This window comes from Lentisphaera araneosa HTCC2155 (assembly GCF_000170755.1).
GTDB classification, from domain to species: Bacteria; Verrucomicrobiota; Lentisphaeria; order Lentisphaerales; family Lentisphaeraceae; genus Lentisphaera; species Lentisphaera araneosa.
Genome location: NZ_ABCK01000005.1, coordinates 172,884 through 230,554, shown reverse-complemented (window position 1 = coordinate 230,554; position 57,671 = coordinate 172,884). Strand labels below are relative to the sequence as shown.

Genomic DNA, 57,671 nt, shown 5'->3' with positions numbered 1-57,671 from the left:
AATCTGGAAAAATGGTTTCCGACCTCGTTCCTCATTTAGGTGAAATGGCTGACGATTTTTGCTTTATTCACTCCATGACCACTAAAACAAGTGCGCACCCACAGGGTGAAAATTTCTTTAATACCGGTTCAAACCTAGAGGGCTATCCCTCTCGCGGTGCTTGGATTAGCTACGCTCTTGGTACGGAGAATCAAAATCTCCCTGCTTACGTAGCTATTAATGATCCTCGTGGCAGACCTCGCTCTGGCAAAAATAACTGGGGTTCAGGCTTTTTACCGGCTGCTTTTCAGGGCACTGATTTCAGTGCCAATGCCCTCCCTTCCAACTTGAAGCTACCGAAGTCTATCAGTAAAAACTCTGAAAAAATGACTAATGACATGCTGAAATTTCTCAATGAAAAACACCTTGAGAAATTCCCGGGAGATACCGACCTTGCTGCTAGAATTGCTAGTTATGAGCTTGCCGGTAAAATGCAGATGTCTATTCCTGAAGTCTCAAATATAGGTAGCGAACCAAAACACATCATCGAAGAGTATGGAGCAAATAGCAGTAATAAGACGAAAAGTGCTTATGCTAGAAACTGTATCCTGGCCAGACGTCTATTAGAACAGGGCGTTCGCGTTGTTGAGCTCTATAATGGCGCTAATACTCCAAATGGGGTCAATAACTGGGACTCTCATAGCGATATCAAGACAACACACCAAAAGCAGGCTGACATTATGGATCAACCAACAGCAACGCTTATCCGCGACATGAAACGCCGCGGCATGCTCGACGATGTTCTCGTTGTCTGGTGCACTGAGTTTGGGCGCGCACCATTCTTACAAGCCAATGGGACAGGCCGTGACCATAACCCGGATGCTTTCACTTGTTTTCTAGCCGGTGCCGGTGTCAAGAAAGGTTACTCGTATGGTAGCAGTGATGAATGGGGGTTTAAATGCGCCGACAAACCAACAGAGATTTACGACTTCAACGCCACTATCCTACATTTAATGGGGCTAGATCACGAAAGGCTCTCCTATTATCACAATGGTATTGAGTCGAGACTCACCGCAGTTCATGGCCATGTCATCAAAGATATACTTAGTTAAAATCACTTCTTGCTCAAAAAGTCTAGCTCTTTTGAGGTAGGGTTTCTATTAAATTGAATGTAACAGCACCTACAAATAGCTGGCGCCAAACCCTATCTGGAATAGACTATGAATATACAAACAACCATGCTGTTTATCGGGCTGGGGATCGCATCCCTAGCTAATATCGCTTTAGCTCAAAGCAATAAACCCAATGTACTGTTTGTCTTTATCGATGACTTGGGTTGGAAGGATTTGGGTTGCTATGGGGGTAAGTTTATTGAAACTCCTGCAGCCGATTCTTTGGCTGCCGAGGGGATGAAGTTTACCCAGGCTTATGCATCTCCTGTATGCTCGCCAACACGTGCCAGTTTGATTTCCGGTCAGAATGCAGCCAGACATGGCGTATGGGAAGTTATTGGAGTGAATGATCGGCCGTATGCAAAAATGTCATCGCCTCTCAGAAAGCTTGAAATAGATGAGAATATCCAGACCTACGCTGATATTCTGAACAAAGAGGGCTATACCTGTGGACTTATTGGAAAGTGGCACGCGGGGCGTACTCCGCAGGCTCATGGATTTTGTAAGATTGATAAGAAGATTCATGATCCGGTGCTGAAAAAATATGCCTATGAAAATGATGAGCACAAGGTGGGTGAAATAACGGCTAATTCGATCGAGTTTTTACGTAAAAATAAGGATAATCCCTTCTTCTTATGCGTTAGCCATCACGCAGCACACGCTCCACTCATTGCCCGGGATGATCTTATCAATAAATACCGTAAGAAGCTTCGCAAGACAGGCATAACTGATGTACATCCAAACTATGCGGCTCTGGTTGAGATGGCAGATGAATCGCTGGGTATGCTACTCGATGAGCTTAAGGCACTTAAGCTTGAAGATAATACCATGGTCGTTTTCTATTCCGACAACGGTGGCATGATTAAAGATATGTACCTTAAACAGCCTGAAGCTCTGGCAACAACTATGGCTCCACTGCGTTGGCAGAAGGGGAGTTTGTATGAAGGCGGAATCCGCGTTCCGTTTATCGTCAAGTGGCCGGGGAAAGTGAAGCCGGGAACAAGTAGTGAACAGATGCTCAACAGCTTTGATCTGTTCTCAACATTTGTAGACGTATGTGGTGGAACTATTCCTCAAGAGCAAGTCACAGATGGCTTGAGTCTGGTCCCGGTGCTTAGGGGTGAAACAGAGTTGTTGGAACGTGACACCTTATATTGGCACTTTCCCACATCAATGTGGACCCGATCTCCGGCTGGAGCAATTCGCAAAGGCGACTATAAATTGATCGAACACTTTGAAGACGGTCGAATCGAATTGTTTAACCTTAAAGACGATATTGGTGAAACCGTCAACTTGCTCTATAGCGAATCGGAAAAAGCTAGCGAACTACTCAGTGCGCTTACAGCTTGGCGTAGGTCACTGGACGCACAGATGCCGACACCGAACCCTAACTACGATCCAGTTCGCGCGCATGAACACGCCTATCACAAATGGCTGGAGCCAAAACAGAAAAAATAATTTAAAATCCAAGCACGAAAGGCACAGAAAAGTTATTATAAAAATCATTACGATTACCAAAGGGCATGATGCTACGCATACGAGTGGGACGCTGTACCCTCGAGCTCCCTTGCAAGGAAATGCCTTTCCTTGACCAGGCAACTAGGGGGCTTTGCCCCGTTTTATGGGTAATTATGAAAATCATTAAAACTTGTGCCTTACATAGTGCTTTCAAATCTAAGATGTGTATCGCTGGTGGTAGTAATTTTTGAAATTAAAGCACTCACCGGGGCTCATGAATATCATAGGATTTTTTTATAAAAGATATGTTTGATCCGTGAGATCCGTGGTTAAAAAACTTAAAGAGGGCGCACTTCGATCAGGTGAAACAATGGTTTACCGCTCAGTTTGCGCAGAACGATGTGCCCCTCAGTTCCTTTAGCGAAGTTCAACTTAGATAGATCCACAGAGTCAACACGGTATTCGCGTTTGCTGCCTGCAGATATTTCACCCAGACTCTTCGGTTTCCCGCCGTTGACGGCGAGAACTTCCCATTTATCTCCCGGATTGGCCAGCCATTCAATCGATACTTTGGCTTTTTTATTTTTGTGTTCTTTTAGAAACTCATCTGCAATAGAGAAGCTCGTTTCTTTATTGGCTATTTCCGCCATCATAAATCCACGATGATCATTTTCATCACAGTTAAAAGCTATAGTTGTTTTCGACATGTTATCTTCTGTCAGATAGTACCCCACATTACGATGTTTAATGTTGAGTTTCCAGTCGACGAATCCAGCCAGAACAGTCCAAGCTGCCGTGGAACGGCTGGGGTCAAAATGTTCTCCCGAATATTTGCAGAAGAGATCAATCGCAGCCTGATACGCAGGGTTAGGAAGTTGCCGAAATTCAACCGTTCCAAAAGCTCCAAAAGTTACTCCTTCATATAGTTTCACGATCTGGCGCCAGTAGATATCCTGTTCAGGGGTTCGTGGTTCAAACTTATAATTTGGCATTCGCCCATGTCGTTGGTTCCAGGCTACTGCCTCTTGACTTCCCCACGTATCTTCGTGATATGCCGGCTTTTTCATATCGTATGTGTATTTTTTAAAAACAGGAACGCGTTTAGATGTTAATTTGTTTCTTGCACCTGTGCAATCGGTTCCCATACATACGGTAAATTTGTTCTGATAGACTTTTGACAAATCAAGGTTCAACTTGTGATCAACTTCGAGGTATGGGCGTAAAAAAGTGTACTTTCCCAATGGGGTAAAGGCATCTTGATACCAGCTTATGACGTCTCTGAAGTATTGTTTGCCTTCTTTCATGTTGTTTGCCTCAAGCAAGCTTGGATAGATTTTTCCATATTTAGGTGCAATCCAGGTTGAACGATCCGGAGTGATGCCGGCCAAAGGCATCTCTTTGCCATTAAATTTGTAGTGCCATGCTTCCTCGTTAAAAGCATTTGGTTGTACGCGTAGGCCGAGAAACCATTTGCCATTCGGAGACTTGGAAACATAATCAGCCAGAGCAAAAATAAATTGTTTATAGTACTTTTTATAGGCAGGCGACCAGAACTGCGGGGCTTTAGCACGTTCTCTACGACTGACGCCACCTCCGTATCCGTTTTTATCGACAGGCGTTTTACCTCCCACATGGGCTACGTAGTTGAAAATCCAGTCCGGAGCAGGAGCGTTAAATTTGTACATAATTGGTTTCTGGGTGTATGCCGCGAACTCCAGCAGACGCTCCAAAGACTCAAAGTCATAACGGTTTTCTTCAGGTTGAAGTTCTGCCCAGCTACCCATACCGCATGCCGCGACAACCGAGTAGTGTTTGTTGTATTCGCGGGACATGTCAATGTCGTTCCAGATGTTTACAGCTCCTATCAGATCCTGGTTTTTCAAATCAAAAACGTGATCCTCTGGGTAGGCGACCACAAATTCATGTGAGGCTTCAATGACACCATTCTGAACAATCGAAAGGTTATAGACTCCCGGATGAAAACTGGAAGTATCAACTACGGTTTGTTCACCGGCTTTAAGAGTAAGTTTTTTTCCGTGTTTCGTACGAGCAAGTCGCTGAGTATCCTTGAGATGCAGAGTCGGAGCTGACCATCCGGTGAAAAATAGTTCGCCAGATATTTGCGGGCTTACAAGTATCTTATCCCCTCTGACTATGCGATTTTGCTCTGTCTCGATGGTTACAGCTTGAGGTCTGTTGCCTATTTTTATATCTCTGAAATAGGTGCCTCCTCTATAGAACCCTCTATTCTTTGCTCCTACACCGGGTTTCAGAAGAAGCGACGTCAACTCCATTTTTCCATTGTGACCGGTCTGCTTTTTCCAGTGCTGATATATTTCATTCAGATCAATCTGTGCGATTATCCAGCCTTCACTATCAGCCGCTAAATATTTATGGATGACTCCGGTTCTCGTTTTCTTGTTCCAATTAGATTGAATCCCATTGATCTTGAGACTGATATTGAAAGTTATTTTATCCCCTAATTGTTTAGGAGTCGCAAGCTTGTAGTGAAACATCAGATAGCGTGAATTCTTTACATTTTGTGATGTTTCTATATTGATGCCCGAATTCCATGTATTCTGATCAATGGACTTATAGAGTAAGGCTTGTTCCTGTTGTGTTTGAACCAAGTTTAGCGATGACTTTCCTAGAGGCTTTAAAGTCGCAGGAAGTACTTCTGTTTTTCTGAAATCAACTTCAAACTCCTCGTCCGAAGGTGTTGATTTTATACAGTTAACAACTGTGCTGTGTTCTGTTGGTTTCTTAAGCTCTGTTTTTATAGGGTTTTCTGAAGTGTTGTCGTTCTTTTCTAAGCAAGCTACAATTAAGAATACTACAGCCAATCTCGTCGTAAATACTGCCAAATAAAATATTGATTTCATAATTATTTCTGTGTTCATTTTTATTAAAAAAACTATCTTTATACAATCTGTTCTAAATTTTTACTGAATTATTTTGATCTCACCAAGCATTCATACTTTAAGCAAGGTGCATTTTCCCTGCAGTATTCAAGGACCTCATATTATTTAGGCAAACAAGTGCTTTTGATCGGGCCTTACCAAGGGAAGGTAGAACTAAGGAAGCGTAGATGCCAATAATGGCAACTACCACGGGTAATTCTATAAGTGTAATTGTGTTCATAATAGCTTCTCATTTATTCATCTTGATAAATGAAACGCAATACAAAAGCAAGTCTATACAGGTGAAATATATATTTTACAATTTAATCCTGGCAGTCGAAGTAGGTGCCGCTGGCGTCTGAAGTTTCGAACATATCGACCGCAATACCACCTGCGAGGCTTTGTAGGTACATTAATGAGACATGACCATCAACAAAGAGGTAGTTTTGTGAAAACGGTTTTACGTGTTTAGTCGGGTTATATGTAACATCCTCAGCAACCTGTGTGGAACTTAATACAGCATCGGGATGTGAGCCTAAAGGAGCCAATAAACCTTCTTCGTCTTGTCTATCTGTATTGACTTCAGTCATCATGATGGAAGTAGCCGAATCGTTTATGGCTGACAAGCTCATTGACCATTGTGCCGCTTCAGAATTACCAAAAGCATTTTCGGTCCACCAACCACCCCTGCTTAAACCAAGATTATTTCTTCCTCCTCCACCAGGAAGTTGAGACTTATCAATTCCAGAAGTTAATCCGTAGGAACGTTTGATTAGTTCTCTTCCCGCAGCGTTAGCACTATTCGCGTATTTGTTTTCTGGACAATGATAGAGCTTAAGTGAATTGCCGTAATCATCAACATCGAAACTGTATTCATTCGTTATTTCACGATTTTGCCCATCATAGCCAATAAGAAGGTCATCCCAGCTAGTTGAAGTATTTGGGGCAGCGGGCACATAGCCATCGTTATCATCTGTGTAGAGGAAGATTGCGGTATTCAAGGACTTCATATTATTGAGGCAAACCACTACTTTTGATTTTTTGCGCGCTTTTCCAAGTACAGGCAATAGTAAGGAGGCCAAAATACCAATAATGGCAATGACGACAAGTAATTCTATCAGTGTAAATTTTTTCATACCGGATCCTGGCCTCGCTATTTTAATTTAGAAATATTAAATCAAACGATAGTCAAAAACAAGCCTATACAGTTTTTAGGTATTTTATTGGGATATTTGAAAGTAAAGCCTAAGTTTTTTCGAAGTGTTAATTGTCCTATTGAAGAAAAACTTCTGTGTAAGAGTTCAAAATTAATATTGATTTAGGAAGTGAAATGAAAAATATTTTATATGTCTTGTTGGCTTTGGCATCAGTAAATGCCTACTCAAAAACTAAAGTAGAAGACTGGGTGATTCAGGCTCACGAAGCTCATAAAATTGGTAATGAGCAGTATCGCCTGTTAAAGCCTATTGAATTTGACGGTAGTAAAAAGTATCCAGTCATCGTTTCTTTACACGGTGCCGGCGGTAGAGGGAATGATAATATTAAACAGTTGCGTAGATGGAATCAGTACCTTGCAGAGGAACAGGTGCGCAAAGATTATCCTTGCTATGTAGTCGTACCACAAACATCGAAGCACTGGGGTCAATCCAGTCTCAATACGATTAAAGAAATCATCAAGAATTTACAATCTGTGGATATGGATCGCATTTATATCACCGGGTTTTCCATGGGTGGTCACGGAACTTATATTCTGACACAATTGGATCCGGAATATTTTGCGGCGGCCGCACCTGCCGCTGGGACAGGCTTGAAAAAAACTGAGGATTTTATTGATGTAAACAAAATTAAAGATATTCCTTTTTGGGCTTTTCACGGAGATCAGGACCCGGTGTGTCCAATAGACAAGCAGCACAAAGTTTTTAAGGAAATGAAAGCTGTCGGAGGAAATATGAAATTTACTATTTGGGCAGGTGACAAGCACAGCGGTAAAACGGGATTAAAAACAGTTGCTGGGGGTGATAACGGATCAACTCAGATGAGTAGTGATCGCTGTGACTCGGAGCCCGTTTTTATGAAGTGGCTCTTTGCGCAGAAAAAATCTACAAAATAATCATTATAAAGTGTTAATTAGTGTCCCAAACTTGGCCATGATTGGTGTAGAATTATAAGAGATTGATTTAACTAAATTGGAAAGATTTATGAACTTACTAAATAAATTGGCTTGCTTTGCTGTGGCTCTTTTTTGTTTGAATTCTTTCGGGAATTCAGAGAAACCAAATATAATTGTTATCATGGCCGACGATATCGGCCATGAATGTTTTGGTGCTTATGGCAGTACCCAATACAAGACCCCCAATATTGATGCTCTGGCAAAAGAGGGTATTCAGTTTAATAAAGGTTATTCTCAGCCCATTTGCACACCTAGTCGCGTGAAGATTATGACGGGGAAATCTAATGTTCACAATTATGTCAATTTTGGCTGTCTTGCGTCCACTCAAAAAACTTTTGGTCATATTCTCAAAGATGCGGGTTACGCAACTTGCGTAGGTGGCAAATGGCAGCTCGTTTTACGTGAAAAAGATCAGGAGCCGGGCATGGATCCGGGAACTATGCCGGCCGATGCAGGTTTTGATGAGCATTATATGTGGCAGGTGAAAGATCGTGGTAGCCGCTATTGGAAGCCAACTCTTGTGTTCAATGGCGAGACAAAAACTTTTGGTGGAGATGATTACGGTCCTAAGCTCGTTACGGATAAAATCATTGATTTCATGGAACGCAAAAAAGATCAGCCCTTTTTTGTTTATTACCCGATGATTTTAGTTCATAGTCCTTTTCCAACTACACCTTTAAGTGAAGATAGAAATAGTGAAGATCATCAGAAGAATTTTGAAGATATGGTTTTTTACATGGATCATTTAATTGGCAAGATGGTGACAAAACTGGAAGATCTAGGTATTCGCGACAATACTTTAATCATTTTTTTAGGTGACAATGGGACCCATGGTTCACTTAAATCAAAACTCAACGGGAGTGAAATTAAAGGCTCAAAAGGAAATACAATTGATTATGGTATTCACGTTCCTTTTATAGCCAATTGGAAAGGAAAAACAAAGACACAGCAAAATGATGACTTGGTTCACGTTGGTGACATTCTGCCAACTATCGCGTCTTTAGGGAAAGCTGAGGTTCCTTCAGATGTGACTGGGAAATCTTTTGCACCACTTTTGACGGGCGATTCATATGAACCTAGGGAGTTCATGTATATGTATTATAATTCCCGTCCTACAGAGGCTAAAAAGAGCCCAAAAGTTTTTGTTCAGTCAAAAGAATGGAAGCTTTATTCAACGGGTGATTTGTTTCATTACGCTGAAGATGTGTATGAAAAATCGCCCTTTAAGAAAGGTCAGGAAACTGAACTGGCAAGCACCATGCGCCACAAGCTTCAGGAAGTTCTAGACCAGTACCCAACTGAGGGTCAAATGATTTACAAAAGGCCTGAGGGCAGCCCGCCCAAAGCTGCTAAAGTTAAGAAAAAAGACAAGAAGTCAAAGAAGTAAAATATCTTTAGGTCACTTCTAGATCTCATGAACCCCTAGAGAACTGCAGGCCCTAGGCCGATCTGCAGTGAGCTTGCGAACGATCTGCCAGCGAAGCGAACTGTCGAATTTGTTCTCCCACACGGTAAACCGTGGACTACATACAATTGATGATAGCTTTTTAAAAGCAGGCAGGATGCCTGCGCTCCCAGGTGAGAAATTCCGCATAGAATGCGGAGCTCCCAACAAAACATGACACCAAGCCTCTTACAGCGAAGCAGTCTTGCAGTGAGCTTGCGAACGATCTCCCAGCGAAGCGGTCTGACGACTTCTTTATAAACTGCAGGCCGCAGGCCGATCTGCAGTGAGCTTGCGAACGATCTGCCAGCGAAGTGAACTGACGACTTTACTATAAGCTTTTTAAAAGCAGGCAGGATGCCTGCGCTCCCAGGTGAGAAATTCCGCATAGAATGCGGAGCTACCAGCAAAACATGACACCAAGCCTCTTACAGCGAAGCGGTTTTACAGTGAGCTTGCGAACGATCTTACAATGAGCTTGCGAACGATCTGCTTTTATCTAAATAGGGCTCACTGATTAAGATATAAATAACTTATATACAATGAGATAAGTGTAATTCATGCTATGTTATATGTAAACAAAACCCCTCAAAACAGTCATTAGGTTTGCATAAGATGTATAAAAATACGGGCTCAGAGCCCAAAATGGCCAATTTACCTTATTTTCTAGATGGTACACTCAATATCAATAATCGCTGGGTCAAGTTAGCGGCAATAATACCTTGGACAGATGTCGAAGAAATTTATGCACTAAATTTCACCAGTCATACTGGGCCCAAAGCTCTTCCTGCAAGAACTGCATTTGGTTCCCTTATCATTCAAGTAAAGCTAAGTTTAACTGATGAAGAAACGGTAGAAATGATTTCTGAAAATCCCTATCTTCAATATTTCTTGGGCTTTGAAAGATATAAACAGGAAGCACCTTTTGATTCGAGCATGATGACTCATTTTCGAAAGCGTTTTGGCGCTCAGGACATTAAAGACATTGACGAACTCCTGCATACAGCGACACGTAAAAAAGAAGAGGATTCTAATGATGATTCAGACAATGATCCTCCATCAAATAAGGGTTCTTTAATTGTTGATGCCAGTTGTGTTCCTGGTGATATTCACTACCCAACTGACCTTGGGTTGCTAAATAAAGCCCGTGAAAAAACTGAGGAAGTAATCGATATCCTTTGGTGTCATCGCTCAAATACAGAAGATAAAGTTAAGCCTCGAACTTATCGTGAAGATGGCAGGAAAAGCTTTTTAAGTATTGTTCTAAAAAAACGTGTTTCGAAAAAGAAAAGACGTGAGGTGATTAACAGACAATTCCATTGCGTAAGGAGGAACCTCGCCAGTATAGATGAACTCAAAAAGTATGCCGATCTTACTCTATTGAAGCCTAGTTTATATCGTGAACTTCTGGTGATCGGGACACTTTATCAACAACAGCAATACATGTACGATAACAAAGTAACAAGCGTAGATGATCGCATCGTAAGTATTCATCAACCACATATCCGTCCCATAGTTCGGGGGAAGGCGGGAGCTCATACGGAATTCGGAGCAAAAATATCTATCAGTGTGGTCGATGGCTGGACCTTTACCGATACGATTAGCTTTGACTCTTATAATGAAGGGACCGAACTGATTTCACAAATTGAAAAATACAAAGAACGATTCGGTTATTATCCCGAATCAACACATGCTGACAAAATCTACCGAAACAAAGAAAATCGAGCACATTGTAAAAAGCATGGGATAAGGATAAGTGGTCCCAGTCTTGGAAGGCCTCCCAAAGATGAAAAATTACGTAAAGAACAAAAGGATATACAACGCCAAGATGAAGCTATAAGAAACCAAGTAGAAGGCTGTTTTGGTGTAGCCAAAAGACGCTATAAACTCGATCGCATTTTCACGAAAATTAAAGCGTCGTCTGAAACACTTATTGCTTTAATATTCATGGTGATGAACTTGGACAAGGCATTAGCCTTTTTATCACTTTTTGGCCAATATTATAAGCAGCTATTAGAACATTTTCTTAACTTTATAAGTATCATTAGCCAGGGTGAGCATCTCAAAAGACGAGTCATTCAGTAAGGCCTAAATAAAAACAGCGATCATCGCAAAGTTTGCGATGATCGCTGTTGGTGAAATTGGCTAGAGTTTATGGGACGTAGGGTTTCTCTTTAATATCTCTCTGTTTTTTGATGCGTGAATTAAAGTCATCCATGTAATCTTTGTAGCGATCATCGTCTTTCCAAAAACCTCTTTTGGGTTGTGGGTTAACTTTCTGCTCTGATAGTACGCTTAGCCAATAGTACTCACGGTCAAACGTGATCTACAAAATTTGGCAAAGAAATGGCAATAACCTAAATTGTAATTCCACAAAACAAAAAAGGATATTGCCATGAAAATGTATACTACAAAAACAAAATTTCACTGCGGAATTGATCTTCACAAATCGATGTCTTATATCTGCGTGATGGACAAAGAAGGAAAAATATACGTGCACACAGAGATCAAAAATAATGACTTTCAGTACATGAAGAAAATCCTCTCTCCTTATTGGGATGACCTTACTATTGCCTGCGAAACTACTTACAACTGGTACAAATTATCTGATTTTTGTGAAACAGAGCCCGTTCAATTTGCCCTAGGCCATGCCCTTTATATGGGAGCAATTCATGGAGGTAAAGCAAAGAACGATAAAATAGACAGTAAAAAAATAACAGATTTGTTACGAACTAATCTCCTGCCCAAAGCGTATGCTTGTCCACGTCGGTTTCGTTCTCACCGAGATCTACTACGCCGTCGAATCAAGCTCGTGAGTATTCGCTCAGGTATATCAATTTATCTTAATCTCTTCGAAGACCAAAATAATTTAAAACATAGTTCTGCTGAGCTTCGACGAAATGCAAAGTCATCACTTCAGTTCATGGATCTTCAGACATTCCTACCAGAAGATCATGCTATGGCTCGAAACTATCAACTCAACGCCGATTTACTAAAGATGTTTACTGATCAGTTAAAACAAATAGATAAGGACCTTGTGAAATTCACCCTTGACTCTCAGTTCAAAGAAGATTTTGAAATAGTGAAATCAATGAAAGGTATCGGAGATATTTTAGGTATGACTCTGGTTTATGAAACTCATGATATTCAAAGATTTAAAACTCCAGGTGATTATGCAAGTTACTGTCGCGTTGTTAAATGCAAAAAAGAAAGTGCGGGAAAAAGTTATGGTTATAGTGGGACAAAAATGGGCAACCCTAACTTAAAGTGGGCCTTTGGTGAAATCGCAATGTTAGCAAAATCAGATCCAGTAATGAAATTCTTTGCCGATGAACTCGATCAACGTCACGGTAAACGCAAAGGACGATCCATCTTTATGCATAAAATATGCCGAGCTATTTATTTTATGCTTTTACGAAAGAAACCTTTTGATCCTATCGATTTTTTCGGCAGAGAAAAATATGAGCGACTCACAAAAAAAGTTCATTAAATAAATTTAGTACCTCAGTCATGAACCTATTGATTACCCTTGTTCCGTCGAGACAACTTAACTGATTAGGATATGGCTGAGTGTACACTTTACACTCACAGCAATTTACTGATGATGACCCACTCCTCCCCGAGCCCCTAAAACCCTGGACAGTCCAATAGAGAAGGACTGAGCCCTAACACCCAACTGAATGGGACGGCGAGGATATGACCGTTAGGAGTTTCTAAGGCGTTGAGCGCAGCTAAAAGAAAAAGTTGGACTGATCAACACGGTTCCTTTAAAACCGTTGACCTTATATGGATGGCTGGAGGGCTTCACTTTTGTGAAGACTCGTACCCACAAAGTTGAAATCAAGATGGGCACAAAGTAAAGAGCTAATTCTAAGCTTCGTTTTAAGCAAAAATAACAAAAAACGGATACAATAGATTATTGTCTACTTGACAAATATGGCTAAATGGATGGGTAGTCTTTACCATTTTGACTTTCTTGAATCGAAGCCTGAATGGCTAAAAACGCTTGCTTCATTTTAGCGAAAACTTCCGGATTAGAACTGGAGAGATCCTTGGCTTCGGCATGATCATCGGCGAGATTATAGAGCTCGAATTTGCCCTTTTTTACAGATAATAATTTATAATCATTATCAATCAGAGCTCCCTTTTTACCCATGGCGAAAGGAATCATTTTGTCTCTTTTAGCGTCAGAACCCTGTATGAGATTTTTTAAGCTGATGCCATCTACAGTTTCTAGCATTGAGTCTTCGGGAAGGTCAAGGAGGTCGACAAGAGTCGGAAAAATATCCATTGTCACGGCGGGGACTTTCGTCACTCGAGGAGTGATTTTTGCTGGCCATTCGATAATGCCAGGAACGCGAATACCGCCTTCGTAGAAATCACCTTTCTTACCTCTTAATCCTCCTACACTACTTGGTTTGACTTCGAGCCCACCATTGTCACTGCAAAACCAAACGATGGTATTATCGGCAACATTTAAGTCACGTAAACCTTTGCGAAGTTCGCCAACTGAACGGTCGAAAGCCACGAGCTCGCCGTGCAGGTTCTGAGACATGGGGTTGAGGTGAGCAAAGGCCTTTTTATCTTCGTTTTTGGCTATGAATGGGTAGTGGGGGGAGCCATCCCAAATTACAGCTAAAAAAGTTTTTTTATTTTTTGCGGCTTCAGCAATAAATTTGAGTGACTCTCGGACGATAACTTCCGATGAATCCCCTTTAAAATCCTCAAATTCGCCATTGCGGCTCATGTAGGGATCGATATCGAAAAAGTTGCTTACGGTGAGCCAGGTCTCGAAGCCAAAAGCACCCGGGCTCCAAGGGTCGTCACCTAAAATAGGGATGCCGGGACCGCGCAGAGCATTGAGGTGCCATTTGCCAAAATGTCCCGTGGTATAACCGGCTTTTTTTAAGGCAGTTGCGAGTGATTTTTCCTGTAGACGTAAAGCGTAGCCATGAGTAGAAACTCCCGTGCGCATATTGGTTCGGCCGGTGAGGACACTGGCTCGAGTGGGAGAGCAAACGGGTGCACCAGCGTAGAAGCGATCAAGGCGTAAACCATTTTTAGCCATAGCATCCAAGTTGGGTGTTTTGAGGACAGGGTGATCGTAGTAACCCACTTGACCCCAACCTTGGTCGTCAGTCATAATTAAAACAATATTGGGTGGTTCGGCAGCTTGTGCAGCTCCGAGCATGAAAAAGAAGAAGAGTAATTTTTTAAGCATGATGGCCTCTCAGTTTACAGATTGATTAAGGTATTTGGACTTATTGTTATTACAGCGCTAGAGGGATAAAAGTAAGATTTATTTTTTGCTGTTTTTATAAGCGATTTTTCCGAAAGTATCGACTTTACTAGCAATGGAATCGGTGGCTTTTTCGGGGTCGTAGTTAGGATTGATCTTAGGCATGTGGGCCTTTCTTTCTGCAAGCCAGTTCATGAGTTTTAATTCCATTTCTTTAGCTTTTTCTGGCATGGATTGACTGAGATCATTTTTTTCACTCAAATCACTGCGCAAGTTATAGAGTTCAACTTTGGCTCCGGGCGTAATCACTTTTTCATTGGGGTCTTGCTGATAGTCACCGTAGAATTTGATCAGTTTAAAATCCCCCATGCGGATGATGCTACTCGGTGTGTGGGCGTAGTGGGGGATGTAAACCGGTAGGTGAATACAGAAGAAATCGCGTTTAAAATCACCACCTGTCATGAGAGGCATGATGTTTACGCCATCAAGCGGATAATTTTTTGGAGCTGGAGTTTGGGCAATATTCAAAAATGTGGGAAAGAGGTCAGTGATGTGAACTGGTTCAGTAATAGTTTGGCCAGCTTTGATTTTTTCGGGCCAATGAACGATGAATGGTACACGAATTCCCGCTTCATATTCTGAACCTTTGCCGCGACGTAGTGGCTCGTTATCCCAGACACGGGATAAACCCCCGTTATCAGACATGAAAATCACAACTGTTTCGCGTTCACTTTTCATGGCTTCAATACCCTTCATTAGGGTGCCGATGCTGAGGTCGAGGTAATCGATCATGGCGAAATAATCCGCAATGGGTTTTTCACTAGACTTGCCACCTTTACTGGCACTTTTATTATAACCCATGTCCACATATTTCTGAATGATGTTTTTGGGCGCTTCCAGGCCCGTGTGCACAGTTCTGTGTGCGAGGTAGGCAAAAGTCGGCTTGGATTGATCTTGTTTCAGGTAGTTTAGGACGCCAAGTGTGGAACCCATGACAAGCTTTTTATCATCCTCAGACCTTTCAGGCGTAATCGTCTCAAAACCCCATTGAGCTAAATAAGCATCTTTCATTTCAGGGCGGAGACGCTTTTCGTTGACATCCACATGCCATTTGCCAATGACACCGACGCGGTAACCTGACTTCTTTAATTCTCGTCCAATATTCACCGCATCGTGGGCGAGCATGCGATTGGATTCGGGTTGGATCATACGAGCATGAGGTAGGACGTGTTTTTCTAAGCAAACGGCGGTGTGATTAGTTCTGGCAGCAGATTGGCCAGTGAGGAAAGCAAAACGGGCAGGGGAGCATTGCGACATGCCATAGGCATCGGTAAAGCGAGCGCCTTGTTCGGCAAGTTTGTCTAAGTGAGGTGTATTGACGTATTGATTGCCGTAAGAACTTAGGCCATTCCATCCGAGGTCGTCAATGAGGACAAAAACGATATTCGGGCGATTATCTGCAATGAGACTTGAACTAAATGCTAAGAAGAAGAGTGATAAGAGGAACTTCATTTTTAACCTTTGCTAATTTATGTTTTTTTAATAAACACATTGAAGCATGAGGTTATAGGACATCGAGCCCTAGTTTATTTAGTGACTAATGAGATTTACCTTAATCAAGAAGGTCAAACATTGTGCCACTCGGAGAACTACGGCCAGCGGACCAGGGGGTAGTCCCGTCAGTAACAGTGGCGTCAAGGTAAAGGAACTCCACATGACCATCGATAAAGAGGTAATTCATTTTAAGGAATTTATCGTGTTTATTGGAGTAATCACCGATGTCATCCATCATGTTATTATATATATCTTTAGGTTTATTCGTAGAACCTTGAGCCCCGACCCATTTCCAAGGTTTAACTGCGGGGTCATTATCTGCGCCAATATCATCGATTTCAAAAAGCATAATTCCTGTCGCTGGATCATTTATGTCGGTGAATTTTAATGATCAAGCACCTTCAGAGGCATCCTCTGCACTAAAGCCGGAGAATACCCAGCCACTAGAATTAGCGGCACCATTATTCCAATGCCCCTGATTAGCTGTATAAGAGCGAACTGCATTTCCGCCCCAATCCCAAGACTTGGGATCAGAAGGGCAGCGGTAGAGTTGATGGGTATCACCCCATTCATCATATTTGTAGCCACCAGCTTTCGAGGCATCTGCTTCCGTGATATTTCTTCCGTCAACGCCTGCAATTCCAAGCCTATCATCCCAGGGAAGTTTAGTGGCATATTCTACTGGTAGTTGTGAGTCATAGTCATCGCTATATAAAAGAAGAGAAATGCCGATTTGTTTTAATTTATTGGTACATGAGGCTCTGTGGGCTGAACCCCGCGCTTGCTTTAAAGAGGGAAGTAATAAAGAAGCCAAAATGCCGATGATGGCAATAACGACTAAGAGTTCGATAAGAGTGAATTTTTTCATAGAGATGACCTTATATTTCATAATTGATCGCCCACTGTAAGGACTTCTTATCAAGTGTTTTGAACTTTTATTCGTATTGGGCTTTGAGTTGTTTAATTTCTTCGGTGAGGCGTTTCTTGACTCGGTTCTTTAAAATGTAGACAGTGTCGAGTTTAATTTCGAGGTCTTCGCTGATTTGTTGATTGGATTGGCCTTTGATACTCATTTTAAAGACATCGATGGCTTTGCCACTAAAAAACTGTTCAATATTGTTCATCGCGAGGTTGGTGATATAGAGGCGCCATTCACGTTCAGCCATTTCCTCGATTTCGGGAGTACTGATGGTGTTAATGTGATCAATTTGCTCTTTGGCCGCTCCCTCAATGCGTTTGTTTTGACTATTTTGCTTGCGGAAAAAATCAACTACCGAAGAGTGAGTGATTGTGCCTAACCAAGTTCTGAATTTTGATTTATTGACGCCGTATTCAAAGCTGGGGAGTTTCTTCCAGAGTTTCACTAAAACTTGTTGGAGGATGTCTTCGCAATCTTTATTATTTACACCCATTTGATGGATAATGACGTAGATATAATTCTTATAAACTTCTACAAATTCGTTCCATGCAGATTCATCGTCCGGGTTTTGCGCTCGCTGAATTAAAGTCAGTCTTGTTTGGTTCATGAATTTCTCCGATATTTTCTTACATGATCATCCAGTTAACGATGTGTATACATCTCCAGCATATATCAATTATGGTGAAACCATTAAACTTAAAATAGCTTAGGGCAAAGCCCTAAGACAAAGCAGGGGAAAAACATATATCTTGCCTTTAGGTATGGAACTGAGAAGACTGTTTCAGTAGTGTACCTTAAGGTACACAGTTTATTGCCCTTGTACTAAACCCCACATTACATGTGGGGCTATTTAAAGTGTCATCGCTCTGCGATGTAAGTTTTCATCCTTAACTGTTTAATCGTATTTGCATTATTATAAGAGATAAGTGATTGAAGTGCTAGACTTGGCCTTAAAAAAGAGCCGAAGTCTATTTGAACTTCGGCTCGGAAGAAAAACTTATTTATTGGCTTGCTTTTTGTAGAGCTCTTTCATTTTTTTCTTATCAAAAGTATTGCGTGGACTCTCGGGCTCATTATGCTTGGGAACAAGGGCCTTGAGCTTTGCCATGATTTTTGCGTACTCAGGGTTATTAGCTAGGTTATTGTGCTCAAGGGGGTCATTTTTATGATCGTAGAGCTCATCGCCACCTCTCCAATTAATGTAACTGTAGCGGCCATCGTATATGCGGTGATTTCCCTCTAACCAGCTTGTGAGCGTGGGTTTATTCCATTTCATATCAGGTTGATTGGCGAGCTTCGCAAAGCTGCGGCCATCATTTTTTGGGTTTACGGGGATATTGCAGAGCTCAGATAATGTAGGATAGAGGTCAATAAGGTTGACCACTCCATCGCAGCGTTTATTATTTGGCGTCACACCAGGGACTTTTAGCATGAGCGGTACACGAGTTGATTCCTGCCAAAGAAGACATTTGCCAAAGCGTTTTTTCTCGCCTAAATGCCAGCCGTGATCGCCCCAGAGAACCACAATTGTATTGTCTGCGTATGGGCTGTTATTTAATCCATCAAGTAAGTGACCGAGGCAGTCATCGACAAAGGTGACGTTAGCCATATAGGCTTGGAGAGCATTTTTTGTGACGCCATATTTTTCGGCACGGCCCCAGCGCTTTGAGTCTTCTCTAAAGGCTTTTCCGTAGATGAATTCGCCTTTTTCATTGACGATTTTTTCATGTGGATTTTCTTTGATTTCTGGGAGTTCAATTTTATCGAGAGGGTACATGTCGAAGTATTTTTGAGGAACAAACCAGGGGAGGTGGGGTTTGGAAAAACCCACAGCCATAAAGAAAGGCTTGTCAAAAGAGCGCTTTTGGAATTGATTCACGGCCCAATCAGCGATTTTATAATCTTTCATTTGAGTCGTGTCATTTTTTACCGTGGGTCCCCAGTCAAACTCGAGCCCTTTGCCCTTCATTTGTTTGCCGTTGATATCCAGTAATCCATTAGCCGGTTTGGCTTTACTTTTAGCGCCAAGGCCACCCTTGATAACATGGTGTTCATCAAAAGCCCATTGGCCGTGATCGATTTCTTTTTCTGTTGGATGTTTGTGAAAGATCTTACCCGCACTCAAGCTGTGGTATCCATGCTTACTGAACCATTCAGGAATAGTGAGCAGGTCTTTAGCTTTTGGTGCATTTTTCAAATTGGTGTCATTACCATAAACACCTGTGTTGTAGCAGTGCTTTCCGGTCATGATAGCCGAGCGAGCAGGCCCACAAACTGTAGAAGGTGAGTGAGCTTTGTACATCGACATACCACCATTGGCGAAAAACTTATCGAAGTTTGGTGTTTTGACCGCGGGATTGCCACCCATAGGACCAATCCAATCATTCAGGTCATCGATGGCGATAAACAGTACGTTCATGTTTTCTTTGGCACTGAGTCCAAAACTGCCAATAAGGCAAAAGCTTAAGATTAAAGTTTTTATAAAAGACATATTTGTTCCTATTTTATTGAGTTCAATAAACGATTTAATTAATACGGCGTTCGTTTGTATTTACATAGGAAACGCAGTGTAAAAGTGAAGCTATACAATGATCAGAATAATTTTCATACATCATTGTTGATCAATAAAAAATGCCGAAGCAAGGCTTCGGCTTTCGATTTTAAATTTGGGAAAGTTTAGATCTTTTTTGAGGCCTTGTTTTTCTTTTTCTCCATAGTATTGCGTGGACTTTCAGGCTCATTGTTCTTTGGAAGCTGCTTTTTAAATTTAGCAATAATTTCGGCGTATTCGGGATTGTTTGCGAGGTTGTTATATTCCATTGGATCAGAATTGTGATCGTAAAGTTCTTGAACTCCCTTTTTGTAGGAAATGTAGCGGTAACGTCCATCCGTCAAGGCGTGATTCATGTGGCCCATAGTACTTAGAGTTGGTGTATTCCAGGTCATTTTCGGATTAGCGATGAGCTTAGCAAAGCTACGACCATCGTTATTTGAGTTCTCCGGAAGACCACAGAGATCAATCAAGGTAGGGTACATATCAATTAAGTTGATAACACCATCACTTTTTACACCTTCATTGACTCCAGGTACGCGAACCATAAAAGGAACTCTAGCAGCTTCTTCCCATAGACCAGTTTTTCTATACTTAAGTTTTTCACCCAAATACCAGCCATGGTCTCCCCAAAGCATGACGATCGTGTTATCTGCGTATTGGCTTTTAGCAAGGGCGTCAAAGACTACACCTAAGCAATCATCAGCATAAGTTACAGAGGCCATGTAAGCACGATTGAGCTCAGTATGGGCATTGCTTTTGTCTACAGCTAACCAGGTTGCGTCTGGACCTTTGAAAAAAGCTTTGCCATTTGAATCTACAATGTCATCGTAATCATCTAATTTTACGGGTGCCGGTTTCACTTTGTCGAGTGGGTACATGTCGAAGTATTTTTGGGGAACAAAAAAGGGTAGGTGAGGTCTGGAAATCCCTAGTGCCATAAAGAAGGGCTTGCCGTCAAAATCGCGTTCAAACTGTTCAGCAGCCCATTTGGCATTCATGTAATCTTTTGTTTTTTCGAGAGGAGCTTTGGTAGCACCCCATTGAATTGGACTACCGCCATATTTATGATCGGGGTGTGTCGCTTGCTTTTTCCAAAGCATTCCTCCTGCACTTCCTTTTGTTTTTCCCACTTCATGAAAAGCCCAATGACCCTCATCCATACCTTCGGAGGTCATGTGCTTGTGAAAAATTTTACCTGTAGTAAGGGTGTGATAGCCACGGTTACCAAAATATTCCGGAAGCGTTTCCAGGTCTTTGGTTTTACTTGCTTTTTTTAGATTGTTACTATTGCCGTAAACACCCGTGTTGTGGCAATGGCGACCAGTTAACAATGAAGATCTTGAAGGCCCGCAAACAGTAGCTGGACAGTAAGCTTTATTCATGACGATAGAGAAATTGGCAAACTTATCCAAATGAGGAGTTTTCACCTGAGGATTACCACCCATTGGACCAATCCAATCATTGAGATCGTCGATGGCGATGAAGAGCACGTTCATGTTTTCTTTGGCGCAGAGGCCAGTCGTGAGTATGAGACATACTCCGACTAAAAATCTTTTTAAAAAAGACATAGCTATCCTGATGTTTTAAAGGGGTTTATTTTTGAAGTTTAATCTTGGCAGTCGAAGTAGGTTCCACGAGCATCGTTTGATGAAAACATGTCAACTCCAGTTTCTGCACCCAGACTCTGAGCATAATGAAAGCCCACATGCCCATCTGCAAAGAGATAGTTTTGTGAATAGGCTTTGACATGTTTAGTTGGATTGGCTTCTAAGTGATTCATTGCCTCTTCTATACTTAAAGCAGATTCACCATTTTGCCCTAAAGTTAAAAAGCTATTGTAATCAGAACTAGCTTCGAGCATCATGATAGCAGTTGAAGAATTATTGACATCTGAAAAACGCATGGACCATGGCTCCGTTGTAATGCCATTTTCAGTCCACCAGCCCAACATACTCATGCCACGGGTGCCCTTCCATGAAGCTACATCGAGATTCATGCCAGCATTTAATGAGTACGATCTATTAACTTTGTCAGAGGGGTTTAAGTAGTTATTTTCAGGGCAATGATAAAGTTTGAGAGAGTTGCCATAATTTTCATCGCTATAGGCAGTTTTCGTTGTGTCACGCTCTTGCCCATCATATCCTGCAAGTAGATCATCCCAAGGGATCGCGACGCTTGGTGCGGCGGGAACATAGCCAAGATTGTCATCACTGTAGAGTACCATGGCTATATTTAAGGACTTCATATTGTTGAGGCATACAGCGGCCCTTGATTTAGATCTGGCTTTACCTAAAGAAGGAAGAAGAAGTGACGCAAGGATACCGATAATGGCGACAACAACGAGTAATTCGATGAGTGTAAATCTTTTCATATTGGCTTCCTCTTGATTCAGATATATTAAATTTATCGAAAGGCAGAAGCAAGTCTATACAGGTAAAAAAAATATATTTTACTTATTAATCCTGACAGTCGAAGTAGGTGCCGTTGGCGTTTGAAATTGAGAACATGTCGACTCCACTATCGCCTGCGAGGCTTTGTAGGGACATTAATGATACATGACCATCGGCGAAGAGAAAATTCTGTGAATAGGCTTTGATGTGTTTAGTCGGATTATTTTGAATATGATCAGAAATACCGGAGCTTGTTTTTGCGGCACTGCCGTTATAGCCTAAAATGAAATCCCCACCAAAATCTGTGTCGAGTTCATTTAACATGATGGCTGTAGCAGAGTCGTTTATCTCGGATAGTTTCATTGACCATGGTTCGAGTGTTGACGGTCCAAGCGCATTTTCTGTCCACCAGCCACTCATACTTATGCCAGGTTGACCCCACCAAAGAACTGACTTATCAACTCCAGCATTTATCGAATAGGAACGATTGATCTTGCCATTACTTTCTTTTTTATAATCATTTTCGGGGCACTGATAGAGCTTAAGTGAATTGCCGTAAACTTCATATTTATAGCCTCCACCACCATCCGGAGTACGATTTTGCCCATCATAGCTAATGAGCAGATCATCCCAGGGTGTATTTACATTTGGTGAAGCGGGAACATGGCCTTCGTTATCATCTGCGTAGAGGAAGAAAGCATAATTTAATGATTTTAAATTGTTGAGGCAAACAACTGCTTTTGATTTTCCACGCGCTTTCCCAAGTGAGGGAAGAAGTAATGAGGCGAGAATGCCAATAATGGCAATGACCACAAGTAATTCGATGAGTGTAAATTTTTTCATATTGGCTTCCTCTTGATTCAGATATATTAAATGAAACGAAAGGCAAAAACAAGTCTATACATAAGTTTGATATTTTTTGAGAATTTATTTAGCTGAGGTGTAAAAAGACTCAGGGGGGATTTCTAAATAATAGTATTTGATAATCGCTTGATAGATATCACCCATGCGAAATTGGTTTTCTTTGGTGTCGCTAATAATCGCATCGAGGTACTTTTCATCCGCAATATTGACGTTTCTTCCTAGCATATAGGAGATGAGTTTTTTGCTGAAAGCGCGAGCCATATTTTGTTCGTGGCTCTTCAAATACTGTTTAAGTTCGCCAAGGCCATTCACTTTTTGTTGATTGATCATTACTGTCTCTTGTCGGAAATGATGATTATCACCGCCAATGGTATTGTACCTATCAAGTAAGATTGCCAAGGGATCTAAGCGTTTGTGGCAGGAATGGCAAGCGGGGTTTTGAGTGTGAGCCTCAAGGCGTTGACGCAGGGTATTGGCGGACTTGTCGAGCTCAAATTTACTCACGTCAACATCTGGCGGATTGGGCAAGGGTGAATCTAAAAGATTTTCCGATACCCAGGCGGCGCGTCGGATGGGTAAGGGATCAACGCCATTGCCTGTAGCCGTGAGGAAGGCACCCATATTTAATAGGCCTCCGCGTTTGGGGTCCGTGAAGGTATGTAATTTAAAATCATCTGGATTGACTGAAGGGGGCAATTCAGATCGTTTTAATCGTGCACGAGTGTTTTGGCCCGAGTAAAAGTTCTTTAAATCCTCATTCACGAAAGAGTAATTAGCACTGAGCAATTCCCTAATGGGAAGATTTTTACGGAAGAGGTGAAGTATGAATTTTTCGGCTTCAATGCGGTAGGCATCTCTCAAGTTTTTTGCATAAAAAACGCTAAAGTCTTGCTCATCAGGTAGGTTGTTTTGGATTTCGCCAAGTTTGAGCCACTGATAGACAAATGGCTTTAAAAAGCGTTCAAAATTTGGGTGCTTAATGAGCCATTTAGATAAGGCTTCTGAATCCCGTCTTTTTTTCGTTTGCGTGAATTGGTGCGTAAAAGCTTCGTTAGGAGCAGACTTTAATAATGAGTAGGAGCTAAAACGAGTGAAATCAGGGCTCTTAACATCTCTATTAACAGTGAGGAAATCAGAGGATAAAAACAGCATGATGAGTGCATTTCTATAGGCATCTTCATACTTCATTTTATCTGTTTGAAAGTCTTTGAAGATGTAGCCATAAATAATATTATTTTTGAGGCCAAGAAATTGATGAAGGAACTTAAATTTATGGCTGACTTCTGTGGTGCCAACGCGAGTTTCAGTATCAAAAGAGAGGGGGTGAAGTTTAACGTCGTAGGGACCCTCAATGCGAAAGTTCCACATTTTAGCTGCAGGGAAAATATAGTCATTGCTATAAAGAAATTTATTACGGATACGTTCCCTGTCTTGGACTTCATAATCTTCCCCAAGTATATGGTGAGCTAATAAATTATTAGCAGTTCCAATAGCTGGAAGACTTTTCCAATTTAATGAGTAAGCAACAGCTGCTCGACGATCGAGAGTGAATTCAATAGCGTACTCACCTTCAGAAGAGATATGCACGATCTCCAATAATTCTGTAGTTCCATGAAAGTCACTTACATCTGGCGGAGTCCGATAAAAATTGATGGGAATACTCAGTGTATCATCTAAGTCTTTAAGAGCATTTTTATAAGCATCAATGGTAGCTTGACCATGTTTTTTTACATTGAGCTTATTTAAATTCATGTTCTTAGTGGCGGCTTTAAAGCGCAGTGTATAGGTTCCCGCAGGTAAGCTCAGTCGTTCAAGTTGTTCGTTGACTCTCTCATTTTGATTGTCATCGATTTTATTTTTCTTAGGCTCTTTAATTTTTTCTTTATTATCAAACTCAATACGGCACTTATCCTTTGCTTGATGCCAGCGCAATTCAACATGATTTTTTAATTTTTTATTCATGAGTACATGCTGCGGTATTGCGACCTTTAAATCAAGTTTATCGACTTGAGGACGCAAGCCAATAAAGCTTTGCAGAACATCATATAATATTTTGTAGTATTCAGTGATGTAATAGGGGCTGAGCACCTTTCTTTGACCCGTGTGGAATTCTTTTTCTGAATAAGAATTGGCAAGTGTTTTGAAGGGGTTGTATGTACCTAAGTCAATATTGAATAAATCGACCATGGTATTTTGGATTTCAATGGGGGTGAGGACTCGAGTTGTCGCCGTTAACTTTAAATTGTCATGCATATGCTTAATGGAACTTAGAACGAGTTCTTTTGATTCGAAATCCAACGCGGGAGCATCATCTTCCGGAGGCATTTCCCCTTTGTTGACGCTATGATAAATCTTGGTCCATGTTTTTATGTTTGCATTGGGGGAAGCCATGAGTTTTACGATATTCAGTTTGCCCTCGACTTTTTCACCTTCTTTGCCGTGGCATTGAATACAATTGTCCCTCAGCACTTGGTTGAAGCTGTAGTGTTTGATTTCGCCATTATAGAATTGTGAATTATCTACCTCTTCTTCATCTACCTCGACAGCTTCTTCAGTTTGCACGACTTCTTTAGGAGCTTTTTTTACCGGAGCCTTTTTTTGTATTACTTTTTTCGGTGCTTCTGACTTTTTTACTTTTGGCTTGTTTTTTTCGGCGAGTTCAGCTCGTTGTTTCTTGATGTAATCCACAGCATCATTATAAAAATAACCGCATAAAACAATGAGGCTTAAAAATATAAGAGCGCTTATTGGAAAAGGCTTTTTCTTTTGGACACGGGGCTTTTTTGTGGGGTTTTTGAATTTTGATTTATTATTGGGGCGACTTTTCTTTCTTTTCAGCGAACTCGTCGGAGTCATCTCAGGTTTTTTCTTAATGGAGCTTTTTCGAGGGGAGGGGACAGTTTCATCTTCCTTTAAAGTGATTTTTAAATCGCTGTCATCCTCTTGAGTATCGTTTCCCCAGGGCTTTAAATTTTGTGTGGATTTGATGACTTTAAGTTCACTTACATCACTAGGAATTTCTTGTTGATACGTTTCATCCACAGGGGGCTGATCATTGGGTGTTTTAGCCAAGTTATCGTCCTGTAAAATTCGTTCTTCAATTTCATTGAGTTCTTGCAGGACACTGGCGATTAGGTTTTGTGCATGCTCCCCGCTGAGTTCATTTTTACTGACTTTGTCTTCCAGGATTTCTAATTCAGCGAGTTTTATCCTGAGTAATTCTTTATCAGATGAGCTAATCTTTAGCTTTGGCTGATCCATATGACTTGTGTTATCTTGACTCATTTTAAGCTCGGAAAAGTTGGGGGATTACAGTTTTGCTGCTATTAAAGGAGACATTACTGAAACCGCTTTGTTTGAGGATACTGGAGAACAAATTTGATGTGGAGTAAACAATTTTTTTGTTGTTGTCTAAGCATTGGATTGAGGTTTTGTGCTTAAAGCCTCCGCCAAATAAAAAGGCAGGTGCGGATTTATTGCTATGAGTATTAGCATCCGCCATGCCGCAATGAAATAAAACGATGGTGTCATCAAATAAGCCTCCATCTTTTAAATCTACCATGAACTTTTTAAGGCCACGTAATACAGTGGTATCAATAATTTCGAGCTCGCTTGTTCGCTCTGAGGTATAGCCGTGGTGGCTTAGGCTATGATGTCCGCTATTTACACCTTGCAAACCATGTGTAATTCTATTCCCTCCAAATTGGATAAGAGCAATCTTGGACTGATCTTTTTCAAGTGCCTCGTAGATTAAGCGAAAATTTGTCGCACAGTTTTTTAGAGGGGCTTTTTCATTATCTTGATTAAAAGCTTTCTTCATATAAGGCTGCTTAACTTTGAGCCACTTTTCTTGTTCAGTGAGTATATCTAGTTTATATTCGATGGAGGCCTTGAGGTCAAGTTCTTGGGGAGTGCCTTTCCAACGGCGTCTGGAATTTCGAGCTAGGCTAGAGAGAATATCGCGTTCGCGTTTGATCGAGGCTTTGGCTGCCTGAAGATCTGCTTTTTCGAAGAGCTGACGGTATAATTGATTTGAACCCAGAGAAGCTGGCATAGGCTGTGAAAATTTATTCCATGACATGTGGTCACCTCTCGTAACCTGGTGATACAGAAGTTTGTGTCGAGTCGTTTGGATGGAGCCTTCGGCTAAATGCTGGTCTAGGCTCGTCATCGTCCGTCCAGGATAGATGTGACGATCCTCATATTTCATGCCGGTAAATGTCGCGGCCTGATGTTCATGCCCTCCGCCACCCATGCCGGGTTCAGAAATCCCCTCAAAATAAGTCATGTCATCTTTAAAGTCTTTGAAAATAGTTGATATATACTTAGACTTAGCGCCACCATTGCGGTAATTATCTTCAAATAAGCCCAAGTCTAATTCTACGAGGACGACATTTTTTTTCAGTTTAATGCGCGCTTCATTGCTCTTAGCATTCAAAAGTGTAGGACATATAGCGCTCAAAGCTGAATACTTTAATAAATCTCTTCTATGCATAATCAACTATCTCCAATAAGTTTGCATGGTTAAACGCAAGTGAATAAAAGACCTATACAGATTTTTTAATTTATTTAAATTTTTGTATTGCAGACCTTAAATCCCTTCATGAGGGAATAAAATTTTTGGGCGTTGTATAGTTCTCAGCTCAGAGCACGTTTATTAAAAGAAAAGGATAATGATGAAATCAATTTTGCCTCTAGTATTAATTTTTTTGAGTTTTCTGACTCTCCAGGCCGAAGCGTCAAAAACGGTGCGTTTGTTTATTCTCTCAGGTCAATCTAATGCGGGTGGGAATGGCAATGGTGATGAATTGAAGCAATCTCAAAAAGAGTTGGATCCAGAAGTCTTATTAGCCTTTAATTCGGGGCAATTTATGACGATGGCGCCGATTAAAAAAAAGAAAGTCAAATTTAAAATCCAAAATTCAATTTTTGGAACGGAGTTAAGTTTTTCTAAAAAACTTAAGCAAGCTTACCCAAATGATATTATTGCCATCTGCAAAGTGGGCATACGAGGTGGCACATCAATTGTGGCATGGGGAAAAGATCGCACCCGGCCTGGATGGAAAGAAGAATTAAAAGCTCTGGGGATCGAAGAAGCGAGCCAAAGAATGCTTTACCAAGAAATTATTGATGGGGTCAATAAAGGTATCGAAAATCTAAAAAAACGAAAGGACGTTAAAGAAGTGATCATCTCTGGTATGTGGTGGTGTCAAACTGAGCGCGATAGTAGCTTTGTTGAATTCTCCAAGGCGTATGAAAAGAACTTGACTAACTTTATTAATAATTTGCGTCAGGACTTCAATACACCTCGCTTACCCTTCCTTTTTTTTGATCAGCATATAATACTACTTTGGGGAGTTTAAAAAGGCACTCAAAAGAGGTCGAAATTTCAAGGTTGTGAAGTATAGTAAAATCATGAAAAAGAAACACTTACAACAAAAAAAAGGATCGAAAATGACCCCAAGCCCCACCTGCTAATGAGCATAAAGACAATATAGCATTATTAAGTCAAATCCCCAATAGATTATTGGGTTTTCTAGATAATTTCAAAGCTGTATTTAAGACACAAACTCATGATTCAAATGAACTTGCGTCTATGTATACAGGAGGTTTATTTACCTCCGAGAAAGGTAATATAGAGCGTATCGAAGAAAGCGTCCCCGCCGTAAATTATGAACAACTTCGTCAATTCATCTCTAAATCACCGTGGTGTCACAATCAGCTCATGACTGAAATAGCTTTGAGGGCTAATCGTAAACTGAAGGACTACTCCAACAAAAGCGAACTGCCAATAGGTTTTTATATCGACGAAAGTTCATTCGTCAAAAAAGGTATGCACTCTGTTGGCGTATCACGTCAATGGCTCGGGTGTCGGGGTAAAGTAGACAATGGACAAGTTGCGGTTTTTTCATCCTTGGGGTGCGGAGCATATAACAGTTTGATTGACTGCCGGTTATTCCTCCCTGAGTGCTGGACCGAAGATAAAGAACGCTGTAATCGTGCTGGGATTCCCGAAGATGAACAAGAATTCAAAACGAAAATTGAACTCGCAATAGAAAGCGTTATGGAAGCCCGAACGCAAGGTATTGTATATGATTTCATTGCAGTTGATGCACTTTATGGGAGTAGCTTTAAATTCATCAATAGACTCGATCAATTAGGGGAAGTTGTCATGGGGCGAATGCGTAATAGTATTCACGTTTATCTTGAGGAGCCTTTGTTTCAACTCCCTGAGCGAGAGTCTAATAAGGGACGTAAGCCCACAAAACTACGGGCACAAACTTTGAGTGTGACAGTAAAAAGTATCGCCGAATCCATTAAAGAAAATCTTTGGGAAGATATTGACATTAGAAGTACAACCAAAGGCATATTAAAGGTTCAGGCATTCCAAAAAAAAGTGTGGCTGCATGATGACGAATCGGGCGAAGTAAAACAGTGGGATTTAATAATTTGTAGAGATAATCAAACTACTTCATTGAAGGATTACACTTATACAATAAGCAACACAGCAAGCTCAAAAACGCTTCAGGAGATGATTCAAATGGATCGGCAACGCTACTGGATCGAGCGTTCATTCCAGGACAATAAAAATGAAGTGGCTATGGATGAATACCAAGTCAGGAAATATCGTGGTTTTTATCACCATATGAGCCTTTGCATGCTCGCTACCTTATTTTTAATGGAAGAGCGTATGGATTGTAAAGACACCTTGCCTCTTTTATCTTGTGCCGACATTAGAAGAGCTATGGAGTTTCTTATGCCCAAGAAAGTAACGAACTTGGAAGAATTCTGTGTTCAAATGGAGGTAAGGCATATAAAACGGCAAAAAAGTATAGATCATGCCAGTCGGGATGCTATTCCACATTAATAATTAAAATTCAAGCGGTCTCAATCTTACAAAAATTCTTCTATCAAGATAGAGGAAGGCTTCCTGCTGTTTAAATCAGATGATTTTTGTGGCTTTTTTAGTCGAATCAGACCACCACTTCATCACAAAATCGAAATGTACCCTGTCTACCATCTATTGATGGCGGGGGTAATCTGGGGTTATATATTTTATGATCACGCCGCGTTTGAATCTGAGCAATATGATTCTAAACGCCCCAAAGTAGTAATAAAAGGAAAGAATAAGTTAGGGCGCGATGAGCTCAAGAAAAGTTTGCGCAAGGTTAATGAGAATGTGGCTTTTACGGCCTTAGTCGAGAGTGAAGATTTAGCTACTTATGAGGGAGTACACTTTACGACTGAGGGGATTTGGGTTTTAGGAGAACGTTTTGCAGAAGCCTATTTGAAAATGAAAAAGTAAAATAGTCACAACTTATGGGCTAAGTTTAAGACGATTTATGTGAACTCGTTTTAGATTTTTCTCTCATCTTTTTTCGACTTTGTGTCAAGATCTTCTCATAGCCCCCGTGTAATGATTATAAACAAAAATTTTAGGAAGGTAAAAAATGCTAAAAAAATTACTCGCTTTTTTAATGGTAGCCGGCAGTGCAATAGCCAATGAAAAACCAAACATTATCTATCTCTTGGTGGATGACTTGGGCTATGGTGACTTAAGCCTCTATGGGCAAAAGAAATTTTCGACTCCCAATATAGATCGTATAGGTAAAGAAGGCATGGTTTTCACAGATCATTATTCGGGATCAACCGTATGTGCACCCTCGCGAGCGGCTTTGATGACGGGTAAACACTCAGGTCATGGCCTAGTCAGAGGGAATTACGAAGTGGGTCCCCATGGTTTTGGCGGTGAGCTTCCCCTCAGACCTGAGGATGTGAGTTTAGCCGAAGTCATGAAATCTGCGGGTTACGCAACGGGCTTAATCGGTAAATGGGGCATGGGCATGGATGGAACCACGGGCGAACCTCGCAAAAAGGGCTTTGATTATTCCTACGGTTTTTTAAATCAGGCACACGCGCATCATTATTACCCAGAATACATTTACGAAAATGGCGAAAAGCTTATGATTCCTGAAAATAAGGATGACGCTCGCGGCCTCTATATTTCCGATACTTTTGCTGAAAAGGGAATTGAGTTTGTGGAAGAAAATAAAGATAAACCCTTCTTTCTTTTTTGGGCTTTTGTGACACCTCACGCGGAGCTTTTAGTTCCGGATGATTCACTCAATGAATTCAAAGGAAAGTGGCCCGAGACTCCTTTCGTAATGGGAAAGCAGGGTGGTGATGGCACTGATAACCCCTTTGGTGTCTATGCGAGTCAAGATCATCCCCGGGCAGCTTTTTCCGGCATGATCACTCGTTTGGATAAACGCGTTGGAGACCTCTTTGATAAGCTCGAGGAACTCGGTATTGATGATAATACCATCATTATGTTTTCCTCAGATAACGGTCCCCACAAGGAAGGTGGCGCGGATCCTGACTTTTTTGATTCCAATGCTGAGCTCACGGGCTATAAGCGTGACTTAACTGAAGGTGGCATTCGCGTCCCATTCATGGTGCGCTGGCCAAATGTTGTGAAAGCACGCTCTAAATCTAGTCATGCTTCAGCCTTTTGGGATGTGATGCCCACAATTGCGGAGATCGCAAATACGGACTCACCAGAGGATATCGATGGTCTTTCTTTTCTTCCTGCTTTGAAAGGAGAAAAACAGCAAGTCCATAAGCACCTCTACTGGGAATTTCATGAGCGTGGTTATACAGAACAAGCCCTGCGTATGGGCAATTGGAAAGCAATTCGCCATGGCGTCAATAGCCCCATTAAGCTCTATGATTTAATCTCCGACGAATCCGAGCAGAACGATGTTTCAGCAAAGTATCCAGCCACCGCAAAACACATCACAAATATCTTAGATACTGAACGCACAGACTCTGAACTCTGGCCACTCAAAGAAAAGAAGTAGGTCAGTTAGCTCCGCTCAAGAAAGCGCACTTCGTGCTTAGGAAGCGCACTTCGTGCATAGGAAGCGCACTTCGTGCTAGGGAAGCGCACTTCGTGCTAGGGAAGCGCACTTCGTGCTAGGGAAGCGCACTTCGTGCTAGGGAAGCGCACTTCGTGCTTAGGTATCGCACTTCGTGCTTAGGTATCGCACTTCGTGCTTAGGTATGTAGTCCACGCTTCAGAGACTGTGTGAAAAACACAGTACATCTTTAATACTAGTATTTAGACGTTATTTTATACTAGATATTATTAGGAGATACAAATGAATTTAATAGCAGGAGATGATCGCCGAGAAAGTATTTTCTTTCCTCAATGCTTAGATGATTACATTGACTCGGATAGTGAAGTACGAATAATTGATCATTTTGTTGACTCTCTCAATTTAAGGGAGTGTGGTTTTAAATTTCCCAAAGAAGATCCGCAGGGACGTGGTCGTGCGGCTTATAATCCCGCGGATTTACTGAAGCTTTTTATTTACGGCTATTTCAATGGCATTCGTTCAGGGCGCAAACTGGAAAAAAACTGTCACATTAATCTAGAGTTGATATGGCTGTTAAAGCGCTTGAAACCTGATTTTAAAACTATTTGCGACTTTCGCAAAAACAATCGAAAAGCTTTTAAACAAGCAACAGCTCAATTCACATTATTATGCCGTGAATTAAAGCTCATTGCAGGGGAAACAATTGCTGTCGATGGGACAATAATAAAAGCCTCAAATAATATTTCTAAAAGCTGGAGCTCAAATAAGCTTGAGAAGAATTTGAAGGAAAATGAAGATCTGGTCGAACGCTACCTTAAAGAGCTTGAGAAGTTGGATGATGATCCCGCACCAGATAAAAACCACCGCAAGGAAGATATAGAGCACAAGTTGGAATATAGACAGCGGGAAAAAGAAAAACTCAGTGAACTTAAAAAGTCTTTGGATGAATCCCCTAATAATCATCTTTCTTTAACTGACAAAGATAGTAAATCCATCCATAAAAGAGGCAGGTCCTCTGTAGGATATAATGTTCAAACGTCTGTTGATAGTCTTCATAAGCTCATAGTATGCTGTGAAGTTACGGACAAAGTCAATGATTTAGGACTTCTTGCTCCAATGGCTAAAAAAACAAAAAAATTACTGAACCTAAAAGAACCATGTAATCTTCCTGCGGATTCTGGTTACTATGTATTAGATGACTTGAAGGATTGCGAAGATATGGGGATGATCCCCTACTTACCGACGGTTAATAAGTCATCAAATGTACAACAAGGAATGTATGGGAAAGAAGCCTTTATTTATGATCCGCAAAAAGATACTTATCTGTGCGCCAATAAAAGTACTTTAAAGAAAATTAGAACTACATCCCAAAGAGGCCGATTATTTAATCAATATGCTAACAAAAATGCATGTGAAACCTGTTCGATAAAGCACCGTTGTACGAAAGCAAAAAACGCATTTTATCACGTTGGGAGTATGAGCAATATCAAGAACGAGCAACACAAAGGATTCTCGAAAACAAAGAGATGATGGCAACACGTAAAGGAACCGTTGAGACCCATATGGGACAATTAAAACTCAGTTTCTTACCAATGGTTTTTTAGTTCGCGGTAAGGAAATGGTCCAGGCTGAATGCTCGCTTGCACATTTGGCTTATAATTTGAAACGAGTTTTAAACATTATGAAATTTGATGGCTTGATGAAAATCCTTGACGAAAAGGTGAGTACATATTGCAAATTAATGGCCTTATCAAAGCATAATAAATACATTAGCTACGATTTGGAGATCATTTTTGATAAATGTAGAGCACAATTAATGTGCTCTACAAAATTTAGCTGGAATAGAGTACGGCGCTTGTTTTTCACACAGCCTCTTCAGCGTGTGGGAGAAGAAAGTTGTCAGATCGTTCGCTTCGCTCACTGCAGGTCGGCCTACGGCCTGCATTTTAAAATGCTATCATACACTCTTAGTATTGCTGAGTTCGTAGCATGACGAGTGTACAGGCTTCGAGGGCTTGTAGGCCCGCATCTTGAAAAGCCTGAATGATTGCGGGATCTTCGGTTCCAGGATTGAAAATGATGCGTTCGGCATTGAGGGCAATGAGTTCTTCGACAATGGGAGCTAAGCGACTGGGGCGAACATAGAGCGTGATAGTATGAATTTCTTGATCAATTTCATTGATCGTCGTGTAGACCTCGCGATCATCAACTTTGCGACCAGTGGGATTATAGAGTAGGGTTTTGTGGCCTGCTTCTTTCAAAGCATGCATGGCCATGTTGGCATAGCTCGAGCTACGGGGACTGGCGCCAATGATGAGGGTGGGCTTCATGTTAATCTCCAAATTTTCCCTTAAGTATAAGCTAAGAGGAGGAGATTAAAAATAATATCCTTAATATTCAAATGACTCGAGATTAACAGCTGGCTTTATTGTTTTTTTTGAATGACATTTACTGTGGAAGGCACTTGCTTTAAAGCCCCTTGAGTAAATTGCCCTGGAGTAATCACAAGAGTTTCGACTTTGAGGGCGTTTTCATGAATGGGGAAGTCTTTAATTGCTGTCTCTCTTATATCTAATCTTTTGATGATTTGACCATCCAATTGATCTAAAGATTCTATGCCGGCTTGTCTCATGTCGAGATTATTGAATTTGAGGAAATTTAAGAAGGGTTGGCCCATAGAGTTTGGAGAGTCAACGACAAGGTTTGTGAGCGAAGCGCCTTTGAGGCGCAGACTTTTATGTTTCGCATTAAAATAAAAATCTTTGAGCAACCAGTCTGGATTCCACACTCTAATTAACTGCTTAAGAACCATTGGAGATATTTCAGTTTCTTGTTCAATTTCGTTTTTATACAAGATGGCTCTTTCGATATACTGCTCTTTAAACTCTTGTCGTTCAAAAGGTAAATTGTTGGCTGTATGAAGAATGTTGACGAAATCTTTTTCATTTTTCAGAATCCCGTTTTCGTCTTTTGCTTTATTGGAGGACATTTTTGCAAGCCTCATGAGTCCTCCAGGGACTTTTATTTTATGTTTAAAGATAGCTTTAAAATCTTGTTGAATTAGGAGTATCATGAACATTTCTTTATGATACTTTTTGAGGTCTTTTTGACTTAAATAAATCTCTAAAGCTTGCTGTGTGGCGGCCTTTGGAGATTTGCTATAATGAGGGAAAGCCATGAGGGCTTTCGCCGTTTTAAGTTCTTTGAGAAGGTACTTGTCATTAGCCTTGATCTGATATTTTAGAACTTTATTTAAGTGCTTATTTTCTGCTTTTGTTTCTGCTGACGATTTATCTAGCACTATTTTTGCTTCATAGAGTTTTTTGTAAGAATAGCTAGAATAGCCCACAAGTCCTACAACTAAGAGCATGAAGGGGAAACAGAAATTTTCATATTCATAATAAAATGATATGGCAGCTCTAAAGAGGCCAAGTCTTTTCTTGGGTGCCATACGAGTCTGAATAAAATTGTCCATGTCACTTTTGAGCTCATCAACACTTTGGTAGGCTTGATCAGCTTCAGTCGATGCTGATTGGCTAATCACATCACTGATAGTTTCAGGGAGATCGTCTTCGGGAGTTTTGGTATAGAGTTTTTTGAGGATGAGTCCGAGAGCCGCAAGGTCTGGCTTTATATCTAGGGAAGAATCTGTTGAGCTTGGCTCATCTGCTTTACTTTCTTCGTCCTTACTAGATTCATCTTTATTGCTTTCTTCGTCTTGGCTTGTCTTCTCATTTGCTTCTTGATCAATATTCTCATCATCATTTGCTAAGTCATCGCATGACTTAGTGTCAATGTTTTCGCCCATTTTCCAGCCCTCAAGGAGTAGCTCGTCATTAGGCCCCAGTAGGATGTTTTCTAAATCGAGTTTTTGATGAGTGATTTGTCTGGAGTGAGCATAGCTTAGGGCATCACAGACTTTTGAGAAAAGAGTTAGCTTTTTGATTTCGGAATCATCAGTCTTATCGATGTATTCATTTAAAGGCTGAAAATCACCCTGTTGAATGGTGTAGTAGGGTGTGTTTTCTTTCCAAACGCCAAAATCGAGTAGCTTGATTATACTAGGGTGATCAAAAGATGAGCTAAATAAAATTTCATTGATGAAATCGATCTCATTCTGAGTATCCGGTAGAGCTTCAATGAGTGTGACGCTACGATTAAATTTCTTATCATAGGCTGAATAAGTATTTCTACTTTCATTGGAGGAAAGAAGAGATAAGTCGCTATAACGAGCATCTTCTTGAGCTGAATTTAAATTATTTTTTTTCCATAGATTAAGTTCAGATTCGTTTTTAATGGTTTTGAAAGCACTGGTATTATTATCTGAACTCATTATGAACCTCTAATCATTTAGCTTTATCAAGAAACCCGAATCAGGAAGCTTATTGGAATCTAAGAATTTAGTCTCCGGAGATTCAAAATGAAACTCTCTGTGACTATAAAAGCTTTAGGCTTTCTATGATTCCTCTTATTTTAAAGAAAGAAAGCCCTCAGCAATGTGATTCCATTAAATCTTAAACCCATTTATGGTCATCATACACTCGAGTTCATGAACTTAGGTCAGAATATCAATATTTTTGAGAGACATTAAAAATGTTTTCTCTTTTAACTCTCTCATGAATTCATACTATTGTTTCTTTTTATTGTGCTCTAAGAGGGCATTTTTAAGCTGTGCGGCTATTTCGGGATAATCATTGATGAGGTTTTTACTTTCGCCAATATCCTTACTAAGATCATAGAGGCTAGGGCCTTTAGTTTTGCGAGCTGTACTTTTGAGTTTGAAAGTTTCCTGCTGGTGATACTTCCAGTTTTTGTGGCGCACGGCACGTGGGCTGTAGAAAAAGTAGTCGTGCTTAGTTTTAAAGTTTGCAGGATCCTCATAAAGTTCGAGTGCATTCTTGCCATTGATTAAATCCGCATCTTGAGCTTTAGCTCCAGTGATTTTAGCAAGAGTGGGAAAAATATCCATAGAGAGAGTCATTTCGTTGGATACAGAGTCCTTAGGTATTTTAGCGGGCCATCGTATGATGGCTGGAACGCGTTGACCACCCTCGAAACTCGTCATTTTACCTTCGAAAAGGGGAAGGGCCGATCCACCATGAGATTTTTTGATCAACCAAGGTCCATTATCGGAAGTGTAGATAAAGAGAGTATTTTCGGCGATATTTTTTTCATTGAGGTGATCAATGATACGGCCCACATTATAATCGATTTCTTCGATCACATCGCCGTAGATTCCACCAGCGCTTTTGCCTTCAAAATCTTTGGAAACATAAAGAGGTGTATGTGGCATGCTGTGCGCGAGGTAGAGGAAAAAGGGCTTGTTAGATGCAGTGCTTTCATCGATGAATTTAATACTCTCGTCGGTAAAACGCTTGGTAATGGTACTTTGATCTGCGGGCATCTCTATGCATTCATCATTGCGCATGAGGGGCACTTTGTCTTTCATGCCAACAGGTTTGATTTTATTGGCTTCGAAAGCTTTTTTGAGAGCTTCTTGATCCACGCCTTCGCGGTAGAGGCAGTTTTCTGAATACTTCATGCTGAAAGCGGGAGTCATGTCATTGCTATAAGGAATGCCATAATAGGAGTCGAAACCTTGATTTGTGGGAAGGAATTCGAGCTCATCACCCAAATGCCATTTACCAACGGCTTTAGTTGCGTAGCCTACCGATTTGAGAAGTTTGGCAATCGTTTGATGCTTGGGGTCAAGGCCTTTATGCCCACGATTTGGGAAAAAGACGCCCGGGACTCCCACAAGTTTTGGGTATCGCCCAGTTAAAAGTGCTGCACGTGAGGCCGAACAAACGGGAGAGGCCACATAATAACTGGTGAGTTTTAAACCTTCCTCGGCAAGTTGATCAATACGAGGACTCTTAATAGTTTTTGAGCCATAGCAGGAAAGGTCATTATAACCTTGGTCATCGGTTAAAATAATGATGACATTGGGTTTGCTGGTGTCGGCTGCCATTAAAAACTGCAGACTTATTAAAGTGAGTAGACTAAAGAGCTTCATGTTTATTTCCGTTTTTTATTTTTCACTAATGATTTTTCTGTGTCGATGGGATCACCATCACCCAAGGTTTGAAGTTGTTTTTGGAGAGCACTTTTTAGTGCCTCGGTTTGTGCTTTGTATTCGGGATTATCAATTTGATTGTTGAGTTCATAGGGGTCGAGCTTGCGATTATATAATTCATACAAAGGGCGTTTGTTGAGCTGATGGACACGGCTTTGATATTTTTTATTTTTATTCGCCAAGGCGACCCAAGAAGAGGCGATATCTATTTGATTCTGTTTCTTTTTAAGTTCTTTACCTTCAAGAGCAGACGTTAAGGTGACGTTCGAAGTGATCCCTTGATGATTGGGATTGTAGATAAGTGTGAATTCTTTATTGCGAATGACGCGAATAGGGAAGATACGCTCGCGGTTATCAATAATATTGCAGTTGGTGAAGGCTCCGTAGACAAATGGACGGGTTTCTTTTTTGTCACCTTGAATGGCTTTAAGGAAACTTAAGCCATCAAAATCATTTTCTTGTGCAGTATAATTTGCGGCTTCCGCAAGCGTCGGGGCAATATCTGCAAGAGCAATGAGTTGATCAACTTGCTTAGTTTTGGCTCCCGGCCAGTGCGCCACCATGCCTGAGTGAAGACCCGTATTATAGCAAGTCCATTTACTGAAGGGGAACTGTGAACCTTGCTCACTACACACCATAAAAATAGTGTTTTCCCATAAGCTTTTTTCTTTTAAAAGCTTTTCGATGCGACCTACTAAGGAATCAAAATTACTGACCTCGGCATAGTATTGAACCATGGCTTCGCGCATGACGGGAGTATCAATCCAGTAGGTAGGGACAGTTAGTGCTTCAGCGGAGTATTGTGAGGGATCACCCGTGGTGAAAGGCGCGTGAGAATCACTAGAAGCAATAAAAAGGCAGAAAGGTTTTTGTTCACTTGTGGCAGAATCAATAAATTTTGCGGAACTCGCAAGAAACTGGTCATTAGCATCATTGTCTTTAGAATTCCCTTTGAGTTTCTCGAAAGGGTAGGCCTGTTGCGGACCCACATGACTTTTTCCCAGTAAGGCAACTCGGTAACCCAGGGGCTTGAGGTAATGAGGTAAGCTCTTGGTATCTGCAGTAGATTTCGAATGGTTGGCCAAGGTTCCTGTTCGCCAAGGCGATCGACCGCTGTAGAGTTCCTGACGAAAAGGAGCACACATAGCCACTGAGGCATAAAGATTTTGAAAGACTAAGCCTTCTGATGCAATGCGATCAATATTGGGAGTCTTGCAATCTTTGTTGCCGTAAACACCCCAGCTATCGCGATTCATGTCATCGGCGAGGATAAAAACGATATTGGGTTTTTGAGACGCGTAGAGCGAGCCAGTAATTAAAAAAAGAAGGAGGAGGAAAATCTTCATGATAAGCCTTGGTTAAAATTCGTGTTATTTAAAATACACTGTCAAATAACTAAGCTTACAGCAAAAAGAAAAATTATAGAATTTTCTCGTAATCAATTTCCATGAAGTCTTCTACATTTGGTATCCAAATGTTCTGGACAAAGCTCACATGATCGGGATGGTTATTGTAGTATTGGTAGGTTTTAGGGTTTTTAAATTTCATAAACAAACCAAACTCAAACTTATTTTTAGGACTAGTTTCCCGTACAATTTGGAAATCCATAAGGCCATCAATTTTTTTGAGTTTAAGCGCTTCAGTTAAAAATGCTTCCAGGCTCAATACAGAGTCGCTTTTTAAAGTAAATACTACACCGTGATTGATCATGATTGAACCTTGTAACTGGAATTATAAAAATGGCTAAAGTGAGTGAAGTACACTATAAGTAACACTTTCATGAAAAGCTTGTAACAGACTTGTCAATATTTATGATAAATTAAGCTTTAATTTATTAAGCCTAAGATTGTTGTGTATTAAATATTGGTTCTTTCTCACTTTGAGGGGATGAGGTTTGGTATCCCAGTTAAATTTCCTTTAGTGAAATAGAGCATCATTTTTAGATATTCTTTAGATCTAAACCCTCTGGCCCGTCTTTTAACTGCTGAGAAAACGGAATTAATTCCTTCCAATACAGCATTACTTGTTCCGTGCCTCCATCGAGCAATAATTCCATCAAAATGTTTTGTAAGAGATTCGGCAAATTTCTTTAGAGGGTTTAAAAAGTATTTCCACATTTCTTTTTCAACTTCATTATGAACCCAAGATATCCATGCTTTTAACCCTAACAAAGCTTTGATTTCGGACTTCGTTTTAAAAATATCTTGGAGACTTAAGCGCATTTGGTATGCCATGGCTGTTGCAGTGTTCAGCTCTTTTAATTTTTCTATAGTTTGCTGATCTTTTTCCTTGAGTTTGTCTCTGTTCTTTTGAAATAAACGAGGCTTTTTTAGGAGGTTTCGAATATCACCTTTTGTACGGCGCTCTCTGGAACAAACTTTGCCAATTGCTTTGTTTAAGTTTTGTGCAATATGGAAGTAGTCAAATACTTTACGAGCATTGCGCATATTTGAATCAACGCCACTTTTATAAGAGGGACTCATATCCATGCTAACTTCAGTAATTGCATGAGGGTGACCGTCTTTCAGGTAAAGTTCCTCGGTGAATTGTTCAAAAACTTGTGCATCTTTGCCGTCTGCAGCGAATAGAACACTATGGTTTTCCATATCCACAAAAACACTTACATAACGATGACCTTTTGCGATACTCAACTCATCTACTCCAATTCTCGTGAGTTCACTCCAGTCAAGTTTGGCCCGTTCTTTATCAATATATACTCTTAGAATCCTCCATAATTTTTGATCATCAACTTTCATTAATTTACCTACTTTTGACACGGGCATATGACGCATGAGGGTCAAGGCTAATGCCTCAAAGTCTTTACTGGAATGTTTATTGACACCTTCCCAAGGAGCTCGAATTGTCCACGTTTTTTTACAGGATTTACAAAGGGCACGAGGCAATCGGCATTTTAATACAGTTTTATAAGTCCACATTTGTAGATGATCCCATAGCCTTTCATTTGCATGATCTTTTATAATTAAATCGGTTCTCTTACAACAAGGGCATTCCATACCTTCTAAAAGTTTAGCTGTATCTTTAATTGTCACTTCAATACATGATTGCTCTGCCAAAACTTCTAGTTTACTAACTTCCCATTTATCCCCGAGATTTAACATTTCTGCAAAAAGTTGTTCGGTCATCATTAGCTCCTATTTTGATAAGCTTAACAATACTCCTTGGAGCATCTATCCACAAAAAATGAGAAAGAACCTAAATATTTCTGATCTTCACATTGACAAAGTTTTCTTCAATCTGACATGAGAGCCCTTGAGCTTCCTCACCTTTAACGATAAAGGATGTAATAACTTGATCATCACTATAGAGTTCATAATCACCTGGCTTGAGGCCCTTGACTTCGATGTCGATTGCATGGCTTGTCTTTGAACGGTTTTCTAAGGTGAATTCCAAAGAATTGAGCTCTGTTGAAAAAACTATAGGCTCATCCTTTTTAAAACCGTCAGATTTTAGAGTGAGATGAAAGGAAAGGTTTTTGCTGATGTAATGAAGCTGGCGGCGAACCCCATCTCGCGGAATGACGCGCAATTTTTGCGCTGTTTCATCAAGCTCTCCACCATAAGCAATAAAGCCAAAATTGGGGTCGTCGACGACAATGGTAGCCGCCGCTTCAACTCCCGCCGTTAAGCCATGATCAATTTCTCCGCATACTGCCCAAGCACCACGACTCATATCTTTGCAGGCTGAGTTCCACTCTGAACCCTGCATCTGGGGCATGAAGCCCCATGCGACTGAGCCATCATTGTTTTTACCTGGGTACCAGTAGCCGTAATTACTTTCCTTGGTGCCGCTATTGATCAGCCCCCACGAGCAAAGCAGCGATGCATAACCGAGTTGAATGAGATCAAATTTGTTTTCTTCGAAATAAAGTCCCTGATCCATAATCGCCCAGCCCCCCATTTGAGACATGTAACTCATGGTGTAATTGGAAGTGCCAACGGCGCGAAAATCACTGCCGTAGTGGTAATAGGAATTCTCTAAGACTCCACGACAGGCAAGGTTGGCCATAAGCTGACGATGCAAGTAGTCTTTGTGTTTAGCTTCATCAATGACGGGATGAGAGTACCATTGACCGGTGTTTTTGTGCTGCCAAAGGTGATGGTCGGGTTTTAATTTTCGAGTGAGAGCATATTTGCCAATGGCATAACTCGACTCATAGGCAGTGGAATCCACGGGCATTTCCGAAACAAAGGGGTAATCATCGTCATAGAGGAAAAATTTAACTTTCTTGTCCCATTCACCTTCCAAATAGTCTGCTTTGTCGTCAAGGCCTTCAGCTCTTAAAGTTTCGATGAGTGGCAGTAAGTATTTCTCGTGGAAGTTGCCCAAGGTGTAGGCCCAATCAGTCCAACCTTCATGAGCCCAACCACCTGTCATCATGATATTGTAAGGAACTTCAAAATAGGCTTTAGCAGTTCCGTAAGCCCGCTCCAAATACTGATCGGTTGTTATGTAGTTTATGAGATCAGGGTTTTGCTTACCGATGAGATACATATTGTAATAGAGGGCAAAATAAGTTGTGTAGTCAAAAGTTCTCCACATGCGGCACTGACTGCCACCTTCTTGAGGACGACTAGTGGATTCTTTAATGAGATCATTACTTGAATTGCGATTTGTGAGCCATGAGTCCGATCCATAGATACCGTAGGGGTAGGGGTCTTCTTGGTCAGTGCGTTGATGTTTTCCCCAGACAAAATTCTCGATAAAGTATTCCAGAGATGCAATTTCTTCGGCATCTGGATATGCGACGTTTTTTTCGGAAAGGTACATGCATTTACTATTGGAAGGATCATCTGAACCACTGACACAGTAGGGATGTTGGCTGCCGGGATTATCGGGACCAAGTTTTTGTTGACCTTCCTCTGCACCTGCATCCCATAGACTATAAAGTCCATCATACCATTTCGTGGGGTCTTTGTGTTGTTGAAAATCTTTGATGAATGAGGCGCGTTTTTTGATCAAGGTTTCCAAATCTTCGCTAACAAAAAACTCTAAGATCGTTTCTTGTTGATCACCGTAATGTAGAGTGAGTTTGTTTTCGCCGAGCTTCTGAAAGTTGATTTCATAAATTTCATTTTCACCATGCTTTGGAAGTTTAGAAATCTCAGTCTCCTCGGGGAATTCGGCTTGAATGCGAGTGATCTTTTGCTGAGAACGCATAGCTATTTTGCTTTTGAGGTCGCGGGGAATCACCATGCCTGGAGCAATGCGAATGTCTATGCCACCACTTTGGTATATTTTTTTGCGGATGTCGCTATAATTATCGCACCAATGAAAGCGAAAGCTATAAGAAATACTTTCCCCTGCCTGCAATATTTTACTGCTATTCTCCTGTCGCCAAGTTCCGGTCAAGTTCTCCACATGGGCTTTAGAATGAATGAAGGCGCTATAGAGCGCTCCGCCACTTGCATAGATACCATTTTTAGCTTCGAAAAATTCGAGATGGGTGTTTTCTGTGGGAGTCATGAGTAAATGAGCCCCAATACCGCCTACGGGTAGCCAGAAAATAAATGAATTATGCCCCGCAATATGACTGTGTTTAAAAACCCGTCCTTCAAAAGATTCCTTCGGATTGCGGGTGTATTCTTCATTGAACTGAAAGGGAAGTTCGAGTGTGCCAATTTCTAGAGGCGAATGACTCGTATTACTCAATTTAATAGTCCATTCCAAGAGTGGGCCACTGGATGAAAAGGAACTGGAGACTGTTAGCTCATCGCTACCTGTTTGATCGCAATGAATCCAGTCAGCTTTATGCCTGTAGGAAAGGTTGACGCAACCTAAATTATTTCCTGGGCGTATGAATTCGGTTTCGAAAGGATCATTTTTGCGCTTGAGAGATGTGATGTGACCTTCGTTTTCTTCAATGATAAATTCTGCAGGGGGATTTTGAGTCATATAGTCGCTCTTAATTATTTATAAGTAAAGATACTAGTATGACCTTGCCTAAAAAATGTCTCAGAAAGTCATATACTTGTCCAATTGCGACTATTTTTTTATGAGTACTCAATTTAAGTCGAGAATACTGGATCTGATTTTTAGTGAAAAATTCATTTTAAGTAAGCGATATTACTTTTTTTTTACTCATAAAGCGGGGTAAAGCTCCTAGTCGCTTCATCAAGGATTGGCAAACTCTTACAGGGAGAGCTCGAGAGGGACGGCTTCCTTCTCGAATACCAAGTATCATGGCTTCTATCCTACCTAGGGTTTACTGAACGGGCTGTTTATTTTTGTTAATCAATGATTTTTTGGGGGAGCACTTGTTTCCCTGCAAGCCTAAAGACCTTATTTTTAATTTGCCTTTGCATGAATAACCCTATAAACCGTTTTTTGTAAGTATAATTGCGCCTGTAGCTCGAGGTATTTAAATACGACTTCGCCTTGGTATAAAGATTCTTCCTAAAAAACGCAATTATTCAGTAAGCCCTACCTAATCGAGTGATTTTTCACAAAAATACTTTTGAATTATATGTTTCCATGATGGTGTAAAACCCAAATGAATATCGCTTAAGGATTCAACTAATAGTAATTTATTATTAGGTAAGCTGTTACGAATGATTAAATTGTCATGTTATATAATTGTAACAAGACATGGTCTTATCTGTCTATTTATTACTTGAATAGATATTACGAGAAAATTAATTATAAATCCAGTTGATAAATAATTCTAGTATAGATATAGTTTGTTTTAAATAAAAAGTGAGTGAATTATGAAAAGTACCAAATTGTGTTTAATTTTCATCCTATTATTAAATGTTGCTTTCGCTGAAAAATTAGAATTTATTTCTAGTGATGGCTTAGAGTATAATAGAGAATTTGTACCAGAATTATTGGTCACAGAATATTTGAAAGAGCAGGGTAAATACATACAAAAGGGAGAAGTTACGAAACGATGGGCTTCCTATGGCAAGTGTCAAGAGGTGTGGAAAACAGATAAATTTACCATCGTATGTGGTACATTTGGAGTTTGGAAATATGACAATGAGAATACTCGAACTATTTATTTTGAGCCTAAGAAACGTCCCTTAGAAATTCACTCTTGCCAACCCCTAGATGATGGTGGAATGCTTATAGGAGTCAACAAAGTGCTACTGGAGCTTAATCCGAAAGGAAAAATTCGCCGAATGATTAAAATTCCTTTTTTAAAATATGAAAATAGATTACAGATGAAGACTGTAAGGAAATTAAAAGATGGTGGCTATATCATTTCAGCTTGTGGACAAAATAAAGTTTATATTTTAAATAAACAGGGAATGTTAACTCGCACTATTAAGCTTAATAAGCTTGATCTCCCAGCAAAAGTTAACCGCATTCATGGTGTAGAGCTTTTAGATAACGGTAATGTACTTGTTGGAACTGGCTATGGAGCCAGTTTAATAGAAATTGATAAAAATGATAAAGTTGTGTGGTCCTTACAGTCGATTGATCTACCTGTATTAGGCTTAAAGTATGTAGGAGGTTTTGTGATACGAGACAATGGTAATATTGTTGTTTCTGCTTACAATAGCACTTTCCCGATGTTTGAAGTAAGTCGTGATAAAAAGCTAGTATGGAAGCTTCGTCGTAATAAAGATACAGGAATTGATTTACCAACAAATGTGAGTTTAGTAGCTTCGAAGTGAAAATTAATTCTCTTTAAGAATTTGTTCATTAGTATTTAGACTAATCTATATTTGTGTAGTATGCATGTTGTAAAATTTCATTGGAAATTGTAATTACACTGTAATTTTTTAAGTATTTATATCGTATAATATTTTGTAGTATACTTTGTTGACTTAAGCTGCAGCCTGTCGGACTTCTCTCCCTTAGACTGCAAAACAGCTGAGTTTTTAAGGAGTTCCTGCTCGGAAATCGTTCAATATATCCAATATTCGTCTTATTTCGGACAAAAACCGGCTTTATTCACTCCTTGTTCACTAAAGAAGCTCAAAGTTCTATAGGCAGCTAAGTCAATAAAAGTGGGAAATCTGTTAATTGTCACTTTTCCTATTTGGTTTTATTATTTTAATGATGGGACTAATGGAAGAAGTACTAAATAGAGAATTATACGAATGAGTAAAAGAGTTATTGCTATAATATTGATTTTCCTTAACTTACTGGGAGCTCAAGAGAAAGTTTACAGGAATTTCTTTGAAGCTCATTGTAACGATTGCCACAATGAAAAAAAGCAAAAGGGCAAAGTTCGTTTAGATAATTTATCACTAGAAATTAACACCGTTCAGCAAGCCGATCATTGGCAACAAATTCTCGATGCCGTGCAATCAGGAGAAATGCCTCCCGAAGAAGAGCCCGTGCCCCCTGCAAAAGAGAAGTTAGAGTTTTTGGCTTTGCTCTCTGCAAAACTCGTCGAAGCGCGCAGCACTCTAAGTGATTCAGGCGGGCAAGTGATTATGCGTCGCCTGAACCGCAATGAATATGCCAATACACTCGAAGCTATTCTCGGAGTCACAGTCGATGTAGGAGACCTTCCTGATGATCGCTCCGGAGAAAGTTTTGATACTGATGGCGGCGGTCTATTTATGTCGCCAGATCAATTGGATCAGTATTTAACTATTGCTCGTGACGCAATTGAGAAAGCATTTATTAGAAGTCAGCCTCAAAGCCTCGTTAAACATCGTGTGGAAGTCGAGAATAAAAATAAATTCATCAAAAAGCAGCGCGGTAAATTACTGAATGAATATAAGAGCGTGGAAGCTTATCGAGCGCGAAAAGATAAAAGTTTAAAGCCCAGTGATTTTGGCATCAAGGACTTACGAGCGACAGAGATTATTTCCAATGATTACAAACGTTTTTTTCCTGCCTTTGAAACGTATTTTAATCATCCTCTGAGTGAAGAGGGCTATTTACTTTCTTTGTTTCGACCCATTCCTCAGCTCGCAGTTGATTTAAGGGTCAGTAAGGCTCTCAAAAAGAATCCTAAAAAAATGCATCATAGCTGGGTAGCGGAAGGGGTTTATAAAATCAGAATCCGCGTCGCCAAAACAGCTGATGCCGATCCTGAACGGACTTTTTTGAACCTCAATATAATGGATAAAGGTGCAATCAAACGTCTGAATAGCTTCCATATCACTGCCGATGCAAGGGAGCCTCAAATAATTGAAACGCTTGTAGAAGTTAATGACGGGAGTCGCCGTATAGTTTTATCGGAAAAATCTAATGAGGGGACGGCTCGTGCCAAATTTAGTAAAAGTCGAGATAAAAAAACGAAAACTCATGCAGGAGCTGGTCATGCCCTTTGGATTGATTGGCTTGAATGGGAAGGTCCCTTAGAATTTAAGAGAACAGATCAGGTTCAAGAGCTTTTAACTTCCACGAAAGTTTTCATGAATCAGGAAAAAGTAAGATCCTTATTAGAAGGCTTTAGTCGAGAAGCTTTTCGCGGGGATGCTCCTGCAACAGAATTCATCGATAAACTCGTGGTCATTTATGAGAATGAGAAAAGAGCTGGGAAGAAAGCCCGTGCAGCTCTTATAGAACCCTTAGCAATTATTTTGTCCTCCCCCAGTTTTTTATATCTTGCTGAAGCAGGGGTAGAAAATGAGAAAAAATCATTGAATCAAGTTGAGTTAGCCAATCGCTTAGCCTACTTTTTATGGAGTTCACCCGCCGATAAAGAGTTGATAAAGCTCGCACAGAAAGGTGAATTGAAAGGTGATGTTTTGAAGGCACAAGTGGATCGTATGCTGGCAAATCATCGGATAAAAAACTTTTATCAATCCTTTGTCTATCAATGGCTGGATATGGAGAGGCTATACTTGTTTCAGTTTGATCCTCATAAATACCCGAATTACGATGAAACATTGAGAGATACCGCAGCTGAGGAAGTTTATGAAACGGTGAAATATATCGTGGACAATAACTTGAGCACAAAGAATTTACTCAAATCTGATTTCCTTATTTTAAACGCCATGTTAGCGACGCATTATGGGATAGAGGGAGTCGAAGGAGATGAGTTTAGAAAAGTTGACGTAGCAGACAATTTCTTCAGGGGTGGTCTCATGAGTATGACGGCTATAGCCGCTATGGGTTCCGATGGTCAGCATACTTCTCCCGTTGAACGAGGGACTTGGGTTCTGAGAAAACTCTTAAATAATCCACCGCCTCCCGCACCAGCCAATGTACCTCAACTCAGTCGTTTAGAAGGTCAGAAATTAACCGTGCGAGAAGTTTTGAAGGTGCACCAAGAAGAGCCTCAATGTTCTCATTGCCATAAGAAAATTGATCCCATTGGCTTGGGCTTAGAAAATTTTGATGCCACAGGGCGCTGGCGTGATCAAGACAATTTCAATAAAATTAAAATTGCGATCAACCCTGCGGGATCTTTATACAAAGGCCCCTCATTTGAGTCTTATGCTGAACTACGTGATATCATTTACGATCGTGCCGATGACTTTAATTATGGTCTTATTAGGAATTTATTATCCTATAGCCTAGGCCGTCCAGTAGCTTTTTCTGATCGAGCTTTAATGGATGACTTACACTTAGAAATGAAAAAAGATCAGTTTAGTATGCGCAACTTAATTCACGCTATTGTGCAATCGAAAGAATTTAAAACGAAGAGGTGATATGATGGACAGAAGATTTTTTCTTAAGGGCTTAGGCACAACTTTGGCGCTGCCCTATATGAACTCACTTCAAGGTGATGTGAAAGAGACTCAGATTAATCATAAGATGCTCTTCCTCTCTTTTGGTTGGGGCGTGACAAAACAGAGCTGGTATCCTAACAAAAGTCAACAGGGAAGTGAGTATGAGCTCTCCGAAGGACTCAAACCCTTAGCTCGTCATAAAAAGGATTTCAGTTTAATCCTTGGGACCGAGCACCAATATAATAAGCAGGGCCATTGGGGTAGCACAATGTTTTTAACGGGTGCGAATCGTTATGCCGTTCCAGGTAGGAGCTTTAGTAATACGATTTCTTGTGATCAGCTCGCGGCTCAAGCTTGGGGAGAAAACAATCGTTTCTCTTCTTTGCAATTTGATTGCGCCAAGCCCTCCGTTTCGGGGCATGGTCCTGGACTCTCGATGTCTTGGAATCAGAGCGGTAAACCGATGGCAGGAATGCAAAACCCCGTTTTGGTCTACAATAAACTCTTTGGTAATGCGGGCATGTCTATAGAGGAAAAACAGCAACTCATTTCCAAACGAGGCAGTTCCCTAGATGCCGTTTTAGCTGATGCTAATAAACTCAGTCAAAAGCTCACGTCAGAAGACAAAGATAAGTTAAATGAATACTTGGAATCAGTTCGAGAAATAGAATTGCAGTTAGCCAAGGAAAAGTCTTGGTTGGGAAAACCTAAACCCCAAGCACCTTTGCAGGAACCGCAAAAAGGTCTCAAGGGCTACGATGAAATTAAGCTGATGTATGACTTGCTCGTAGCTGCCCTACAAACAGATTCGACACGGGTGATCACCTATCGTCAGCCGGTAGAGAGCCTGCTTCAAAGCTTAGATGTGAGCATAACTTCTCACAATATGAGTCATTATGGGAAAGGCGATCGTTTGACCGTTTCTAAACTTCGCGATGAAAAACAAAGTGAGCTTCTCGCCTACTTGATGGATCGTTTAAAACAGACAAAGGATGTGAATGGACAGAGTCTTTTTGATACGACAACACTTGTTTATGGTTCAAATATTTCGACTTCGCATACCCTGACAAATTGTCCCGTTCTAGTGGCGGGTAATAAGCACATCCTCAAACTAGGGGAGCATAAAATAATGCCCAAAGGAACGCCATTGAATAACCTTTGGCTCACACTGCTGAACGCCAATGGCATTCGACAAGAGTCCTTTGGAGATAGCACGGGCATGATTGAGGATATTCTCGTTTAATAAATGCTTTTAGATGTTTTTGAGTTCTTTAAGTAGTCCTTAAATTTATCAGTTCGCTAGTTGCTTTAATATTGTCCTGTACGTAACATGACTAAGGTGCAGGCCTCTAGAGCTTCGATTTCTGAATCTTTAAAGCTTTGCATGATATCAGCATCTTCAGTTCCGGGATTAAAGATGATGCGCTTGGGCTTGAGGGCTATGAGCTCCTCGACAATGGGCTGCAGGCGGGCCGGTCGGACGTAGAGGGTAATAGTATCGACGGGCTCGCTGATCTGCGCTATTTCCGTATGAATTTTTCTATCATCAATGGCTCGCCCAAGGGGATTATAGAGCAAAGTTTTGTGTCCATGTTCTTCCAATTCCAGCATGGCTTTATTAGCATAGCTGGAAGGGCGAGGTGTAGCACCAATTATCAGTGTAGTTTTCAATTTAATTTCTCCGGATTACAAAATTACAAAGTGTCTAAAAGTTGAATAAAAGCAATATTTTTATGAAAGAAGTTTAAAACCCTAACTTTAAGAAATCTCTGAGAACTTTAGATTAGGTTTACATTGGAAATGTACTTAAAATTAGGTGGAGAAAAGATGAAGTATAAATTTTGTGTAAACGCTCACTTTGATAAAGACTTAAAATCCACAGTGAACAGTAAGCTCCAGATATTACATTCAGAATTATGTGTATTGGATTTGCCGCATAAGGGGCGGTTTTATAAAAATTTCTGTGATTTGGATTTGTTTTATGAAGTATGCAATATCTTTGATGATTTGGGTTTCGATAAAGATGGAAGTCAGTCTAATAAATATTATTACACTTCTATTAGTTTAGAATATTGTGATGATGACAAATATGAATTTCCCTTTTTAAGTCTATCAGGTAATTCTTGGTATGACTCAGATAATAATTTCAATGAAATTATTAATGAAGATTTAATTATGGATGTTAAAAATCTTGGCAATTTTAAAAATTGGCAGATAAATTTATTGGCTAATGGAGACTTGTCTCTCTTAGTAAAAAGTAGATTTATAGAAATGTATAAAAGTAACGGGTTAAATGGTTTGAGATTTAAACCAGTGTTGATCAAAAGTTTGACAGCTAAGTTACAACCTAGCAAATCTGTATATTGGGCTCAATTTGAGGATATTCTGGATGAAAAGGATTTTTTCAGAAACCATTTTAGCGACAAATATAATCAACCTGTTCCTAAATATATTAAGCTTGAGTTTGAAAAAATGATTGAAAATTTAGATGTTTTTTATGTAAAATCAGCTAATGAAATTTTGTTTAGTCAAAAGTTTTTTCGTTTATTAGAATCTAATAATTTGTTGATTGATTTGAATCGTGTTAGTCCGTGGGGAATAGATTATTTGGCAGGTAAGTCTGGTTCAAGTTTAAAGAATTTTTTGATTAAACATGATCGTTTTGACAATGACATAGAATTAACTTACAGAAGAGCAATAGAAACCATAGAAGCGCGAAAAAAAGAGTTTAATCAAGAAGTAGTAGAGGCTAACAAAATTGCAGAAGCAGCGAAGGAAAAAAATCAGTTAGAAAAAAGACAAAAAGCAATAAATGAACTGTTTGAGAATAATGTGCAAAAATCTAGGGAAATAAATTATTTTCAAGCGGACTTTGATTATCTAGGTTGGAATCCAGCGCTAGACAAAGTATGTGATTTAACTGGACAAAAAGGACTTTGTCTACGCCCATGGTTAAGTCATTATGACGAATCATACAAAGTAGACCTTAGTGTTGATGAGTTAAAATTATTAGTAGATAGAAACCACCCTGGTGATAAGTTTTTTTATGTGCATATAAATGCTATTGAGAAAGGGATACTTAAGGTACAGCATGAAATTGATGATGAGTTTGGTTATTATGAAGATTGTTTAAGTGAAGAGATACTTGATAAAATGAATCGAACTCCTCCTTATGAAGGTGAAGGTAGATGGTATTTAGAAAGTGAAGGTATTCTGCCATTTGTAGGTATTTGGCGATCAGGTGATATAAAAGAACATATTAAAGATTTGAATTCCCAAGAAGAATTTATTAGTTCTATAAAGTTTCAGTCTCAACTTGAACCATTAACGTTGGAGTCAATAGATGTAAAAGGTAGGATTTTTGTCTTCAAAGATCCAGTTGATCAATCCTTTATGGGGTGCTTTGAGTATAATTAAATCTTTTTAGTTGTTATAAATTCACCCAAATTGAATTATAGTGTTTTTGGATGGGGTAGCAGGTCGATGAAATCGCCATCCTGCTTCTTGAATTCTAATTCGGTTTTTTCTCGAAGTTGTTTGAGTTTTGTTTTGTACTCGGGGTTGATGGCAAGGTTGTTGAGTTCCTTGGGGTCTTTCTCTAGGTCGTAGAGCTCTTCAATAACATTGTCTTTAAAGTGACGAATATATTTGTACTTGCCATCACGCATCATCATCCAGGCGTAGAGCCCCCGGCGTTTAAAGGCGTCGTAGTTTTTTGCTTTAAGTTCTTCGTTGATTTTTGAACCATAGCGATGGGTTGTGTTGATCATCAGCATGGGCGAAGCGAGCTTTTTGTGGGGATCTTTTAGCAAAGGCATTAGACTGCGGCCATGCATTTTCCATTGGGGTTCAATGCCGGCAAGTTCGTGAATAGTAACAGTGATATCGACACCGCAGACGGCTTCGCCATTCACCGTGCCAGGCTGAGTAATACCAGGTGCTTTGATAATGAGCGGGGCAATAATATTGGCATCATAGGGAAGCCATTTTTCTTTTGAACCATGCTGCCCCCAAGCAAAGCCTTGGTCTGAAGTGAAGATGACGATGGTGTTTTCTAATTGGCCACTATCCTCTAAGGCTTTCATGAGAGTACCCACTGCTTCGTCTAGTGATTTGACTGCGTTGTGGTATTTTTTGACTTGACTAGCGAAGCCTACAGGCGTACCATTTTTATCTTTTTTCCAACGCGTCATGTTTTTTAGGTGTGCAGGTTTACTGTGTCGCGGACCAAAAATATCTGAGGGGACCTTTACTTCAACATCTTTATAAAAATCTTTGTGACGTTTGGCGGGTGTGTAGGGGCCATGGACACCTGGGTAGCAAAGCCATAGGTACCAAGGTTTCTCCTTGTCATTTTGTTTGTGTATATAATCCACTGCGAGCTCAGTAAACTTATCGGTGGTGTATCCCCCCAAGGGCTTGCGTTCACCGCCATTAGTTCGGACAAGACTATTGTTAAAGTAGGCGTACTTATTGCTCTTCGGGCCACCGCGATCCCAGATAACAGAGTAATCCCAATCGCGGCCATGTCCCACATCTTCACCCAAATGCCATTTGCCAATACAGGCCGTTTCATAACCCTGCTGACGAAATACAGCAGGGAAAAAGGGCAGAGTTTTAGGATCATATTCCGCCATGGGATAATTGGTGATTTTAAGTGAATCTAATGAATGCTGAAGCAAGCCCGTAAGTTTGCTGGCGCGAGATGGCTGACACCAGGTACCTGTGTAGCAGGAGGTGAATCTCATTCCCGACTCAGCTAATTTATCGATGTTAGGAGTTTGTACCCAATCATGCGCCTCGTCGTAAGCCGATACCGACCGGTGAGTTTGATCATCGGTAAAAATATAAAGGATGTTGGGCTTTTTATCGACAGCAATAGTAGATAGGCAGATGAGTAGGGTGAGGAGGTGTTTTATCATGTGTTTTATTGGGTTGCGCCTTCGGCTTAGGTTTGCCGAGCAGGAGCTCGGCAGTTCGGATTTGTACATAGTCCACGCTTCAGCGTGTTGGAGAAAACTTTATGCGCAGCTGGGGCTGCGCGGTCCGATTGAGTAAACATGCCGGCGAGGCGCCGGCGCTCCCAGGTTTAAAGCTCTTTGAAGGAGACGATTTCGAACTCCATTTTTTGGTGAACTCCAGCGTGAAGTTGAAGGCCGATGGGGCCACTTTCTTTGATTTTTACGCCGTCGTAATCGACTGTTTGAGTTCCGTTGAGGTAGACTTTCATATTCTTGCCTTGAACGATCATTTTCATTTCGTTCCATTGACCCAGTTTATGGAGTTCAGCTACTTTGTCACTGCTAGCAGGGTACTTTCCTTTTTTGTCGCTGGGAGCATAAATGCAGGCCGTGAGATCTTTTTTCAGTGAACGAGAAACACCAATTTGAACTTGGTGACTATTACCTCTGAGAAAAACGCCAGAGTCGTAATCTTTGGAGTCAGTTTTAAACTTTACGACAAGCTCATAATCTTTGAATTTTTTCTCAGTCCAAAGCACAGAATTTTTCTTGTCGACATTTTCACCAATAATAAGATTATCCTCAGTAGTCCAGTTATTTTTGTGTTCTTTCCATTCAAGACCACCACTTTCCAAAGCAAGAAGTGAAGTGCTGAGTGCGAGTAGAGCTATTGCGAATTTTTTCATATTATTTTCCTGTTTTAAAGACCTGACTTGTGTTTGTTAATAGATTGAGATAAAGTATAAATGCTTGAGGGAATCCATATGGCTGGTTTGCCTTTTTTTTGTTCTTTAAGCCAATTCAGTGCTGCATGGGAAATGATTTCGTGGCCGCCTTTAAAGATATTGACTCTTGTGTGTTGAGTTTGTTTTCTGAAAATGAGTTCTTTTTTTTGATAAAGCGGGTCTTTACTTGCTTGGGGGAGTTCGGAAGGTAAAGATTGCTTTTTATAAAAAGTATTTATGAGTTTCTTTGGGATTCTGTCTTTTTCAGAAACTATGGTATTAAAGGCTTTTAAAGAATGAGTAAAAGCAACACTGCCCCCTTTGTGGCCATCATAAATCCCTGCACTAATATCGATATTTACTTTTTGAGCTGCAGATAAGAATTTATTAGGTGAACGTAATTGAGCTTGTTCTCGGGCAAATTTATTTTGGTCGAGTCGTCCTCCCACTACTTTTTCGATGTGACGGGCGTATTTTTTATACTTTTTATGTTTATCATTTTCTTGCCACCAAGAGTAGATATCGGAGATGGGAACCCAAGCGGAGACTCCCGCCCAAATTTCAGGGTGGCGACCCGCCATAAGTAGTGCCATGTGACCACCGCCAGAACTCCCCATTAGATAAATACGTTGCGTATCAATCTTGTGGTTCTGCTTCATATAGTTTATCGCATCGATTATGTCCTGAACGGCCTTGTCAGATCCACAGGCATCTTTAGTCCAATTTGGGCCGCGAAAATGAGGATGAATAAAGTGCCAATTATTTTCTAAGCACCATTGCAGTGCATCATTTTGCCAACCTGTTTGTGTATATGTTCCCGACCAACTGTGTAATGCAATTAAAAGAGGGCGTTTTTTATCAGAAGGACTCACAAAGCTCATCATGGCTTGGTAAGTAGAATCTATGGAAGTTTTATATTTAATCTCTTTAGAGTAATCGGGCCAATTATTTTTAGCTAAGATGGAATAAGAGAAAAATAAAATTGTGAAGGTATAAAATATTCGCATGAAATTACTGGCTTTTGGCTTTTTTATACCATGCATGGTAAGGTTTTTTGAGTGCTTCGAGTTTTTCGGGGTATTGACTGGAGAGGTCATGAGATTCATTTTGATCTTTAGACATATCGAAGAGTTCCCATTTCTTTCCCCAGAATACGGCTTTCCAATTATTGTCGCGGATACCACCACCTTTAGACCATTGCCAGAAAAGTGGCTGGGACCTGTTGAGTTCTTGACCTGAAAAAGTGGGAGCAATACTCGTTCCTTGCATGGGAGTAACATCTGAAGGATATTTTGCCTTGGTGATAACGACTAGAGTACTCATAATATCGATAAAATGTATGGGCTCAGAATTGAAGCTTCCGGGTGTACTGATTTTGCCAGGCCAATGAACGATGAAAGGAGTGCGAATTCCACCTTCGTGCGAGTAGTTTTTCCAGTTATGAAGAGGAGTGTTTTGAACGGTAGCCCAAGATTTACCAACAGTTTCAAAACTAGCGACATTGCCAAAATCTTCAATCTTAGTGGATTTAGTTTTGGCTCCGCTTCCCTCAGCGCAAGCGCCATTATCTGAAGCAAACATAATAAGGGTGTTCTCATATTTGCCTTGCGATTTTAGCTTGGAGATGATTTTACCAACACTGCGGTCTACATGTTCGATCATAGCCGCATAGATTTCCATACGGAGTTTTTCTTTTTCTAATTCAATTCCTTTTAAACTAGACCAATTACGCTCAGTCCATTTTGCTAGAGAGCTTTTGTTCGGGTCAATGATTCCCATTTTAACCATGCGCTTATAGCGAGCCTCGCGTATGGCTTCGTAGCCTTGATCGTATTTGCCTTTGTATTTGGCTATATCTTCCGGCCAGGCATGGAGGGGGTAGTGAGGCGCTGTGTAGGATAGGTAGAGAAAGAAGGGCTGGGTTTCGAGCTCTTTTTCATCCATCCACTCCAGAGCTTTATTGGTAAATGCGTCAGTTACATGAAAATTACGATCTTCTGGAGTGTAGCTAGCAATAGTTTTTTCGTCATCACACCAGTAGCGCGTACGCCCCTTGTTACCTGGAGCGGCTTCGCCAGAGCGTTGTTTTCCGGGGTTCCACATATTCGAAGCACCATCGCGTAAACCATAGTAATGGTCAAAGCCACGATCGAAAAGATTTTCAGTGCCATGGTGCTTACCCGATGCAAAAGTTCTGTAACCAGTTGTTTTAAGTACTTCGCCTAGAGTTGCGGAATTCAACATTTTCGCATGCCTTTTATCCATGCCGCTTTGTTGAGCATAAATTCCCGTCAAGAGGCAAGCCCGCGAAGGAAAGCATTTTGCCGTATTATACATTTGCGTATAGCGCAAACCATTGTCTGCCAATGAATCAATGTTTGGAGTGTTGATCTCACTGCCATAGCAGCCTAGATCAGAGTAGCCCATGTCATCCACAAGGACAAAAATGATGTTGGGTTTTTCATTTGCGCCAAGAATGCAAATAAAAGAAAATAGTACAATAAGGTATTTCATTGGAGGCCTAATTTTTTGATATAGAAAATATTAGGGTCTGAAAAGATGAAATGCATGAATCAAATCACGAAAAAATCATTCAATTTACGCAAAATATGAATTTTATCATCAAAACACGATTTTGCAGGGGGGAGGATTAAATTATAGTTTTATTATTTGGGACTTTGTCCCAAGCCCAACTCAAGGGTGCTAAGCACCCTTAAGAATCCCGACGCTAGTCGCTACGCGTCAGCGCTTTTCCTTGAGTTTATAGATGATTTTATAATGATCCGCCTGGTCAAGGACTGGCAAGTCCTTGCAGGGTTTGGGGCAGAGCCCCATAAGCGCTAACCAGAAGCTTTTAAATCATTCTGTACTGTGTCTATTTGCAGTTTACGTGTACGTGGAGGTTCTTTGAGTGTTTCGCGAATTCTCATCCAATTCACCACAACCTTTCTTAGTGATATCGCTGGAAGTATAGTCTGTAAAACTATGGAATATAAAAACTCTCTTTCTCGCCATAATGATCTAGCACTGTTAGTTTTGGATAGTTTTTTTGATGGGGTATCCCCAGGGGAAAAAATCTTCGCCGCAGCGAATTATATACTCAATCAATGTTGCTACTAAAATCTTTCCTGCGAGCCAACTCCTCATTCCTATATCATTTTTTTTTGTATAAGGGTGCCGCACCTATAATTGATTTTAAGCGCTTGAATAGAAGCTCTATTTGCCATCGGCTACGATAAATATTAAGGATTTTTTCGGGTGATACAGACTCAGCCAATGTAGTTAAGATTAAAATATATCCTGCATACTCTAAAGTTTCCGGTCTTGTGCTTCCTTTGCGACTGTTTTTACTGGCTTTCCGATGAATCGCTTTTTGAGCTTTTAAAGTACTTTCATGATCTTTTTTCATAGTACAAACTCGAGCGTTTATTTGACCTTCATTGTGTTTTATAACAACGTTGTATTCACCGATATCTCCGAGTTTCAATTTCCGTAATTTCGACAAGAGTTTAAAAGGCGTACCATTGTCGTTATGTAAAGGGGTAAGGCTAGGAGGGAAGCGACAAAGAATATAGCCTCCATTGGAATGGACATGAATAATGCCATTTCTGCGTGGATAAATACGGTCTCCAATGAAAACGTCATTTGGTTTAACGGAATAATTCTTAAGTAACTCTCCTTTTTTTTGATCCGTTATAGTAATCTCGTCTGGCGCTAAGGTTTTTGCATTCATAGAGTAGTGAAGCCTCCATGTGGATCCTGTTGCTCCTGGTTCTCTGACAATAG

42 protein-coding genes (2 of these 42 cut by a window edge) are annotated in these 57,671 nt (G+C 40.5%); 15 read left to right on the top strand and 27 right to left on the bottom strand.

Translation table 11 applies throughout. The features are described 5' to 3' along the window. On the top strand, window positions 1–1,091 hold the 3' portion of the coding sequence (locus tag LNTAR_RS06750; protein WP_007277914.1) for a DUF1501 domain-containing protein. Its footprint begins 394 nt before the window's first position; only the last 1,091 of its 1,485 coding nucleotides appear in the window; the start codon falls outside the window, past its left edge; it ends in the stop codon at window positions 1,089–1,091. 108 nt (window positions 1,092–1,199) lie between these two features. After that, the gene (locus LNTAR_RS06745; RefSeq protein ID WP_007277913.1) at window positions 1,200–2,609 is read left to right on the top strand and encodes a sulfatase; all 1,410 of its coding nucleotides are present in this window, start codon (window positions 1,200–1,202) and stop codon (window positions 2,607–2,609) included. A 338-nt stretch (window positions 2,610–2,947) separates the two neighbouring features. On the opposite strand, the gene LNTAR_RS06735 is transcribed toward LNTAR_RS06745, so the two are convergent. From LNTAR_RS06735 to LNTAR_RS26545, 3 genes are all read right to left on the bottom strand, one after another. Next, the gene (locus LNTAR_RS06735) at window positions 2,948–5,491 is read right to left on the bottom strand and encodes a beta-galactosidase (RefSeq protein ID WP_040914373.1); all 2,544 of its coding nucleotides are present in this window, start codon (window positions 5,489–5,491) and stop codon (window positions 2,948–2,950) included. A gap of 97 nt (window positions 5,492–5,588) precedes the next feature. Next, window positions 5,589–5,750 carry a type II secretion system protein gene (locus tag LNTAR_RS26550; RefSeq protein WP_083799978.1) on the bottom strand — a complete coding sequence of 54 codons (162 nt, stop codon included), beginning with the start codon at window positions 5,748–5,750 and terminating at the stop codon, window positions 5,589–5,591. A gap of 82 nt (window positions 5,751–5,832) precedes the next feature. Next, window positions 5,833–6,645, bottom strand: coding sequence for a type II secretion system protein (locus LNTAR_RS26545; RefSeq protein ID WP_007277911.1), 813 nt, complete (start codon window positions 6,643–6,645; stop codon window positions 5,833–5,835). A 194-nt stretch (window positions 6,646–6,839) separates the two neighbouring features. Here LNTAR_RS26545 and LNTAR_RS25290 point away from each other — a divergent pair, with 194 nt between their 5' ends. The 4 genes from LNTAR_RS25290 (at window position 6,840) to LNTAR_RS06710 (ending at window position 12,613) form a co-directional block, all read left to right on the top strand. Then, window positions 6,840–7,619, top strand: a complete 780-nt coding sequence (locus tag LNTAR_RS25290) for a carboxylesterase family protein (protein ID WP_007277910.1) — start codon at window positions 6,840–6,842, stop codon at window positions 7,617–7,619. A gap of 88 nt (window positions 7,620–7,707) precedes the next feature. Continuing rightward, on the top strand, window positions 7,708–9,066 hold the full coding sequence (locus LNTAR_RS06720; RefSeq protein WP_007277909.1) for a sulfatase family protein: 1,359 nt from the start codon (window positions 7,708–7,710) through the stop codon (window positions 9,064–9,066). 672 nt (window positions 9,067–9,738) lie between these two features. Then, window positions 9,739–11,208: an IS5-like element ISLar5 family transposase gene (locus tag LNTAR_RS06715; RefSeq protein ID WP_007277908.1), complete on the top strand. Its 1,470-nt coding sequence runs from the start codon at window positions 9,739–9,741 to the stop codon at window positions 11,206–11,208. 310 nt (window positions 11,209–11,518) lie between these two features. Further along, window positions 11,519–12,613: an IS110 family transposase gene (locus LNTAR_RS06710; RefSeq protein WP_007277906.1), complete on the top strand. Its 1,095-nt coding sequence runs from the start codon at window positions 11,519–11,521 to the stop codon at window positions 12,611–12,613. A gap of 450 nt (window positions 12,614–13,063) precedes the next feature. Here LNTAR_RS06710 and LNTAR_RS06705 read toward each other — a convergent pair whose 3' ends face one another. The 11 genes from LNTAR_RS06705 to LNTAR_RS06655 all read right to left on the bottom strand — a co-directional run bounded on the left by LNTAR_RS06705 (window position 13,064) and on the right by LNTAR_RS06655 (window position 27,138). After that, complete coding sequence (locus LNTAR_RS06705) at window positions 13,064–14,344, bottom strand: sulfatase-like hydrolase/transferase (RefSeq protein ID WP_007277905.1); 1,281 nt, start codon at window positions 14,342–14,344, stop codon at window positions 13,064–13,066. 78 nt (window positions 14,345–14,422) lie between these two features. Beyond that, on the bottom strand, window positions 14,423–15,874 hold the full coding sequence (locus LNTAR_RS25285; protein WP_007277904.1) for a sulfatase: 1,452 nt from the start codon (window positions 15,872–15,874) through the stop codon (window positions 14,423–14,425). Window positions 15,875–15,974: 100 nt separating this feature from the next. Next, window positions 15,975–16,265, bottom strand: a complete 291-nt coding sequence (locus LNTAR_RS06695) for a hypothetical protein (protein WP_007277903.1) — start codon at window positions 16,263–16,265, stop codon at window positions 15,975–15,977. Window positions 16,266–16,307: 42 nt separating this feature from the next. Next, window positions 16,308–16,784, bottom strand: coding sequence for a DUF1559 family PulG-like putative transporter (locus LNTAR_RS06690; protein ID WP_052607304.1), 477 nt, complete (start codon window positions 16,782–16,784; stop codon window positions 16,308–16,310). 67 nt (window positions 16,785–16,851) lie between these two features. Further along, the gene (locus LNTAR_RS06685; RefSeq protein WP_007277901.1) at window positions 16,852–17,442 is read right to left on the bottom strand and encodes an RNA polymerase sigma factor; all 591 of its coding nucleotides are present in this window, start codon (window positions 17,440–17,442) and stop codon (window positions 16,852–16,854) included. A gap of 390 nt (window positions 17,443–17,832) precedes the next feature. Continuing rightward, complete coding sequence (locus tag LNTAR_RS06680; protein ID WP_007277900.1) at window positions 17,833–19,326, bottom strand: sulfatase; 1,494 nt, start codon at window positions 19,324–19,326, stop codon at window positions 17,833–17,835. Window positions 19,327–19,511: 185 nt separating this feature from the next. Next, on the bottom strand, window positions 19,512–20,957 hold the full coding sequence (locus LNTAR_RS06675; protein ID WP_007277899.1) for a sulfatase: 1,446 nt from the start codon (window positions 20,955–20,957) through the stop codon (window positions 19,512–19,514). Window positions 20,958–20,995: 38 nt separating this feature from the next. Further along, window positions 20,996–21,760: a type II secretion system protein gene (locus LNTAR_RS25280; RefSeq protein ID WP_007277898.1), complete on the bottom strand. Its 765-nt coding sequence runs from the start codon at window positions 21,758–21,760 to the stop codon at window positions 20,996–20,998. Between the two features lie 85 nt (window positions 21,761–21,845). Next, window positions 21,846–22,622 carry a type II secretion system protein gene (locus LNTAR_RS25275; RefSeq protein ID WP_007277897.1) on the bottom strand — a complete coding sequence of 259 codons (777 nt, stop codon included), beginning with the start codon at window positions 22,620–22,622 and terminating at the stop codon, window positions 21,846–21,848. An 84-nt stretch (window positions 22,623–22,706) separates the two neighbouring features. After that, window positions 22,707–25,928, bottom strand: a complete 3,222-nt coding sequence (locus LNTAR_RS06660; protein WP_007277896.1) for a DUF1588 domain-containing protein — start codon at window positions 25,926–25,928, stop codon at window positions 22,707–22,709. 1 nt (window position 25,929) lies between these two features. Beyond that, window positions 25,930–27,138 carry a DUF1552 domain-containing protein gene (locus LNTAR_RS06655; protein WP_007277895.1) on the bottom strand — a complete coding sequence of 403 codons (1,209 nt, stop codon included), beginning with the start codon at window positions 27,136–27,138 and terminating at the stop codon, window positions 25,930–25,932. 178 nt (window positions 27,139–27,316) lie between these two features. Between LNTAR_RS06655 and LNTAR_RS06650 the strand changes: the two genes are divergently transcribed. The 5 genes from LNTAR_RS06650 to LNTAR_RS06630 all read left to right on the top strand — a co-directional run bounded on the left by LNTAR_RS06650 (window position 27,317) and on the right by LNTAR_RS06630 (window position 33,052). After that, entirely contained in the window at window positions 27,317–28,006 is a 690-nt protein-coding gene (locus LNTAR_RS06650; protein ID WP_007277894.1) for a sialate O-acetylesterase, read from the top strand. A 164-nt stretch (window positions 28,007–28,170) separates the two neighbouring features. Beyond that, complete coding sequence (locus LNTAR_RS06645; RefSeq protein ID WP_274377922.1) at window positions 28,171–29,511, top strand: IS701 family transposase; 1,341 nt, start codon at window positions 28,171–28,173, stop codon at window positions 29,509–29,511. Between the two features lie 135 nt (window positions 29,512–29,646). After that, a complete protein-coding gene (locus tag LNTAR_RS06640; protein ID WP_157473333.1) occupies window positions 29,647–29,949 on the top strand; it encodes a hypothetical protein in 303 nt (100 codons plus the stop codon). 145 nt (window positions 29,950–30,094) lie between these two features. After that, entirely contained in the window at window positions 30,095–31,504 is a 1,410-nt protein-coding gene (locus LNTAR_RS06635; RefSeq protein ID WP_007277891.1) for an arylsulfatase, read from the top strand. A gap of 300 nt (window positions 31,505–31,804) precedes the next feature. Beyond that, the gene (locus LNTAR_RS06630) at window positions 31,805–33,052 is read left to right on the top strand and encodes an IS1182 family transposase (RefSeq protein WP_007277890.1); all 1,248 of its coding nucleotides are present in this window, start codon (window positions 31,805–31,807) and stop codon (window positions 33,050–33,052) included. A 437-nt stretch (window positions 33,053–33,489) separates the two neighbouring features. Here LNTAR_RS06630 and LNTAR_RS06620 read toward each other — a convergent pair whose 3' ends face one another. The 7 genes from LNTAR_RS06620 to LNTAR_RS06590 form a co-directional block, all read right to left on the bottom strand. Then, complete coding sequence (locus tag LNTAR_RS06620) at window positions 33,490–33,852, bottom strand: CoA-binding protein (RefSeq protein WP_007277889.1); 363 nt, start codon at window positions 33,850–33,852, stop codon at window positions 33,490–33,492. Window positions 33,853–33,947: 95 nt separating this feature from the next. Further along, window positions 33,948–35,855, bottom strand: coding sequence for a protein kinase domain-containing protein (locus tag LNTAR_RS06615; protein WP_007277888.1), 1,908 nt, complete (start codon window positions 35,853–35,855; stop codon window positions 33,948–33,950). 294 nt (window positions 35,856–36,149) lie between these two features. Further along, complete coding sequence (locus LNTAR_RS06610) at window positions 36,150–37,538, bottom strand: sulfatase-like hydrolase/transferase (protein ID WP_007277887.1); 1,389 nt, start codon at window positions 37,536–37,538, stop codon at window positions 36,150–36,152. Window positions 37,539–37,540: 2 nt separating this feature from the next. Then, window positions 37,541–38,944 (bottom strand): sulfatase family protein, encoded by a 1,404-nt coding sequence (locus LNTAR_RS06605; RefSeq protein ID WP_007277886.1) that lies wholly within the window; start codon window positions 38,942–38,944, stop codon window positions 37,541–37,543. A gap of 73 nt (window positions 38,945–39,017) precedes the next feature. Then, a complete protein-coding gene (locus LNTAR_RS06600; RefSeq protein ID WP_007277885.1) occupies window positions 39,018–39,308 on the bottom strand; it encodes a Dabb family protein in 291 nt (96 codons plus the stop codon). 164 nt (window positions 39,309–39,472) lie between these two features. Further along, a complete protein-coding gene (locus tag LNTAR_RS06595) occupies window positions 39,473–40,744 on the bottom strand; it encodes an ISL3 family transposase (protein WP_238527726.1) in 1,272 nt (423 codons plus the stop codon). A 67-nt stretch (window positions 40,745–40,811) separates the two neighbouring features. Next, the gene (locus LNTAR_RS06590; RefSeq protein ID WP_007277883.1) at window positions 40,812–43,511 is read right to left on the bottom strand and encodes a DUF5695 domain-containing protein; all 2,700 of its coding nucleotides are present in this window, start codon (window positions 43,509–43,511) and stop codon (window positions 40,812–40,814) included. Between the two features lie 812 nt (window positions 43,512–44,323). Between LNTAR_RS06590 and LNTAR_RS06585 the strand changes: the two genes are divergently transcribed. From LNTAR_RS06585 to LNTAR_RS06575, 3 genes are all read left to right on the top strand, one after another. Next, complete coding sequence (locus LNTAR_RS06585; protein WP_007277882.1) at window positions 44,324–45,235, top strand: beta-propeller domain-containing protein; 912 nt, start codon at window positions 44,324–44,326, stop codon at window positions 45,233–45,235. A 429-nt stretch (window positions 45,236–45,664) separates the two neighbouring features. Further along, window positions 45,665–48,178 carry a DUF1592 domain-containing protein gene (locus LNTAR_RS06580; RefSeq protein WP_007277881.1) on the top strand — a complete coding sequence of 838 codons (2,514 nt, stop codon included), beginning with the start codon at window positions 45,665–45,667 and terminating at the stop codon, window positions 48,176–48,178. Between the two features lies 1 nt (window position 48,179). Continuing rightward, a complete protein-coding gene (locus tag LNTAR_RS06575; protein WP_157473330.1) occupies window positions 48,180–49,442 on the top strand; it encodes a DUF1552 domain-containing protein in 1,263 nt (420 codons plus the stop codon). A gap of 65 nt (window positions 49,443–49,507) precedes the next feature. Here the strand turns inward: LNTAR_RS06575 and LNTAR_RS06570 are convergent, their stop codons facing one another. Next, on the bottom strand, window positions 49,508–49,870 hold the full coding sequence (locus LNTAR_RS06570) for a CoA-binding protein (RefSeq protein ID WP_007277879.1): 363 nt from the start codon (window positions 49,868–49,870) through the stop codon (window positions 49,508–49,510). Window positions 49,871–50,026: 156 nt separating this feature from the next. Here LNTAR_RS06570 and LNTAR_RS06565 point away from each other — a divergent pair, with 156 nt between their 5' ends. Then, complete coding sequence (locus LNTAR_RS06565; protein ID WP_157473327.1) at window positions 50,027–51,616, top strand: hypothetical protein; 1,590 nt, start codon at window positions 50,027–50,029, stop codon at window positions 51,614–51,616. A 35-nt stretch (window positions 51,617–51,651) separates the two neighbouring features. Here LNTAR_RS06565 and LNTAR_RS06560 read toward each other — a convergent pair whose 3' ends face one another. From LNTAR_RS06560 to LNTAR_RS06540, 5 genes are all read right to left on the bottom strand, one after another. Beyond that, complete coding sequence (locus tag LNTAR_RS06560) at window positions 51,652–53,121, bottom strand: sulfatase-like hydrolase/transferase (protein ID WP_007277877.1); 1,470 nt, start codon at window positions 53,119–53,121, stop codon at window positions 51,652–51,654. 167 nt (window positions 53,122–53,288) lie between these two features. Next, entirely contained in the window at window positions 53,289–53,846 is a 558-nt protein-coding gene (locus tag LNTAR_RS06555) for a 3-keto-disaccharide hydrolase (RefSeq protein WP_007277875.1), read from the bottom strand. Between the two features lie 14 nt (window positions 53,847–53,860). After that, window positions 53,861–54,892, bottom strand: a complete 1,032-nt coding sequence (locus LNTAR_RS25270) for an alpha/beta hydrolase (RefSeq protein ID WP_162026367.1) — start codon at window positions 54,890–54,892, stop codon at window positions 53,861–53,863. Between the two features lie 4 nt (window positions 54,893–54,896). Next, the gene (locus tag LNTAR_RS06545; protein WP_007277873.1) at window positions 54,897–56,399 is read right to left on the bottom strand and encodes an arylsulfatase; all 1,503 of its coding nucleotides are present in this window, start codon (window positions 56,397–56,399) and stop codon (window positions 54,897–54,899) included. 640 nt (window positions 56,400–57,039) lie between these two features. Then, window positions 57,040–57,671, bottom strand: the 3' portion of a protein-coding gene (locus LNTAR_RS06540) for a transposase (protein WP_157473324.1). 67 nt of this gene lie beyond the right edge of the window; the window shows 632 of its 699 coding nt (coding positions 68–699); the start codon falls outside the window, past its right edge; its stop codon occupies window positions 57,040–57,042.

Coding starts and splice junctions, on each gene's coding strand:
- LNTAR_RS06745 (WP_007277913.1), top strand. CDS start 1,200: ATGAATATACAAACAACCATGCTGTTTATCGGGCTGGGGATCGCATCC.
- LNTAR_RS06735 (WP_040914373.1), bottom strand. CDS start 5,491: ATGAAATCAATATTTTATTTGGCAGTATTTACGACGAGATTGGCTGTA.
- LNTAR_RS26550 (WP_083799978.1), bottom strand. CDS start 5,750: ATGAACACAATTACACTTATAGAATTACCCGTGGTAGTTGCCATTATT.
- LNTAR_RS26545 (WP_007277911.1), bottom strand. CDS start 6,645: ATGAAAAAATTTACACTGATAGAATTACTTGTCGTCATTGCCATTATT.
- LNTAR_RS25290 (WP_007277910.1), top strand. CDS start 6,840: ATGAAAAATATTTTATATGTCTTGTTGGCTTTGGCATCAGTAAATGCC.
- LNTAR_RS06720 (WP_007277909.1), top strand. CDS start 7,708: ATGAACTTACTAAATAAATTGGCTTGCTTTGCTGTGGCTCTTTTTTGT.
- LNTAR_RS06715 (WP_007277908.1), top strand. CDS start 9,739: ATGTATAAAAATACGGGCTCAGAGCCCAAAATGGCCAATTTACCTTAT.
- LNTAR_RS06710 (WP_007277906.1), top strand. CDS start 11,519: ATGAAAATGTATACTACAAAAACAAAATTTCACTGCGGAATTGATCTT.
- LNTAR_RS06705 (WP_007277905.1), bottom strand. CDS start 14,344: ATGCTTAAAAAATTACTCTTCTTCTTTTTCATGCTCGGAGCTGCACAA.
- LNTAR_RS25285 (WP_007277904.1), bottom strand. CDS start 15,874: ATGAAGTTCCTCTTATCACTCTTCTTCTTAGCATTTAGTTCAAGTCTC.
- LNTAR_RS06695 (WP_007277903.1), bottom strand. CDS start 16,265: ATGCTTTTTGAAATCGATGATATTGGCGCAGATAATGACCCCGCAGTT.
- LNTAR_RS06690 (WP_052607304.1), bottom strand. CDS start 16,784: ATGAAAAAATTCACTCTTATCGAACTCTTAGTCGTTATTGCCATCATC.
- LNTAR_RS06685 (WP_007277901.1), bottom strand. CDS start 17,442: ATGAACCAAACAAGACTGACTTTAATTCAGCGAGCGCAAAACCCGGAC.
- LNTAR_RS06680 (WP_007277900.1), bottom strand. CDS start 19,326: ATGTCTTTTATAAAAACTTTAATCTTAAGCTTTTGCCTTATTGGCAGT.
- LNTAR_RS06675 (WP_007277899.1), bottom strand. CDS start 20,957: ATGTCTTTTTTAAAAAGATTTTTAGTCGGAGTATGTCTCATACTCACG.
- LNTAR_RS25280 (WP_007277898.1), bottom strand. CDS start 21,760: ATGAAAAGATTTACACTCATCGAATTACTCGTTGTTGTCGCCATTATC.
- LNTAR_RS25275 (WP_007277897.1), bottom strand. CDS start 22,622: ATGAAAAAATTTACACTCATCGAATTACTTGTGGTCATTGCCATTATT.
- LNTAR_RS06660 (WP_007277896.1), bottom strand. CDS start 25,928: ATGAGTCAAGATAACACAAGTCATATGGATCAGCCAAAGCTAAAGATT.
- LNTAR_RS06655 (WP_007277895.1), bottom strand. CDS start 27,138: ATGCATAGAAGAGATTTATTAAAGTATTCAGCTTTGAGCGCTATATGT.
- LNTAR_RS06650 (WP_007277894.1), top strand. CDS start 27,317: ATGATGAAATCAATTTTGCCTCTAGTATTAATTTTTTTGAGTTTTCTG.
- LNTAR_RS06640 (WP_157473333.1), top strand. CDS start 29,647: ATGTACCCTGTCTACCATCTATTGATGGCGGGGGTAATCTGGGGTTAT.
- LNTAR_RS06635 (WP_007277891.1), top strand. CDS start 30,095: ATGCTAAAAAAATTACTCGCTTTTTTAATGGTAGCCGGCAGTGCAATA.
- LNTAR_RS06630 (WP_007277890.1), top strand. CDS start 31,805: ATGAATTTAATAGCAGGAGATGATCGCCGAGAAAGTATTTTCTTTCCT.
- LNTAR_RS06620 (WP_007277889.1), bottom strand. CDS start 33,852: ATGAAGCCCACCCTCATCATTGGCGCCAGTCCCCGTAGCTCGAGCTAT.
- LNTAR_RS06615 (WP_007277888.1), bottom strand. CDS start 35,855: ATGAGTTCAGATAATAATACCAGTGCTTTCAAAACCATTAAAAACGAA.
- LNTAR_RS06610 (WP_007277887.1), bottom strand. CDS start 37,538: ATGAAGCTCTTTAGTCTACTCACTTTAATAAGTCTGCAGTTTTTAATG.
- LNTAR_RS06605 (WP_007277886.1), bottom strand. CDS start 38,944: ATGAAGATTTTCCTCCTCCTTCTTTTTTTAATTACTGGCTCGCTCTAC.
- LNTAR_RS06600 (WP_007277885.1), bottom strand. CDS start 39,308: ATGATCAATCACGGTGTAGTATTTACTTTAAAAAGCGACTCTGTATTG.
- LNTAR_RS06595 (WP_238527726.1), bottom strand. CDS start 40,744: ATGATGACCGAACAACTTTTTGCAGAAATGTTAAATCTCGGGGATAAA.
- LNTAR_RS06590 (WP_007277883.1), bottom strand. CDS start 43,511: ATGACTCAAAATCCCCCTGCAGAATTTATCATTGAAGAAAACGAAGGT.
- LNTAR_RS06585 (WP_007277882.1), top strand. CDS start 44,324: ATGAAAAGTACCAAATTGTGTTTAATTTTCATCCTATTATTAAATGTT.
- LNTAR_RS06580 (WP_007277881.1), top strand. CDS start 45,665: ATGAGTAAAAGAGTTATTGCTATAATATTGATTTTCCTTAACTTACTG.
- LNTAR_RS06575 (WP_157473330.1), top strand. CDS start 48,180: ATGATGGACAGAAGATTTTTTCTTAAGGGCTTAGGCACAACTTTGGCG.
- LNTAR_RS06565 (WP_157473327.1), top strand. CDS start 50,027: ATGAAGTATAAATTTTGTGTAAACGCTCACTTTGATAAAGACTTAAAA.
- LNTAR_RS06560 (WP_007277877.1), bottom strand. CDS start 53,121: ATGATAAAACACCTCCTCACCCTACTCATCTGCCTATCTACTATTGCT.
- LNTAR_RS06555 (WP_007277875.1), bottom strand. CDS start 53,846: ATGAAAAAATTCGCAATAGCTCTACTCGCACTCAGCACTTCACTTCTT.
- LNTAR_RS25270 (WP_162026367.1), bottom strand. CDS start 54,892: ATGCGAATATTTTATACCTTCACAATTTTATTTTTCTCTTATTCCATC.
- LNTAR_RS06545 (WP_007277873.1), bottom strand. CDS start 56,399: ATGAAATACCTTATTGTACTATTTTCTTTTATTTGCATTCTTGGCGCA.